The sequence below is a fragment of the Mucilaginibacter sp. L196 genome (assembly GCF_009765905.1).
Classification (GTDB): domain Bacteria; phylum Bacteroidota; class Bacteroidia; order Sphingobacteriales; family Sphingobacteriaceae; genus Mucilaginibacter.
The window spans coordinates 1,101,665-1,150,564 of sequence record NZ_LMUO01000015.1; the positions used below are offsets into that span (position 1 = coordinate 1,101,665).

A 48,900-nucleotide genomic window follows, 5' to 3' on the forward strand; every position below is an offset into this window, starting at 1 on the left:
GCTGCTTTTAACCAGGATGCGGTTGTGGTATCGTACAGTCCCACAAATGGCGCACCTGCCTCAACACTTACCGAGGTTGTTGTACCGATCATTAACGGCTTAAAACAAGCGCATACCAAGCGTTTGATTATTGTAGGCGGTGCAGGCAGCCTCGAAGTTGCACCCGGCGTGCAATTGGTTGATACACCTGATTTTCCAGAAGCTTATAAAGCGGTTGCACTGGCGCATCGCGAAGCCCTAAAGGCCTACCAAAAAACAACCGACCTCGACTGGACTTTCGCCAGCCCATCCGCGGAAATAACGCCCGGCGAACGTACCGGAAAATTCCGCACAGCAAAAAATCAATTGCTAACAGATGCGAATGGTAAAAGCTATATTTCCATGGAAGATTATGCCGTAGGGATAATTGATGAGATCGAAAACCCAATGCATATTAGGGAAGTGTTTACGATAGGATATTAATTAGCCCCACCCAACCCTCCCCGGAAGGGAGGGCTTAAAGAATTGTCTAAAAGTCTCCCCTCCCGGGGGAGATTTAGAGGGGGCTGATGCTTATCTCCCCCCTCAAATAAGTAACCGCTTTACCGCTCATTAAAACCCTGTTGCCTTTTAGCTCGCACCAAAGTTCGCCTTTGCGTGCTGAAATCTGGTAGGCATGCAATTTATCCTTCCCTAATTTCTTAGCCCAGTAAGGTATCAGGTTACAATGTGCCGATCCCGTAACCGGATCTTCAGGAACACCTGCACCAGGTGCGAAAAATCTCGAAACAAAATCAACATCTTTACCCCGAGCAGTAACAATTACACCAACGGTATCCATTTTTGATAAAGCGAAAAAATCCGGCGAAATATCTTTAATGTCATTTTCAGATTCATAAACAACAAAATAATCCCGCGATCTTAAAATTTCTACAGGCTGTTTATCGCTCAATGCATCTAATAAGCCTACGGGTGTCTCAATAGGTATCGGTGGCCTCGATGGGAAATCCATGGTGTATTTATCACCATCTTTTTTAACGTGTAACGTACCCGCTTTTACGGTTTCAAAATGAATTTCATCCTCGCTATAGGCCAATTCTGTAAATAATATATGTGCCGTTGCAAGCGTGGCATGGCCGCAAAGGTCTATTTCATATTCAGGGGTAAACCACCTTAATTTATAACCGCCTTCTGTCTTTACAAAAAAAGCGGTTTCGGCAAGGTTGTTTTCAATGGCGATATTTTGCATTACCTCATCAGGCAGCCATTCCGTTAGCGGACAAACAGCGGCCGGGTTGCCGCCAAAAAGTTTGCTGGTAAATGCATCAGCCTGAAATATTGGGATCGTCATGGTTTATATGATTTGATAGGCTAATATAGTGGAATAGAGCCAAGAATCAAGAGCTAAGAATCAAGATTTGAAGAAAAATTTAACTAAAAATAAAAAAGAGCCAAGACAAATCAATGTCTTGGCTCTTGATTCTTAACTCTTAAATCTATTATTTGCCGTTATAAACATTATTGCTCAAATCCGAATCAGGTAATTCATGATTTGGATCAAGCACCATATTGGTGATCGTTGAGGTTGATGGATATTTAAATTTCCATACGCCACCACGCTGCCAAATATTTACCGGCATGTGTAATGTTTCAACAGTACCGTTAGCTTGTGTTATTTTTAGTTCAACAGGCATAACCAATTTATCTTTATTTACTAAAGTGATGATAGCGCCATTGGCAGGATCATTATCAACGTAAGTTACTGATTGTATAGCCTGGTCAAGTTTCCAGGTAGTGAAGAACCATGGTTTAAAGAACCAGTTCAGGTCTTCGCCCGCAGCATCATTCATTGCCCTGAAAAAGTCATAAGGTAATGGGTGTTTAAACGCCCAGTGTTTAATATACTCGCGGAAAGCATAATCAAATCTTTCAGGTCCTAATACATCGTTACGCAGCATAACCAATCCTAATGCGGTTTTAACATAATATTGGCCGTAATCATTAAGGCCGATAGCTTCTGGTGGAGTCATTAACGGATCGGTACTGCGACGGTACATGCGTAGTGTTTTCTGTGCTATTTTAGCAGTATCCTTGTACTCACCATTATTAAAATGATCTGTCGCGTAGATGTTAATGAAGGTGTTAAAGCCTTCGTCCATCCACATGTATTTACGCTCATTGGTACCAACAATCATCGGGAACCAGTTATGGCCTATCTCATGGGTAATATCACCCCAAAGTTGTTTGTTTTTCAAATTGCTTAAGCAAAAGATAATACCCGGATATTCCATACCCAAAGCAACACCCGAAACGCTTGTGGCGGAGTTCCATGGATATTCAAAATAAGCATTTGAGTAAATCTCCATACTGTTTTTTAAATATTCAGTAGAACGGCTCCATGAATCATTTCCAGAGCTCTCAATCGGGTAAGCCGACATGGCAATCCCTTTACGTCCTGAAGGGAAATTAACTTTAGCAGCGTCCCAAATAAACGCGGTTGAAGCAGCCCATGATATATCACGGCTATTTTCCATTTTAAAGTGCCAGGTTAAGTTGCCTTTTTGTGGATGTGTTGCAGGTTGGTCAACCTCTTCAGGTTTAATCAGCATTACCGTTTTGTCGCTGTTGCGAGCTTCGGCTAATCTGCTTTGTTGTGTAGCGGTTAGTACTTGCGCCCCATTTTGTAAATCACCTGATCCAACAACCGTCATGTTTGCTGGAGCGGTAATGTAGTAATCAAAATCGCCATAATCACAATAGAACTCACCTAAACCCATGTAAGGCAAGGTGTTCCATCCTTCAACGTCGTCATAAACACACATGCGTGGGTACCATTGGGCAATTTCGTAAACCCAACCTTGTTTAAATTGCTTACGGCCCATACGATCGGCACCATAATAAGGGATTGAGAAGTTATAGTTTACTTTAACGCTGATCTTATCGCCTTTAGCACCAAGCGGTGTATTTAAACGCACTTGCATACGTGCATCAGTAATTACCGGGGTAACTTTATAAGTTTGACCTTTATAAGTAACCGTTACCGATTCTATATGATAACCCCCGCGACTAAAGCCACGCACATCAAAACGGTCGCCACTCATTGGAGTAACCGCTGCGCCACGTGAGTCTGGTTTAAATAAGTTCTGATCAAGCTGGAACCATAAATAGTCCAGTTTGTCGGGGCTATTGTTGATATAATCAACGGTTACATCACCGGTAATGGTGGTATCCTGTTTGCCTTCATCTAAAGTAGCGTGAATTAAGTAGTTAGCGCGATTTTGCCAATAGTTTTGGCCGGGCTGTCCGCTTGCCGATCGGGTATCACCAGTTGTAGTTGGCCAAACAATCGGACCAAACACATCGTTGTGGTCATATTTAATGGAATCGGGAGTAGTTTGTGCTGATGCGCTTGCGGCCATTAAGAATAAGGCACACGCACCAAACAAGTGTTTGAGTTTAGTTTGCATATGGTCAATTAAAGCCGCAAATTAACTAAAATAATTTTTTAATAAAGCGTTTGTTTAAAGGATGATACAAAATGGTAGTAGTATTGAGATATTTAACCACATTGCGCTCGTTTGCAACGAGTGCTTATAATGGGTTTGCGATTGCATCGCCACAAAAAATGTTAAGTATTCTCTATAAAACGAGCGTTATTTAATCATCAATCCCAAAACTTTTACTATTTACAATTGCTTTTATTTAAACGGCTTAAATATTGCATTTTAGCTGCCAATAAATAATATATGAATCATCTCGCCAATTCTACTTCGCCATATTTATTGCAGCACGCCAATAACCCGGTAAACTGGTACCCCTGGGGTACCGAAGCACTGCAAAAAGCTAAAGACGAAAACAAACTGATCATCGTGAGCATTGGTTACTCTGCCTGTCATTGGTGCCACGTAATGGAGCACGAAAGCTTCGAGGATGAAAGCGTAGCCGGTGTAATGAATGAATACTTCATTTGTATTAAGGTAGATAGGGAAGAACGCCCGGATATTGATCAGATTTATATGAGTGCCGTTCAACTAATGAGCGGCAGGGGAGGCTGGCCACTAAACTGTATCTGCCTGCCCGATCAGCGGCCTATCTACGGCGGCACCTATTTCAAAAAAAATGATTGGGCCTCGCTGCTGTTTAACCTTGCTGATTTCTACAAACAAAAACCTGTTGAAGCCGAAGAATATGCGGTGAAATTAACCGAAGGTATCCAAAACTTCGAAACCATTGGTTTTGTAAAAGAACAGCCAGCGTATTCGCAGGATGATCTGAAAACAATTGTAGAGAACTGGAAAAAATATTTCGACCCGGAGGAAGGCGGAATGGGGTCAGCACCTAAATTCCCGATGCCTAACAACTGGCAATTCCTGATGCGTTATGCTTATTTAACGAATGATGTCGGCATCGCCCAAAGCGCAACCCTTACTTTAAAAAAGATGGCTTTCGGTGGGATATATGATCATATAGGCGGCGGTTTTGCCCGATATTCGGTTGATGGCCGCTGGCATGTGCCGCATTTTGAAAAGATGTTGTATGATAACGCCCAGTTGATCAGCCTGTATTCCGAAGCTTATACCTGGAAAAGTTCGCAATTATATAAACAGGTTGTTGATGAGATTATCAATTTTTCTATGCGGGAGTTATCATCACCTGATGGTGGTTTCTACAGTGCATTGGATGCCGATAGCGAAGGAGTAGAAGGTAAATTTTACACCTTCACCAAAGCCGAAATTGAAACTATTTTGGGCGATGATACCGAACTTTTCTGCATCTATTACCACATAACCGAGGACGGCAACTGGGAAGAGGAACAAACCAATGTACTCTTCAGGCAGGAGAAAGATCTGCAATTAGCTAATAAACTCGGCTTGCCGTTAGAATCGATGATGGAAAAGATTGAAGATGGGCGCAAGAAAGTCTTCTATGCCCGCAGCCAGCGCATCCGTCCCGGTTTGGATAATAAAATATTAGCATCATGGAATGGTTTAATGCTCAAAGGCTTGTGCGATGCCTATCGTGCATTTAATGAGCACGATTACCTGGACATGGCCCTGCGCAATGCCGATTTCATTGTGAATTATATGGTGAATGGGGAAGGCCAGCTGTCGCGCACATACAAAGGCGTGGATAACGATTCCATCGCTTTTCTGGATGATTATGCCAACGTAGCTGATGGTTTAATTGCCTTATACGAGGTTACTTTTGACGAGCGTTGGCTGGAGCATGCCCGCAGCCTTGTCGACTATGCCATAGCGCATTTTTATGATGCGGCAAGCGGGATATTTTATTTTACCGGGGATAGCAACGAGCAACTGATCGCGCGAAAATCAGAAATAATGGATGGCGTAATACCATCCTCAAACTCCGTAATGGCGCGCAATCTTAAAAAAATAGGTTTATTGTTTGATAATGAGGCATATTATCAAATTTCGGCGCAGTTATTACGCAATGTAATGCCGCATATCGCCAGGTACGGTTCATCCTACTCAAACTGGTGTATGTTATTGCTTGATGAAGTTTTTTGTACCTATGAAGTTGCCATAACCGGCGAAAATTATGATGCCTTACGTATAGAAATTGAAAATAAATACATTCCTAATAAAATAATATTGGGAGGTAAAAAAGGAAGTTTACCTTTGTTGCAGGAAAAATTCACCAGCGAGACACAAATATTTATCTGCAAGGATAAAACCTGTAGCCTGCCCGTTTACAATTCCATTGACGCTGTAAAACAAATTAATTCCAAAATACTTTTATAAGAAATAGAATTCAGAATGAAAATTGAACCACAACACGTAGTCTCATTAACTTACGATTTGTATGTTGATCAGAACGGCACAGAAACATTAGTTGAGAGCGCTACACAGGAGCAACCTCTAACCTTTTTATACGGATCAGGCCAAATGTTGCCTAAGTTCGAAGAAAATTTAAGCACTTTGTCAACCGGTGATAACTATGATTTTCACTTGTCGGCACAAGATGCCTACGGGGAATATGACGATGAAGCAGTAGCTAATCTTCCAAAAGAAATGTTTAACGGTACTGATGTGCCTGAAATTGGCAGTATTTTGCCTTTGCAGGATAACAATGGCAACCGTTTTCAGGGGCAGGTGGTTTCTGTTGCTGAAGATGCGGTTATTGTTGATCTTAACCACCCAATGGCAGGCCAGGAATTACATTTTAAAGGAAATATCCTGAATGTTCGCCCTGCAACACCAGAGGAATTATCTCATGGCCACGCGCATGGTGCCGATGGTCATCACGCTCACTAATATTCAATCAATTTTATGGTTTGGAACGGAAATATTTTCGTTCTAAGCCATACTTAGTCAATATCCAATTCCCCGTCATCTGTTATACGGCACTTCACAAATATTCTGCACAATATCGGTTTATAGTTTTTAGTCGCCGGCACAAAAAGCCTGTCATCCTCATCAATTAAATCAGTGCTGAAAGTAGTTATACGTTCATCCACCGGCGATTTAATATGCACCTTAAAGTCAGCCAACCTGCCACCTGGACTAACTAATATTTCCAAAATAGCGGTAAACTGCGACAGGTCGGTCCCCATATAATCATCAGACAACCTGAACAATTTTAAATAAGGAATATAGCCGTAATAAATACCACCAGCTTTCATCGGCTTGGTTACCCGGTCCGAGTCTGTTATCTTATTATCAAAACTATATAAAATATGTGTAGCTGTAAGGCTATCATCAGGCATTTCCCAGGTGATGCTATTCCGCTCATAATTAAAGTTTTGCACTAAACGGCCATATTTATCATAAAAATGCCAGGCACCAACCCTTTTATTATCAGCATAATTCCCGCTTGCCAACGCAATCCGGCGGCGGTATATAGCCTGATATAAACCCTGCTTTATTTCCTTATTGCTTTTCAATACCAAAAACTGCTCAACAATCGATTGGGTTAGCCTGTTTTTCCTCATTACTGAATCTTGAGCAACGGCACGGATTACAAAAAAATGTATGACAATAAGCAGTATTACTTTCTTCACGGTAGTATTAAATAAAATATTATTTGTAACAGCTATTGTGCTAATCAGCTTATGGGGTTTGCAATAATACGATACATATTTTAAAAAAATAAATACTTTATCAATAACTCAGGGCTTTATAAGTGGTTAGTTTCCAAAATATAAGCATAGGCATTGTGCTATACCATTCCCTGGTATAGGGAGAGAAGGTTAGGGTAAAGTTTTAAAGCGATATATTTATATGCCTTTTTAACTAACTATTACTAAGTAATTACGTACAACAGTGCAATTGTTTTATCTGATACACTTTTGTTAAACATTTAGCGTTTAATAAGTAAACGCTAACCAATGTGTATCCTGTAATTCAGGCAATAGTGCCGTGTGGTACTATCTATGTTAGATAAAATATTTCTTATTAAAAAAAACAAAATCCGGTAGTTTATAAACTGTATGCCCTGAGGCTCTAAGAATAATTCTTAGTTTCATTATATTATACATACCTTTCATTCACTGTCCCTAACTAAATAAACTATAATTAATTTTTGTGCTATGGCCTTCTTAGAGAGTGTGTTGGAGCCACCATCGTATGGATGGATGGACAAATTTGGTAAGCTTTCAAAGCCTAAACCAGGTGAAATTTTTAAAGAGTTCTTTTCCCGTTTAAATGTATTTAAAAATAAAAAAAACTGGCTCTCGTTCATGAGTTGGTTTATGGTATGCTGCCTTGCGCCATTCCTGTTTTTATTCATATTTAAATACTTCTCCATTAAATTATTAATTGTTGCTTTTGTATATAGTATGATTGTAATGGGTACGCATGGTACCATTTGGTTACATCGTTACTGTACACATGGGGCTTATACATTCAAAAATAATTTTTGGCGGTTTTTCACTCAAAACCTTACTTTAAAAATTATTCCGGAAGAAATCTACGCGGTATCGCATCACGTACACCATGCGCTTTCTGATCAACCCGGCGATCCTTATAATGCCCAAGGCGGTTTTTTATACTGCTTTTTAGCTGATGTAAATCACCAGCCCATCTCACGTAGCCTGTCAGAAAAAGACTATGATAAATGCGTTAACTTAATGCGCCATACAGGTGTTAAAACAAACTCCTATACTAAATATAATAAATGGGGTACATTGGCTGCGCCTGTTCGCACCATTACCGCGGTATTACTTAATTGGGCGTTTTGGTTTGCGGCATTTTACTTAATAGGTGGTTTCGGCCTGGTATGCGCCATATTCGGAGCAGCCGGTTTTTGGGCTGTAGGTGTGCGTACATATAATTATGAGGGCCATGGTAAGGGCGAAGATAAACGCCGTGATGGTGTTGATCATAATCGCGAGGATATGTCTATAAACCAAATATGGCCAGGCTATGTTGCTGGCGAATGGCATAATAATCACCATTTATATCCCAAAAGCGCACGTTCTGGTTTTAAGCCATACCAGCTTGATTTGGCTTGGTGTTATATAAAACTATTGAGCATGTTAGGCGCTGTAAGTAGTTACCGCGATTCTAAAAAAGACTTTAAACTGGCTTATTGTCAAAAACCGGTTAAAGCAGCGACACCAGTTAATAACGTAGTACCTACGGTTTATATACAAGAACGCGAGGAAGCTTTTATTAATTAATATTTCAATGGTTAAAACTTTTATAATGCCTGGGAGTTGTAAGTTTTATAAAAACTCAACCAATGAAAAAACTAATTTTATCAATCTTGATGGTTTTAGCCATAGGATTCTCATCATTCGCGCAACAACACAGGGTAGAAAAGAAAACTGTTAAGGTAAAGCACACCAGTAGTTTTGGTCAAAAAGTGCATAACACTTTTCACAAAAAGAAACATTACAACGGTTACAAAGTAAAAACTAAGGTTAGGAAATAGTAACCGGTAAAAAATAAAAAGGGAGATGCAATTTGTATCTCCCTTTTTTGTTGCCATTTTTTAGGTTGATGTCATACCAAAAAGAAAACTTTTCGCTAAAAAAACACTACCTTTTTTCTGTAAGGATTAATTACCTTTAGCTTACCAATTAACCACTACACTACCTGTATTATGAAAGCAAAATCATCGCTATTGATGTGTTTTTTATGCGCTGTGTTCTTTAGTCAAACCGTTTCAGCTCAAAATTTAGGCATATTTGATACACAAACCGACGTAGGTAATGTAAAACTTACCGGTTCTGCATTATATGAGCCCGAATTACAACAATATAAAATTACCGGTTCAGGCTATAACATCTGGTTTGATCATGATGCCTTTCATTATGTTTACAAACGCATAAAAGGCGATTTTATATTAACCACAAGTGCCGCTTTTTTAGGTAAAGGAGTGGAGATGCACCGCAAGCTGGGTTGGATGATCCGCGCGTCACTCGATTCTAACTCAAAACACGTTAACGCGGTGGTGCATGGCGATGGCTTAACCTCATTACAATTTAGGCGTACCGTTGGCGCCCAAACTGAAGAGGTCAAATCAACTATTACGCATGCTGATGTTATCCAGATCGAAAGAAAAGGTAATACCTACACCATGTCTGTAGCGCGTAATGGTGAAACTTTTGTTACCGAAAAGGTTGAAGATCTTGATCTGGGCGATGAAGTTTACGTGGGCTTATTCGTCTGCTCGCACAACCCAAACGTTTCCGAAACCGCCGTATTTAATAATGTACGTATTGTTGTACCTGCTAATGGCGAGAACGGCTATCAAAAATACATCGGCAGCGATATTCAAATATTGAACCTGGAAAACAACAACAGCCGTATCATCTACCAATCATCACAATCGCTGCAAGCACCAAACTGGACTAAAGATGGTAAATCCTTGATCTATAACAGTAATGGTTTGCTTTATAAATATGATTTGAAAACCAATATCCCGCAGGTACTAAACACCGGTGTTGCTAAAAATAATAATAACGATCACGTACTATCTTTCGATGGCAAATGGCTGGCGATTAGCAATAGCGAAAAGGATGGTTCAATCGGATATATCATCCCATCAACTGGGGGCGAAGCAAGGCAATTAACCCCAACAGGCCCATCATACATGCACGGCTGGTCGCCCGATGGTAAGTACATGGTTTTTTGTGGCGATAGAAACAACGAATACGATATTTACAAAGTCCCATCAAAAGGAGGCAAGGAAGTCAGGCTAACCGATGCCCCCGGATTAGATGACGGCGCGGAATACACACCCGATGGAAAATATATCTACTTCTGCTCAGTTCGCAGTGGCCTGATGCAGGTTTGGCGCATGAATCCCGATGGCAGTAACCAAACACAGGTAACCAATGATGATTTTGATAACTGGTTTCCGCATGTCTCGCCGGATGGTAAAATGATCGAATTTATCTCCTTCATAAAAAACGAAGTTGCTCCCGGCGATCATCCATTTTACAGGCATGTATACCTTAGGGTAATGCCGGTTGGCGGAGGCCCAATTAAAGTGGTGGCCTACTTATATGGCGGTCAGGGTACTATCAATACCCCATCGTGGTCGCCCGATAGCAAGCGTTTAGCCTTTGTGAGCAATACACAATTATTGTTTCCTGTATTCCCAATAGCCCAATAGTTATGATTCAAACATCCCGCAGAAAATTTTTAATAAACAGCGCTGTTTTAGCGGCAGGCACAGCTTTATTACCTAACGAACTTTTCTCATCACCAACAAAAAAAATTGAACGTCTTGGCCTGCAACTTTATACCGTTCGTGATGCCATGCATGCCGATCCAACAGGCACGCTTAAACAGTTAGCGGCAATTGGGTACAAGCATTTAGAACATGCTGGTTACAGCGATGGGAAATTTTACGGTTTAAGTGTTAATGATTTTAAAAAGGTTTTGGATGATAACCTGCTGAACATGACCAGCGGACACGTAGTATTACAGCAAAAGCACTGGGATGCCGCCAAAAATGATTTTACCGATGAATGGAAAAAAACCCTCGATGATGCTTCCGATATCCACCAAAAATACCTGATAAGCCCTGGACTGGACGATAATTTAAAGCATGATTTTAATGCCTTTAAAGCATTTATGGATGTATTTAACAAATGCGGCGAGTTATGTAAAAGTAAAGGCCTGGTATTCGGTTACCATAACCACGATTTTGAGTTCACAACCATATTTGGTAATGACAGGATGTACGATTTAATATTAGCCAATACTGATCCTGCATTGGTTACCCAGCAATTGGATATTGGCAATATGTATTCAGCAGGTGCTATGCCGATGGATTATATCAAGAAATATCCCGGCAGGTTTGAGTTAATGCATGTAAAGGATGTAATTAAAAAAGACGATGGTAAGTATGAAAATACCTTGCTTGGTAAAGGCCTATTACCATTAAAAGAAATATTAAAAACAGCCCGCAAAACTGGTACATCCCAGTTTATTATTGAACAGGAGGATTACCAGGGAATGGACCCGATAGCCAGTACTGTAATTGACCTGAAAGTTATGCAGGATTGGGGTTACTAAGTAACATATTTATGGCGTGGTGTATCTTTTTAAATAAATTACTAAGTTTGATGTACCGGAGCTAAATTGATTTTATAACTACCTATATAAATAATTTATAACCAATGACCGATAAACCAATTGATTCATCTTTGAATACCTCGCGCAGAGGTTTTATTAAAAGCAGTTCCATTGCGGCTGCAGGCATTATGATTGTTCCCCGCTATGTTTTAGGCGGAAAAGGTTTTATTGCACCAAGCGATAAACTTGTAATTGCATCTGTTGGCGCAGGTGGCAAAGGCCAAAGCGACATTGCCAATTTCTATGCCAGTGGTAACGCCGAAATAGGCTATCTATGTGATGTGGATACGCGCAGCGCCGCCAAAACGGTAGCCAAATTCCCGAAAGCTAAATTTTATAAGGATTGGCGCGAGATGCTGGATAAAGATCACAAGAATTTTGATGCTGTATCTGTATCTATTCCTGATCATAATCATGCTATAGTCGCTTTGTCTGCCATGCAGATGGGCAAGCATGTATACGTACAAAAACCATTAGCACATGATGTTTTTGAGGCTCGGGCCTTAACACATGCCGCTAAAAAATATAATGTAGTAACCCAAATGGGTAACCAGGGTTCATCAAACGATGGGGTAAGGCGCTTGCGCGAATGGTACGATGCAGGTGAGATTGGCGATGTACACACCGTTTATTGCTGGACAGATCGCCCGGTTTGGCCGCAAGGCATCCCATGGCCAACTACAAAAGCCGATATCCCTAAAGAGTTGGATTGGGATTTGTGGTTAGGAACTGCTCCTTCTAAAGATTACGTAAACAAATTAGTGCCCTTCAATTGGCGTGGCTGGTGGGACTATGGCACCGGCGCACTTGGCGATATGGGATGCCATATAGTTGAAGCTCCGTTTCGTGTGCTTGATCTGCAATATGTTAAGGATGTGCAATCAAGCGTAGGAACTGTTTATGTAGATAATTTCAAAAAAGGATATTTTCCGGATAGTTGTCCGCCATCAAGTCATATCACCCTTACTTTCCCTAAAACAGCTAAGACCCAGGGCGATGTTACCGTACACTGGATGGACGGCGGCATACAACCTGAACGCCCTGTTGAATTAGGCCCGAATGAAGATTTCGGCGATAATGGCAATGGTATGCTCTTCATCGGCACAAAAGGAAAAATGATGGCCAGTACTTACTCATTAAATCCGCAATTGTTGCCAACCTCACGTACAGCTCAGTCTACTGTGCCGCAAACAATTAAGCGTGTCCCGGGCGGACAGGATGGGCATTATGCGCAATGGGTAAATGCAGCTATTGCCGGTAAACCCGATGATGTGAGTTCACCATTTAAACTGGCTGGCCCGTTAACAGAAGCTTTGTTGATGGCAAATCTTTCTATCCGCGGGCATGATATTCAAAAACAACGTGCTGACGGCAAAGGCTTTGATTATCCCGGCCAAAACATAAAACTGATATGGGACAACGATGCCATGCGGGTAACCAATTTTGATGATGTAAATCAATTCATAAAACGCGAGTACCGCGAAGGCTGGAAAGTGTTAAGTTAATATATGAAGTTAAGATTAGGAATGATAGGCGGTGGGCAGGGCGCGTTTATAGGCGCTGTCCACCGCATCGCCGCCCGTATGGACGACGAATATGAATTGGTTTGTGGCGCGTTCAGCAGCAATGCGGAAAAGGCTAAAGCAAGTGGCTTATTATTGGGTTTATCACCGGATCGTGTTTATGTATCGTACCAGGAACTCATCGAAAAGGAAAAACAATTACCCGAGGATGAGCGTGTACAGGTAATCAGCATAGTAACACCAAATCACCTGCATTTCGGCCCGGCTAAACTGGCGTTGGAAAACGGTTTTCATGTAATACTGGATAAGCCGATGACTTTTTCATTAGCAGAGGCAAAAGAGCTTGAAAAAGTTGTTAAAGCAAGTGGCAAACGGTTTTGTCTTACCCATACTTATACCGGTTACCCCATGGTTAAAGAAGCCAGGCAGTTGGTTTCAGAGGGTAAATTAGGTAAGATCAGAAAAGTTTATGTAGAATATCCGCAAGGCTGGCTAAGTACATTTTTAGAGGGTGAAGATAACAAACAAGCAAGCTGGCGAACTGACCCAAGCAAAAGCGGTATTGCTGGTGCTATGGGCGATATTGGAACCCATGCCTTTAACTTAGCCGAATATGTGAGCGGCCTGCAGGTAACCAAACTTTGTGCCGATATTAATACCGTTGTTGAAGGCCGCAAATTGGATGATGACGGCGCAGCCCTGTTGAAATTCAATAACGGTGCAAGCGGTGTATTAATAGCATCGCAAGTTGCCGCTGGCGACGAAAATAACATCAAAGTAAGGGTTTACGGTGAAAAAGGCGGACTGGAATGGCAGCAGGATAATGCCAATACTTTACTTTTAAAATGGTTAGACAAACCAGCTGAAATATTACGCACAGGCGCAGGCTATTTAAGTTCATATGCGACGCACAACGCCCGCGTACCTGCAGGGCATCCCGAAGGCTACCTGGAAGCATTCGCCAATTTATACCGCAACTTCGCATTAAGTATTAAAGCGGATATTGCTGGGAAACCAGCCGAAAAGGAATGGCTCGATTATCCCGATATAGAAGACGGCATCAGGGGGATGGCCTTTGTAGAGAACGTGATCGCATCCGGTAAGTCAGATATAAAGTGGACTGATTTTAAAATATAAAATAGTAGATAGACTTACGAAGTTTTTAAAACTTCGTAAGTCTTACAGGTTAAAAAACAAACTATATGAAAACCATTAAAGGCCCGGCAATATTTTTAGCGCAATTTATAGGTGCCGATGAACCTTTTAATAATTTAAAGTCCATCTGTCAGTGGGCAAAAGATTTAGGCTATAAAGGAGTGCAATTACCCACGCTTGATGATAGATTCATCGACCTGAAAAAAGCTGCTGAAAGCAAAACCTATGCTGACGAACTGAATGGTTTGGTTAAGGAAGGCGGTTTAGAGATTACCGAACTATCAACCCACTTACAAGGGCAATTAGTTGCTGTCAACCCAGCTTACGATCAATTATTTGATGGTTTTGCACCCGAATCTTATCGTAATAATCCTAAAGCGAGGCAGCAATGGGCAGTTCAACAATTAAAATATGCTGCTAAAGCATCGCAAAATTTAGGCTTGAATGCCAGCGTTACCTTCAGCGGTGCGCTTATATGGCAAATGATGTACCCCTGGCCGCAACGCCCGGCTGGAATTGTTGAGGATGCTTTTACTGAACTCGCCAAACGCTGGGAGCCAATCCTAAATGTTTACGATGAATACGGAATTGACCTTTGCTTCGAGATTCACCCCGGTGAAGACTTGCACGATGGTATCACCTACGAAATGTTTTTAGAAAAGGTGAACAACCATCCGCGGGCCTGCTTGTTATATGATCCGTCGCACTTTGTATTGCAATGTTTGGATTATCTGGAATATATCGACATTTATCATGAACGTATTAAAATGTTCCATGTAAAAGATGCCGAATTTAACCCAACTGGTAGGCAGGGCGTTTACGGTGGTTACCAAAGCTGGATAAACAGGGCAGGGCGTTTCCGTTCTTTAGGTGATGGGCAGGTTGATTTTAAAAGCATATTCAGCAAATTGGCACAATATGATTTTAGCGGGTGGGCAGTATTGGAGTGGGAATGTGCCCTCAAAAACTCGGAAGATGGAGCACGTGAAGGAGCCGAATTTATCAAGAATCATATCATTAAAGTAACCGATAAGGCCTTCGATGATTTCGCCTCATCAGGCGGCGACGAAGCTTTCAACAAAAAAATATTAGGAATATAAAACACATAACAATAACATCTACATGAAAAAGTCATTCATCATTTTCGGGCTAGCGCTGGCAATATCCGCCTGCGGAAACAACAAATCAAGCAACAGCTCAGGTACCGATACCACAGCTACCACCACTACCACAACATCATCAAGCCAAAACACATCGGTAGCCGTAAAGGATACTTTAGGCGAAGCATTAATCCAAAAGAATGATTGCCTTACCTGCCATAAGCTCGATCAAAAAATTATTGGCCCTGCTTATATCGATGTAGCAAACAAATACACCGCATCGCCAGCTGTTATTGATACTTTGGCTAATAAGATAATCAAAGGTGGTTCAGGTAACTGGGGTAATATCGCTATGTCGCCGCATCCAAATTTATCAATGACAGATGCACAGGATATGGTGAGATACATCCTGTCGCTCAAAAAATAAACCAACAAACCAATATAAACCAATGACAAATAGAAGAACGTTTTTAACCCAGGCCGGGATGCTTTCGGCGGGGATAATGATTGCCCCAAAGCTGGTGATGGCAAAGGGAAACAGCAATGTTGTAGGGCTTCAGCTATATAGTCTTCGCGACCAGTTAAAAGGCGGCGATGTAAAAGATGTTATAGCCAAAATAGCTAAAGCAGGTTATAAAGAGGTTGAAACATTTGGCTACAATAAAAAAGATGGTTTTTGGGGATTGGATGCAACCCAGTTTAGCAATGCCTTAAAAGATAATGGCTTGCGCACTCCAAGCGGGCATTTTGAGTTCGACAGCTTTTTTGCTACCGGAAATACAGATCAATTGCAAACCTATATTGATGCCGCGCACATTACCGGTATGGAATACATCATCGTTCCGCACCTGGATGGTGATTTTATAAAAACGGTTGACGACTTTAAAAAGATTGCCGATAAAATAAGTGCTGCTGCCGAAATATGTAAAAAACAAGGCTTGAAATTCGGTTACCACAACCATAATTTTGAGTGGAAACAGGTTGGCGGTACTACTTTTTATGATACAATATTAGATCGTACCGATCCAAATTTGGTAAAAATGGAAATGGACTTGTATTGGGTAGTTCGTACCGGTCAGGACCCGATAGAAATTATTAAAAGACATCCGGGCAGGTTCTTCGCGTTCCATATTAAGGATATGGACAAAGCCAACCATAATATAAACACCGAGGTAGGCAACGGTACCATTGATTTTAAAGCCATAATGGGTTACGCCAAGTTAGCTGGTGTAAAACACTTTATAGTGGAGCAGGAAAATTATACCAATATTGACCCATACGTGAGTATAGCGCAAAGCTGTTCCTACTGCAAAAATGTGCTGCATGTTTAACAATCACTAAATAAAACTAACATGAAATATAAAATATTATTAACCGCGGTATTAGCAGCAAGTGCAATGATGGCTAATGCCCAACAAACTGCCAAGCCCGAAGATACCGAAGTTTGGAGTCCTGAACCGGCTGTAGTTACCCCTGGCAAAACTTGCGCTGACGCACCATCAGATGCAATCATTTTATTCAATGGTACAAATCTTAGCCAATGGGTTTCCGCTCAGAACAGAACCCAGGCGGCAGATTGGAATGTGCATGATGGCATTGTCACTGTAAACAAAAATTCAGGTAATATCGAAACGAAAAAGTTGTTCACCAATTACCAGTTACATATTGAATGGCGTATCCCTGCTGACATTACCGGCACCGGGCAAGCAAGAGGAAATAGCGGTGTATTTTTGGCATCACTAGGCAAAGGCGATGCAGGCTATGAGCTACAGGTATTGGATTCATACAAAAACAAAACCTACGTTAACGGTATGGCTGGTAGTATATACAAGCAGTTTATCCCGCTGGCAAACCCAGCCAGGCCACCGGGCGAATGGCAAACCTATGATGTGATCTGGACCGCGCCAACATTTAATAGCGATGGTTCGTTAAATACACCTGCCCGTGCCACCGTAATATATAACGGTGTTGTTGTTGAAAACAATGTTTCGCTATTAGGCCCTACATTATATATCGGCAAACCGGAATACAAGGCACATGGCCCGGCACCAATAAAGTTGCAAGCACACGGCGACAAAAGCGAGCCACTAAGCTTCAGAAATATTTGGGTAAGGGAACTTTAGATTAATCATTTTTCAAATCCCCCCCTGGAGGGGGAGCGTCGGACAAGTGTAGTAGCAGGGGGGGGTATCAGACATGCTCCATTAAACAACATGTGAATCAAACAAAAAGGGAGCAAGTTTTAAACTTGCTCCCTTTCTTATTTATGGTAGATGACCGTTTAGTCTACTTTGTAATGGTAAACATAACGTGCAATATTGCCATCAGCATCAATACCTTCAAGTACTGCGCGGTATAAACCTTTACCATCAGCATTAAAAAAGTCAAATGAGGCTTTTCCTGTAGCATCTGTAATTATTTTCGGGTTCCAGTAAATGGTTGTGCGTAAATCAGAATAAGCCATGTTGGTTTTTGGTACACTAAACTTTGGTACATAAAACTCCATTACACGCCCGTAACCCTGTGGGGTAATGGTAATTAAATTAGTCTGCGGCATCATATCCCTAAGTTGCGCAAGGCTTATTTTTTCACCTTTTGGCTGTTTTTTACCGGTAATAACAATCACACCCTTAGTCTGCGACATTTTATTGATACTGCTAAGCCCATCGTTTAAAAATACTTCTACTGTTTCAACAGTTTTAGGGTCAATATTATCCAGGTAGCTTGCATCAACGGGTAAACCGTTAAAATATATAGCAGCCGGTGTTGATTTATTCCCCGCATTATAATCTCTGGTTAAATAAAAATTTCCTTGCTCATAGGTAAAACCCATAACCGCTGTGCTAAGGCATTGTGTCAGAAAATTACATCCGGTTAATTGCTCCTGAGAAACCACGTGATCGGCTATCGGGCTTAACCCGGTTAATGCAGGGTAATCCAGGTGACTTGGTTTTTTTACTTCGGATTTAGCAATAATCACAACTTCTTTAAGCATACGCGTGCCCGCATATTGGCGTTTGGTGTTTTTTAAATATACCGATAAGGTACTATCTATATTCTGAACATTATCCGGCGAATTGATGTTTTTAATCAAGGCGGGCGTTGTTTCGCCATCTACTGTAATAACCATATATTTTCCATTAGGGTTATTCTTTGCGTTAAGCACAACCTTAGCTGAATCTTTAAAATTCAAGTTCGAGAATTTGAAATTACCCGATGCATCCGTTTGAGCATCCTGGCTGGCTAACCTGTCACTAATATTTAAGTGAATATTACCGTTCGGGACCTCTAAGCCTGAATTAGTACGTAAATTACCGGATATGTTTATACCCTGCTCAGGCGCGAAAAATAATTTAGGCGTTTTGCCGGCTACAATATCTCCATAATCAAAACGGCGGTAACCTTGTGTAAGCATTAGTATGTCAAGGTCCTCAACTCGCTTTGCGTCTACGTGGTTAAAATAATAATTCGGTTTTTCTATGTATCCTTTAATATCTGATGTTAAAAGCAATGTTGATAGTATGGTGGTTTCGCTATCTTCATTGTAAGGTACTTTACTTTCATCTGTAACAGATAAAGAGAATGTTCCAACATCAGGTACCTCCTTATTTTTAACTGCCAGGTTCATGTGTACTTTTTGGCGGGTTCCGTATACTTGGCGATCTGTATTAATGGCAACATTTAAAAGGTCGTTATGCTGAATAAATACCAGGCGCTCACTTAAAGGGTCACCTTCTGATGTTAGTAACGAGAATTGCAAAATGCCTGTAGGGAATTTGTTTTTTGGTATTGTAGATGAATAAAGCAGGTTTTGCAGGTTGGTTTGCGCGGCGTAACATACCGTACCACCACTTTGCGCGATGATATAAAAAAGGGTGTTCTTAAACTTAGCTAAAAATGCCGGGTTTGAAATCAGTTTAATGGTTACACTATCCGGGTTGGTGTTGATTACCGATATATATATACCCTCGTTAAGTTCTCTTGGTAAGTCATAAGTTCCCTTTGTTCCATCGGGAAATGATACTGTTGCTTTATAGTTTTTGTTTGGCTGAGGCTGAAATGTAAATTCACCCATACCCAAATGTTGCGAGGTAAATTGAGCTACTTCTGTATTACTATCGTCAGTTACGGAGCCTTTAATATCAACACCCATCCCGTTGGAATTTATGGCCTTAAATGCGACTTTCGCATTCACATCGCTCAACATATTGCCACCTTCCGGGAAAAATTGCACGTCTTTCGCTATGGCCGCGGTTTTTAAAGGATAGGTATTGGTAATGCTCTTTTTGTAATTCAGTTCAATTACGGCAGTTAAGTCGGCTGCCGCGAATGCGCCTTTTTTATCGCTGGTGAAAGTTAAGTCCAAACCACCATTTTGGTCAGTAACGCCCTTTCCTTTATCAATTGTTTCATCGTCGGATTGAACCTTCCATGATACCCTTCTATTTGTTAACGGCGCCCCATCCTGATCTTTATAAATAATATGCGCCGTTATCTTTTCCGCATTGCTGGTAACTGCATTTACAAATGATATATGGGTATCAATTGGCGTGTCTTTGTCTGATATATTACCTACAGTAAGGTTTTTATTAAAAAAATACCCCTGGTCAAAATTGCGCATCCAGTTGGTATAAGCCCTAACATGGTAATTACCTTCAATAAACGAAAGCTGTGGCAACACTATACTGCCATAGGCTGTACCATTAAGTACCGGTAATCTTAATGATGCTACAACCGAATCACGGTTGTTTATCATATCTACATATACAATTTTACTAATAGCCGATAACTGGTTTTCTTCAAGCGTTAAATAGGCCTTAAACCAAATCGTATCGCCAACAGCATAGTAAGGCTTATCAAAATGCAGGTAAACCTTTTCTACCGGGAAATTTTGCGTGTACTCGGTTGTTTTCGAAATTAAAGTTCTTAGTGGGATGCTATCTTCCTGTGCAAACGCCGATAACGTGAAAACCATTAAAAGGCATGCTGCAAGAGTGATTTTTTTGAGGATCATCAACATTAAATAAAGTGAAATATAAGGACGCTAAATATATCTATTTAAAACAAAAGCGTAAGCAGTTTAACACGCTTTAACATATTTTTTACAATCGAAAATATTTTAGGAGGTTATATTATCGATGCTGATTGCGCGATAGGGAGGGGTATAAATAAAAAATATCATTGCAATCCGTTTTTCAGGATCACAATGATATTTTTTATAAATGGGAACGGTAGTTTCTACCAGCCAGAGCCTTTTTTAGCGGCGCCGCTGCTGATATGTCCTTCTGCTGTAGCTTTGCTCATAATAGCAGCCATTTTGTTGCCTGCGCTGTCTTTACCAGTTGCAATGTACCTGCCTGATTTTACATCGATAGTAGGATCAATCATTGGAACGTTTTTGGTTTTTGTTTTTACAGAATAGGCGGTAATACCGCCGCTTGTTGGTGTTGCCATAATTAGTTTAAATTGTTTTTTTGTAATAACTCCACACAGGAGATGTTTGTTTTAACAAACATAGCTTATTGTATTTAAGTTGTATACTGTTTAACCTAAAAATTATTAACAAATTATAGGTAATTAACATTTTTTTAGCTGTAAAAACAGTTAAATATGCCGAATTGCTATTTTGATGGCTTGTTTTGTAGTATAGGTAATATATTTATGGCTAAACACTTAATTAATTGTTTTTTGAAATTTTAGCTCAAACTATTATATTAGATGTTAGTTTAAGTATAAAATTCAGTTATCCGCCATGGACAAAAAAGACTCAAGCATACTGTACTTTATTTTAGGGCTGTATGCTTTAATGGTAAGCTGGTATTACAACCACAACCTTATTATATTACTGTTAACTTATATCTTTTGGCCGGTATACTTGTTGTATGAACTGCTTATTGGGCACCTTGCACACGGTATGTGGAAGACGATCCCGCTCTCATACTTCAAATAGCGCGATAACTTATATTTTTTCAACTAACACCGCTGTACCGTAGGCAAGTACTTCGGTAATACCTTGCATAATTTCGTTGGCATCATAACGCATGTTTATAATAGCGTTTGCACCCAGGGTTTGGGCATGCTGTGCTAATAGTTGAAATGCTTCCTCGCGCGATTTTTCGCAAAGCTCAACATAAATAGAAAGCCTGCCGCCAAATAAAGATTGAAAACCACCGGCAATGTTACCCAGTGCACTACGGCTGCGTACGGTTATACCGCGTACAACCCCTAAATGTTTAACAATTTTATAACCTTCTAAACCCGTACTGGTAGTAATTAATGCTGCGTCCATAATTTTGATAGTTTTTAGATTTTTCAGTGTAAATATAAATAATAGACTGTACTAAATCGGTATTGTTACAATTTTACAAGTCCAAAATCAGGCGGGTCAGACAATTACCTATTTCATCAAGCCGCCATATCTTGATGATATGGCAGCTTTAATATATTATTAATCCTGTTATTATTTAACCGGTGGGCCTGTTGGAGCAGTAGGTGTTGGAACCGATGTTGGGGTAGGAGTTGGTGTTGCCGGAGTTGAAGCAGGCGGCACAGTTGGTGATGGCATTGGGCTTGGTGTAGTAGTCGGCATCGGCGTAGTTGTCGGTGTGGTGGTCGGCATTGGTGTAGTTGTAGGTGTTTTTGATCCGCTACCTGAAGTAACCGGCACCGTATCTCTTAAAGCATAATCTTTATGAGATATAACACGAACAGAACTATTTATATATGTATTAGCTACCGCATATTCAAATGCGCACGTTGCTATTAAAGCTGTTGCAATTATCTTTACCTTTTTCATAATATTTTATTTTGGGTTATAATAACACATGTATTACAAAAACTGTTCCTAAAATATCAATAAGGTTAAATTAATTTCGTAAAATGGATATTGTTTAATCTTTTAGTTTAATTTTAATATTTACTCCGCTTCCTTAATATGAGTAAGTACAGCATGTATTTTCGCATCAAGCTCCTTACTGGCCTCGTCCAGTTTCGAAATGCATTCGGGGTCAACCTTATAGTCCATCGCTTTAATCACATTTACAATGCCCATAATTGAAGCAAGTGGTTTTCTTAACTCATGTGCCTGTATAAAAGCAATATCGTCCAAAGCCTGGTCTTTTTTTTCATTGCTTTTTTTCATCGCATGGTTATGATGCCAGATGATTCGGTACTGCAAAAACAAAATTATGAAAAAGATAATAAGCAATATACCTATGCCCGATATGATCAGAATTTGCTTGTTTTCTATTTGTTTGGCGCGGTTCATCTGCGCTATTTGCTTGTTCTTTTTTCCAGTTTCATACTGTAACTGCAATTCGCTCATTTGCTTTTCATTCATATGCACACGCAGCGAGTCACGTATTTGCTGCGAACGTGCATTAAAATCAATAGCTGTTTTATAATCGCCGTTTTTAGAATAAAAATGATAGAGGTCTTCATTTAACTCCATCTCACGATAAGGCTCTTTCAGGTTACGGGCTATTGCCAGCGCTTTATTTAAATAGTCAAGTCCCTTTTGCTTGTCACTCAATTGGTACCATGCTTCGCCAAGCCAGTTATAAGCATAAGTGAGTGATCGCTGCCGGTTATATTTTAAAGCCAATGCAACACCCCGGTTGCCATAATTTATTGCGTTTTTATAATCTTTGTTATCCAAATAATATTGGGCAATGTTATCAAATAAAGCAACCCGTAATTCTTCAAATTTAGGGCTGGATTCCGCAATTTTTAAAGCCTTAAGCTGTAAATTGATGGAGGTATCATTCAATGGCATTTTCAATGCTTCGCGACGGGTTTGAACAAACATCGCTTTAAGGTTAATCATCGAAATAATGGCATTCGTATCTTTATTCATTTGTGCCCAATACAAGCCGCTTTGCACACATGAAAAAGCAAGTTGGTAGTTGGCATTTTCTTTATGCAGGTTACCAATTATAGTGTAAACGGAGGGGTAGGCTTGTTTTATGTTCCATTTCTCCACGTTATTGAGGCATTTTAAAGCCTCTTCCATCGATTTTTTATGATCCGCTGTGAGCCAATAGTACTGTGCTAAAAATACTTCCCCATAGACCAATGCTTTTTTATTACCGGTGGAAATAGCTATATCAGTTAAATTTCTTGAAGTGTAGAGTAAGGAATCAAGATTATTGTTTGGGTACTTTTTTCCTGCGCGGATTAAGGAATCAACTTGTTTGTCAACATAGGTATTTCCTGTAGGTACAACTACCTTTTGCTTGCAGGCGATAAATAAGGTTAACAGTAAAAAACAAACAAAAAAACGCGGCGGGCTTTGGGGCATAAAAACAACTGCTTTACACGAATATATAAATTAAAAATATCAATTTAGCTATGCACTGCATGCTGATTGCGTTTGCAAACGATATGGCTAATGTCACACAAAACATATTATAAACAGTAAATTTAATTTGAAATTAAAACCTATCGAAACAATAAATGTTTTTTAACTAAAACCAATAAAATGGACAAGAACGCAACACTTATCGAAGCAGATAAAACATTTACAGAATTGCTGCAATTAGTTTCATCAATTGATGAAGAACGAATTAACATTGTTCCGTTTGAGGGTAGCTGGACAACTGGGCAAGTAGCCCAACACGTTATCCTGTCGGCTGGTGGTTTTGTGCAATTACTGAACGGCTCCGTTAAAGATACAACGCGCGACCCGGAGCAAAACGTCGATAACCTAAGAGCAGCGTTTTTGAATTTTAATATTAAAATGAAATCACCAGATTTTATCATACCACCCGATAAAATTTATCAAAAACAAGAATTGGTCAATACCTTAGGGGATATAAAAAACGGCTTTCTCAAAGCTATTGATACATTAGACAGCACAAAAACCTGCACTTTATTTGAGATGCCCACATTAGGTTATATAACACGGGCTGAGGGTATCGCATTCACTATTGTACATACTCAAAGGCATATTCACCAATTAAAAAACATATACAGTTAAATCAAATAGACCAAAACACATTGAATTTATATTATTGATGTTAATTATAGGGGTATTCCACAATTCTTCAACTTTTCAACAATGCCGTTAAACACCACACAATCCATTAACTTTACCAACCTATAAATAGGAGTAAACCGTTTGGCAAAAGAAGCTACTAAGGAAACCCCCTTAATGCAGCAATATAACGTAATAAAGGCTAAGTACCCCGGTGCTTTGCTGCTATTTCGTGTGGGTGATTTTTACGAAACATTTGGGCAGGATGCCATTAAAGCGGCAGGTATTTTAGGTATCACGCTTACACGCCGTGCAAACGGCGCGGCAACGCATATTGAATTAGCGGGCTTTCCGCATCATTCATTGGATACTTATTTACCAAAACTGGTAAGGGCTGGCCAGCGTGTGGCTATTTGTGATCAGCTCGAAGATCCTAAAACAACCAAGACTATCGTAAAGCGTGGTGTTACCGAACTGGTTACGCCCGGTGTTGCCATAAGCGATAATATCCTCCAACAAAAAAGTAATAACTACCTGGCATCCCTTTACTTCGAGAAGAATAGTATTGGTATCGCATTGATCGATATATCAACCGGCGAATTTTTAACCGCGCAGGGAAGCAGCGATTATATTGATAAACTACTGCAAAGTTATGCGCCAAGCGAAGTCATCTATCCTAAAAGCCGCTCCTCAGATTTTAAGGAAAATTATGGCGACCGCTTTTATACCTATACCCTTGACGACTGGCCTTACAGCGGTGATTACGCTAATGAAACCCTATTAAAGCATTTCGGTGTAAAATCATTAAAAGGTTTTGGTATTGATAAATTGAATTTAGGTATCATAGCCGCCGGTGTGGCGCTTCATTATCTTAATGAGACAGAGCATCGAAACCTCCAGCATATCTCAGCTATATCCCGCATCGAAGAAGACCGGTATTTGTGGATAGACCGCTTCAGTATCCGCAACCTGGAACTGGTTGGTTCATCGAATGAAAATGCGCTGACTTTAGTTGATGTGCTCGATCATACCTGCTCGCCAATGGGAGCCAGGATGCTGCGCAGATGGATAGTAATGCCGTTAAAGGAAATTAAACCTATTAAAGATAGATTGGGTGTTGTCGAGTACTTAATAGCCGAGGAGGAGTTAAGAGAAACCCTTCAGCAATCCATCCGCCAAATTGGTGACTTGGAGCGTTTAATATCCAAAATTGGATTGCAAAGAGCCAACCCGCGTGAGGTTTGTCAACTTAAAAAGGCATTAAAAGCAATTGAAGGCATCAAATCATTATGCGAGCAATCAATCAGCTTGCCGCTAAAGGCAATTGGCGAACAACTGAACCCCTGCACATCTATAAGCGAAAAAATTGAACAGGAACTACATCCTGAGCCGCCCGTAATGATTGTTAAAGGCGGCGTAATGAATGAAGGCATCAACGAAGAACTCGACCGCCTGCGTAAAATAGCCTTCGGCGGAAAGGGCTATTTGCTGGAGATCCAAAAGCGTGAAGCAGAATCAACCGGTATACCATCACTAAAAGTATCATTCAATAACGTATTTGGCTATTACCTGGAGGTTACGCATAGTCACCGGGATAAAGTACCAACCGATTGGATCCGTAAGCAAACCCTGGTAAATGCGGAGCGTTACATCACTCCTGAACTTAAAGAATATGAAGAGCAAATTTTAGGTGCCGAGGAAAAAATATTTGCGCTTGAAACCAAACTATATAATGAATTGCTTTATTCATTAGCCGAATATATCAAACCCATACAACTTAACGCGCAACTGATTGCAAGGCTGGATGTGTTATTGAATTTTGCCACTATCTCCATAAAAAACTACTACGTTAAACCGGATATAAACGAAAGTAGATTAATCGATATTAAAGGTGGCCGCCACCCGGTTATTGAAAAGAATTTACCACTTGGGGATACCTACATCACCAATGATGTTTACCTCGATTCAGATTCGCAGCAGATCATCATCATTACAGGCCCGAATATGGCCGGTAAGTCCGCATTATTAAGGCAAACCGGATTAATTGTATTAATGGCACAAATGGGCTGTTTCGTGCCAGCCAAATCAGCTTCAATTGGTTTGGTTGACAAGATATTCACCCGGGTAGGTGCATCCGATAACGTATCATCGGGTGAATCAACCTTTATGGTGGAGATGAACGAAACCGCCAGCATCCTTAATAATCTATCCGATCGAAGTTTGATTTTGTTGGATGAGATTGGTCGCGGTACCTCAACCTACGATGGTATTTCAATAGCCTGGGCCATTGCTGAGTATCTGCACAATCATCCCACAGCAAAAGCGAAGACCTTATTCGCCACGCATTACCATGAGCTAAATGAGCTGAGTAATTCCTTCAACCGCGTTAAAAACTTCAACGTATCGGTTAAAGAGGTTGGCAGTCAAATCATATTTCTGCGTAAACTGGTTCCCGGCGGCAGCGAGCATAGTTTCGGTATCCACGTAGCAAAACTGGCCGGTATGCCTCAAAAAGTACTGAGCCGCGCCAACGAGATATTAAAGAAACTGGAAAACGAACGTACCGGCGGCGAACATATCAAGGAAAGCATCCGCAAAGTACAAAAGCAAGCGGTACAAATGCAGATGTTCAGTATTGATGATCCGGTACTGGTTAAGATTCGTGATACCCTAAATAACCTCGATGTAAATACCTTAACGCCTGTTGAAGCCCTGATGAAACTGGATGAAATACAAAGGGTAATAAAAGGCTAGTGCTTAAATGTTGATATGTTTAAAACATCTGCAAAAAGAAAGCTAAAGGCTATTTTATCTTTATATCATGAAGTTTAGCCGCGGCTTTAAATTTACCTGTTCAGCCTTTTGTTTTTTGGTGATCTTGTCATCCTGCCACTCCCGCAAAGCGGTAATGAAAGGCGAGCCCGGCGAGATCGTTCAGCCGCAGGCCAATATCGCCGATAAGTATTCCCAAATGATGGCTGTGAATAAAAGCGACATCCAAAACGGCCGCTTATATGCTTTTATCGATCAATGGTATGGCGTACCTTATAAATTTGGCGGGCTGGATAAGGATGGGGTAGACTGCTCAGGTTTGGTTCTTTTATTGGAGCAGCAAGTTTATGGTATAAACCTGCCGCGTGTCACCAGCCAACAAGTAACTATTATAAAGCGTGAATATGAACAGGACCTGAAAGAAGGCGACCTGGTATTCTTTGATTTCGAGGGTAAGCAATTCAGTCATGTTGGTGTGTACCTGCAAAATGGTTACATTGTACATGCCAGCTCAACCAAAGGGGTTATGATAGTGCCATTGCACGGCGGTATGTATAAATACTTCTCGCGCTGTGGTTCTGTTACAGATACATTAACAACCAGCGCCCAGACTCAATAATTATTGTTATTTTCGCCCTATGGAAAAGCCCAAAGAGGAATATTCATTCTGGACGAAATATAAACACTTCGCAAGTACCGAAATATTGCTTTATGTAATTATGATAGTTGGTATCATATTGGGGATAATCATCTTCAGTTAATTATTTTTTGCCAGTATAACGTTGTGCGAATCTTCATCAGCGGCTGATTGATAGAAATCTACAAGATCCTGATATATTTCTTTAGGATAGATACCATTTATTAATTCCAGTTTTCTGTTATAAATTAATTGGTTGCCTTCAACGCGCAGCGTAGCAATATATTTCCCGAATGGTTTTTCAACTGTTCTGCGGAAGGTTTTATTATCAAGATGGTAGCCTGCCGGGATTGTATATGTATATTCATCTTCATTAGTAAAACCTTCATTTATATAAACGTTGGTGGTACGGTTGAAAACTTGCCTGGGCACATTTGCTATTCTGCTTATCGGGTTAAGTGAAAAATTTATTTTACCATTATCTGTTGATGCAAATTCCGGTGCTTTAATTTTCATGGTTTCAGTTGTGGCCGGCTGCAAACCTTTGTCTTGTTTAAAATCCAACTTTTCAATACTTAGGTTATTGATGGGGTAAATGTTTTGCGTCATTTTCAAACGTTCTACCGGCGATTCCGCTATCACAGCCTCTCTGACAAAATAATCTGTCCCGGTATAAACAGTATTCACATCACCCGATAAATCTCCACTCTCACTTATTGTAAAGTTTGCTTTTCTGTTTAATGTAGTAGTATACTTCGGTGTATGCAATAATTTACCACCCTGTGGGGTACAAGCCAATACAGTACGGTCATCTGTAAAACTGCCAAGGTAACCAAAGGGTATAGTTTGACTAGTGCAATCGCACCAGGTTGTATCGTTTTTAAATGGCAAGCATAGTATAATATGGTTACCCTGATTAAGGGTTGCGAAATCGTTATCTAAACTAATTTTATGCACACTATTGGCTTCAACAACACAATAATATGATTCAATACCAACGGATTTTAATAGCGACTGTGTATAATTTACCAATGCCTTACAATCGCCGTAATTCAACTTGTCCACATCCGATGCTAAAAATGGTTGGTGACCGCCTATACCTACCTGCACACTTACATAATGTGTTTTTGCCTGCATGTATTCAAATATCTTTTTAGCTTTTAATTTAGGGTCGGTGATGTCTTTTGTTAACTCAATCATCCGGTTCCTAGTTTCTTCAGATAGTTCCTGCCTATTGGCTATCAGGTTGTCGTATTCCCATTTCCCAAGTTCATCCCAATTGTTAAATGAACCTGGGATATCATAATAAATGAACTTTTGGGGTGCGATTTTAACTATACTTAAATAATTTAAATCGTTAGGACTAAACGGCTCAAATTTAATAGCTCTTAAATTGCTAACCTGCCAGGTATAAGTTTTCTCACCTTTATCTGTTTGCACGGTAACACCCGATGGCGTATTTATTTCTTTATAGCGGATTTTAAAATCAGGTTTACAGGTAAATGTGAATGAACTTTTTTCAACAGCTATCCCAGTTCCATTATTTGGCCTCCAATCAGGAAACTCCAGCGTGCCTTTTATTCGTAACTCATATTCATACTCAATAGTGTACGGATAATCAACTATATGAGGTGTATAGTGTTTCACCTTTACATCTTCAAAAAGAGAGAATCCATCAGTCGTATTTATATCTTCAAAATCACTTTCTGAAAATTTGCCTGTTTGTATTCCAAATGAGTTATAAGTAGCGCCTTTAATATATTTTATGCTATGGGTATTATCGTGGTACACACTTATATTAGCAAAAACATCACCATTTTTGTTTAATATGGTAACAACTTCTTTAATATGATACAGGGTGTTGTTCAAGTCTTTTATATCAATACTTACTTCCTTCTCGCGTACAACAGCACTTGCGTAAGGTAGTATATCTTTTGATATTTGGCTTACATCATACTGTTTTTGCTGTGCATTGGTCGTAACTAGGTTAGTGAATATTATGCAGAGTGTAAAAAAGATATTTCTCATTATTTCTTCAACCTAAAATTAGCTCTTCTTATTTAATGTCATCTGGTTCTTTTCAAAAAGAATTATTTTATTGAAGAATTCTTTTAATGCGGTATACTCATAGGGCTCATAAATCGCTTTATTAAACTGAATGATGTGCGAGTAATTAAACGAGCTGCCGTCGGGTTGAAAGAAAGTTTCAAACTTCCCACCATTATCAGGCAGGCTTATGTTGATCTGTTGTGGCGGGCTATCAATTACATAGTTATCGGGTAGGTGCACCGTTAGCGAGAATCTTTCTGTTAACGGCATCCCTTTATCAACAGGATAATTACGAGTAGCCAGCTTATACGGGTTGTGGATTACATGATCAAAAAGGAATTGATTAAATGTTAAATGATCACGGTCGGGGTTTTTATATTCATTTATTTCAATCTCATACTTTTCAACCAATGGTTCATCAAGGCTATCCAGGTTAGATATGTCTGGTTTTAAAAATTTAAATTTTGACGATCTTTCGTCAAGGCTTTCTACATATTCTTCAATAGAATTAAATCTTTTTATTTCTTTTCGCTTTTCGTAAGCATCATAACCCATTGAATATTGAATAAACATTCCTTTTAGCTTACCATCGGGCATCAAAGTTAAATCAACTGTAAATGTGCGTATTCTCTTCTGCCCGGTATTTATATCTATCCAATAGGATGGTTTATCAAGGCTCATTACACGGCCCTGGTCGTTAAGGCATCGGAGGGGTAATATGCCAAATGGTAGTAAAGGATCAGTTGCATCCAGTAAATAACTTTTTCCACCAATATCCACTTTAGCAATTACATAGTTAAAATCGTCAGTTACAGGGTAAAGTTTATTGATAAAACCGTGGTCTCTTGTTGATAATATAACAGCTTCAGCATTAATCCCAGCCTCACTTAATGCGGCTATAAGCGCCAGGTTTATATCCGCGCAACCACCGCTGTGCGTTTCTACAGCTTTTCGTATACCATCATTGCTGCCGGTACCGTAAAATTCATTCCATTTGATGTTTTTCTGAATATATTCAAAAACGGCCTTTGCCTTATCCATGCTATCAGTTTTACCGCTGATTAATGGTGCAATAAGCTCCTTGAATAATCCTTTTTTGCGTAATTGCGAGCCAAAGGTATCTGAGTGTTTAAAATCGTAATCAACATCAGTCCATTCCTTGGCATATTTTGTAACAGCGCCGGTACTAAGGTTGTGATACTGAACTAACTGAAAGTTTATAGACGATAAAAAGTTTAGCGGCGATGTCATGTCGATTTCAGGAATAAAAGCAGGTATATCATTCATTCCAAAATCCATATGAGAACAATCACATGTACTACCTCTAATGTTAAAGCAACTTCTTTCAACCTCAGCAATGTCTTTTGTTAATTTTAAAGGCCCGCGCAATGATGCATTGTACGTCCAATACGCTGGTTGATGAACATCATACTCTGAATGCATTTTAGGTATATCGCTCTGGAAATTCCATTTCGGGAAACGGCCTAAAAACGGCGAGTAGGTGATGTAAGTATATTCAATTGTACAGCCATTTTTTATAGCGGGCATAGCAAATTTAGCTTCTGTCCAATATTTGTTCAACTTTGTTTTATAGATTTTAGCCGGGTCTAGTTCTGTTTGTTTTATCGACCCGTCATCATCAGTATATGTTGTTACTCCTTTAATGGCTTCCAGGGTTTCATCCTGTTCTGCATTATTATTAAGTAGAATAGCCACATTGCCCTTTGCGAAGCCTTTGCTGTCAAAAATTTTTATTTTAACATGATATTCATAAACAATTTTAACACCATTATCGTTTGTCTCCTCAAATTTGGCTGTTCCATGTTCGTCTAAAACCACTGCATGGGCCGAAGTATCTTTATCATACTTCTTCATGTTGATTTCTTCCTGTGTAAAGGTTCCATAGTTAAAATCCTGGGCTTTTAACGTAATTGCAGTCAAAACAAAAAACAATAAAAATAATAAGGTTTTTTTCATTTGGTATTAAAAATACTTAGGTCGATGAAATTAGTAATATTTTAAAAAGATTTAAAATTATTGTGACCGAATGTTTGGTATACTTTTGCACCTTTGCAAACTGATAGTTATATAATGAAATTGAATTTAAAAAGACCGCTTGCATTTTTCGACCTTGAAGCAACCGGTACCAATATAGGCGCCGACAGGATTGTTGAAATTTCTGTTATCAAACTTAATCCTGACGGAAGTGAGGATGTTAAAACCTGGCGTGTACATCCTGAAATGCCAATCCCGTTGGAATCATCATTGATACATGGTATTTACGATGAGGACATCAAGGATGAGCGCACTTTTAAGCAATTAGCCCCCGAAGTAGCCGAATTTATAGCTGCCAGTGATTTGGCGGGATTCAATTCCAATAAATTTGACATCCCGATGCTGATGGAAGAGTTTTTACGTGCAGGCGTAATATTCGACCTGGAGAACCGCCATTTTGTTGACGTGCAGAATATTTTCCATCAAATGGAGCAACGCACGCTAAAAGCTGCATATAAATTTTATTGTGGTAACGATATTATCAACGCGCACTCAGCCGAAGCCGATACCCGCGCTACTATGGAAGTTTTGCTCGCGCAGATAGAAAAATATGAGAACGTAGAGTGGGAAGACAAAAAAGGCAACAAAAGCATCCCGGTTACCAATGAAGTTGAGGCTTTACACAAGTTTACTAACTTGAATAAACCTGTTGATTTCGCCGGCCGTATGGTATATAACGAGCAGGGCGAAGAGTTGATAAACTTTGGTAAACATAAAGGCAAAAAGGTTGAAGATGTTTTTGCTGTTGAACCAAGCTATTATTCATGGATGATGCAGGGCGATTTTCCGCTATACACCAAACGTAAGCTCGAAGAAATATATAATCGTTTCACAGCTAAGAAAAACGCTGAAAGGCTGGCTGCCAGGCCCGCGCAGCCAAAACCTGCTGAAACAGTTGCCCCAAAAGAGTTTAAAAAACCTGATTTTCAAAAAAGCAATAACCCGCATCACGAAAACAGGCCCTATAAAAAACCGGAAGAACCGGCCAAACCGGTTAACGACGATATGCTGCAACAGTTGGCACTGAAATTTAAGAAAAGCTAATTAACGGCTTAATTTAATTGTACTGTTAAAAACCGTTTCGGGCGATACCACGGACGAGGTTAGGGTACAGGTATGGCTTGTTAAGCTGGTAATAATGTATCGCGCGTTATAACCCGAATCTACCTGCATAGTTGGACCGTCGATATAAACATACTCGACCATAACCGTGTCGTGGCTCAATTTATAGGTTTGGGTATCAAGGCTGTTATCTTGTTGAATATACAGCTTACCATACGAAGTGAAGTTATAATGGTCACCAGTTTTTCCAATATAATTGATGCCGATAGCGGGCCTGCCACTCCAAAGCCCCCAGAAATTAGTAGTTGTAGTATCGTTAACCAACGACCAATTGCTTACGAGATTGGCGGTTGAGATCTGGATATTATCAGTATTTTTTGTACTGCCTTTTAAACAGGATGTTAAAGCCAGGCAAATTAAAAGGGATGCAAAAAGGTTAGGTGATTTTTTCATGATAATAATTGGGTTTAATTACAGTACGCACCAACATTTGGGAGTGCTACAATAATCAGGTCATATATGTAAAAGATAACTCTTCAATACCCGTTTATATCATTCAAATCACTCAATTAACTTCAAAAACTCAATATTCCTTTTTAAACCATCAAATTTGGTTCGTTTTACGGCGGAGTTTTTAAATACCTTTTGGAAGGTTTCATGTGTAATATCTTCCCAATCAGTCTGCTTCATGCCTAGCAATTCGGTATTGGGAGTAAATGATGGTTCATTATGTAACACCGAGAATTTATTCCATGGGCACACATCCTGGCAAATATCACAACCGAACATCCAATTATCCATTTTACCCTTAAACTCGGCTGGGATCTCATTTTTTAGTTCGATGGTAAGGTAAGAAATGCAACGGCTGCCATCAACAATATAAGGTCCGACAATAGCATCAGTAGGGCAGGCATCAACACATCGCGTACAGCTACCGCAATGATCGGCAGTGGGTTCAACATCATATTTCAGTTCAAGGTCAATGATCAGTTCGGCCAAAAAGAAAAATGACCCTGCTTTTTTATTGATGAGGTTACCATTTTTACCAATCCACCCCATGCCTGCTTTTTTAGCCCATGCCCTGTCCAAAACCGGTGCGGAGTCCACAAAAGCACGACCGCCAACTTCGCCAATTTTTTCGTTGATAGTATTTAGCAACTGCTTTAACTTATCTTTTATTACATGGTGATAATCAGCGCCATAAGCATACCTCGATATTTTAGGTGCTAAAGGATCTTGCTGGTCATTATCGGTATAATAATTCAATCCCAGGGAGATAACAGATTTTGCACCATCAACCAACAAGCGAGGGTCAAGGCGTTTATCAAAATGGTTTTCCATGTACTGCATTTCGCCGTGCATGCCTTTTTTTAGCCAATCCTCCAGGCGTGGTGCTTCCTGTTCTAAAAATTCAGCTTTAGCAATCCCGCAAAACATAAAGCCAAGGTTTTTGGCCTCGGTTTTAATCATGTCGGAATATGCTTGTTTCTTAAGCTGCATGGTGCAAAGATAATACAAATTAAAATTGTGTGCATTTGCGTAGTTTATTATAAATAAGAAGAGGCTGTTTCATAAGTATGAAACAGCCTCTTCTTATTTATATAAGCTCACCCTTTAGGGGGCTGGGGGGTTAGAAACTATGCCTAACGTTATTGCTAAATGTTTTGGTAGTCCAGTAACCACTGTCTAAAATTCTTCTAACGGTCATCAACGGATCTTGCGGATCACGTTTATCAGCTAACTGGAAAGCCATTTTAATGCCGCGTTTATGTAATTCAGGTAAGTTTTGTGCATTCCATAAACCAAAAGGGTAAGCGAAGTAAGTGATCTGTTTGCCGGTGATCTCCAGCAATTTCGCATCAGGTTTATCTAACTGTATCTGCCAGTCTTTTCCTGCAAATTTCTTAAAGTTACTGTGGTTCCAGGTATGGCCACCAATTGTGTTGCCTTCGTCAGATAATTGTTTTACCTGGGCCGAGCTCATGTAATGCTTTTTACCTAATGAAACGGTCATGATAAAGAATGTGCCTTTAAAGCCATATTTCTTCAATGTTGGTCTTGCCACATCCCACTGGTCGCCATCTGTATCATCAAATGTTAACAAGATAGGTTTACTTGGCAGTGGAGCGCCTTTAGTTAAATAATTATAAAGTTGATCTGGTGAAATGGTATGGTAACCACTATCAGCCAGCATTTTAATGTGGTCTCTGAATGCTGCAGGCGGAATAATGTAGTCCTTAGATGTTTTGGAATCTGTAGGTCTCCAGTCGCGTATTTGATGGTAGCAAATAACCGGAACCTGTTTGCGTGCCATAATAGCCGCGGAGTTTGATTGGGCCTGAACACTTATAGTGCTTATTATGCCTAATGATAATACTGAAAAAAGCTGTTTTAACATAGTAGATGTTATATTTAATGATAATTTAACAATTGCGAAATTAAGATAATTTGGATGTTAATAAATCTCAATTTATAAACAAATTAACATCAACTTTATTGTAAAACAATTCGCTTTCCTTCCTGCGCTGATCTTTTTGCAGCTGTTAAATAAATATTAATAGTTTATCTTAAAACAACGAAGGGTTACCGCCCAGTTTTATTTTACCCAAGTGTTTATATGCAGCCTCTGTAGCCTCACGACCACGGGATGTACGCATTAAAAAACCTTCCTGTATTAAAAATGGTTCGTAAACTTCTTCTATAGTGCCTTCTTCTTCACCTACGGCGGTAGCTATGGTTTTTAAGCCAACAGGGCCACCTTTAAACTTCTCGATGATAGTGAGGAGTATTTTGTTATCCATTTCATCCAGCCCGTGCTCATCTACATTCAACGCATTCAATGCATACTTAGCAATGGCTGTATCAATTGTTCCATCGCCTTTGATTTGTGCGAAATCCCGGGTACGGCGAAGCAGTGCATTCGCTATACGTGGCGTACCACGGCTACGGCGGGCAATTTCATAGGCGCCCTCATCGCTAATAGGTGTTTTTAATATAGATGACGAGCGTAATACAATGGTAGTTAATAGCTTGGCATCATAATATTCAAGTCTTGAATTTATACCAAACCTGGCTCTCAATGGTGAGGTTAATAAGCCTGAACGTGTAGTAGCGCCAACCAGTGTAAATGGATTCAATGATATTTGTACCGAACGGGCATTAGGACCGCTCTCCAGCATAATATCTATCTTGAAATCCTCCATTGCCGAGTATAAATACTCCTCAACCAGCGGGCTTAAACGATGTATCTCATCAATAAATAAAATGTCGCCTGTTTCAAGGTTGGTTAACAACCCTGCAAGATCACCAGGTTTATCTAATACTGGGCCGGATGTGATTTTAATACCCACGCCCATTTCATTGGCAATGATGTGCGATAGGGTAGTTTTGCCTAATCCGGGAGGGCCATGTAGCAATACGTGATCGAGTGCTTCGCCACGCTGGCGGGCGGCTTGTACAAAAATGCGTAAGTTGGCTAATATTTTATGCTGACCAGTAAAATCCTCAAATGCCTGCGGCCGTAAAACTTTTTCAATATCACGTTCAGTAGGAGAGAGGCGTTCGCTTTCAGGATCAAGATGCTCGTTCATTGCCAACGAATTTAGTATTTATTTTTTGAGTCGGAAAGTCAGCAATATCGAAAGTCGGAAAGTTTTTTAGCCGTTATTAAACTTAAAAAGATAACTTTCTGACTTGTGTAAACTTTCGGTCTATAAAGATTACTCTCCCTCGGGATATTTTCTGAATATGCTATTGATCTTCATCTGTATCACACCCCAAAAAGCCTCCTTAAAAATCCCGGTCGACATTTTAGATGTTCCTGCAGTTCGGTCAGTAAATATGATCGGTATTTCAATCAGTTTAAAGCCATGCTTAATAGCCGTATACTTCATCTCAATCTGGAATGCGTAACCAACAAATGATATTTTATTAAGCTTAATGGTTTCCAAAACTTTGCGCTTATAACACATAAACCCAGCTGTGGAATCCTGGACTTTTATGCCCGTTATAAAACGCACATATACAGATGCGAAATAACTCATCAGCACCCTGCTCATAGGCCAGTTAACAACATTTACGCCATTAATATACCTTGAACCAATAACCGCATCCGCACCGCTTACCGCTGCTTCTCTCAATCTTAATAAGTCGTCAGGATTATGAGAGAAGTCGGCATCCATCTCAAAAATATAATCGTACTGGCGTTCAATAGCCCATTTAAAACCATGGATGTAGGCAGTTCCAAGCCCTTGTTTTCCTGCACGTGCTTCTAAAAAAAGCGTGTCAGGATAATCATGTTGCATAGCTTTTATAATATTCTGGGTGCCATCCGGCGATCCGTCGTCTATGATCAGCAAATGAAAATCATGAGGCAATGAAAATACCTTACGGATCATCCGTTCAATATTTTCTTTTTCGTTATACGTAGGTATTATTACTATACTATCAGGCACTCAAATATGGGGGCTAATTTGATAAAGAACCAAAAGTAGGTGAATTTACCCTGTATAAAAAATAAAAAAACAGGAAAGCGCATTGCCTTCCTGTTTTCTTTACAAAATATTGTTGAATTATAAATTATTTGTATCAGCGATCATCTTGTTTTGTTCGTTTGGGCCAACGTATGGGTCAGTTATATAACTACGTTCTTTTAAACGTGGTGATACGAACATAAATGCAACAGTGAAAATTGATACTATGCCCACAAAAAACCAATAATAGTTAGTGGTATCGGTAAGGTATGGTGCTAAAAATCCATGGTTAGCAATATTGGTGTTTATGCCCGCTGTAAATAAATTACCTAAGGATACAACAAGTAACCAAATAGCTGTCATAGTGCTTTTCATTGATTTAGGCGAATGCGTATAAGCGTACTCCAAACCTGTGATAGATACTAAAACCTCAGCAGCTGATAATATCACATAAGCAAATATCTGCCACCAGATAGAAGGTGTGCCTCCATGCTCAATGTTAGATTGTATTAATGCGATAATAACAAATGATAACGCTGTTAAAACCAAACCTGCACCTAAGCGCCTTAAAGGAGTTGTTTTTATGCCGATACTATCTAAATATGGATATAACCAGTAATTAAACATTGGGATGAAAATCAATAAAAATATAGGATTGAAAGTTTGCACCTGTCCTGGTAACATTTTAAAGCTGAAAGATCCCATGCTGATTACACGGTTCATTTTGCCTGCTTGTATAACCCATTCAGAAAGATTTTGATCCCAAACAGCCCAAAATGCAAAAGCAAAAAAGAATACAGCCATTACACGGTAAACCGCTTTAACACCATCAACCCTTTCAGGATTGTGTGCTTCTTTCGCCACGTCTAACCATGATTCTCCTTTTTTCTTTTTACCCAGATGCGTAAGAGCATAAACAGATATGAATACAAAATTATCTCTGTTTACACCGGATGGTGGAACCCTTACATACATTTTGCGACCCGAAAAAAATATGATAGTAGCTAAAGCCATTAATATTCCCGGGATACCAAATGCCCATTTAGCGCCGTATTTGTCATAAACCTCAGGGATGATAATAGTTGATAATACAGAACCCGCGTTAATACTGAAATAAAACCAGCTATATACTTTAGATAGCAAATGACTATTGCTCTCATCAAACTGATCGCCTACGTTTGCTGATGTACATGATTTTATACCACCAGCGCCAATTGCTACTAATACCAAACCTGCTATAAATCCATTTAAATTAGTATCAAATACCGCCAGAAATAGGTGACCTACACAATAAACCAATGATATGTATAAAATTATTTTGTATTTACCTGTAAACCAATCGGCAACAATGCCGCCAACAAATGGTAGAGCATAGGCTAACATTACAAAAAAGTGGGTGCTTGCATTGGCATGTGCCTCAGCAACACCGGTCATGGCTTTATTACCGGTAGGGTTATAAAATTGTGCTACAAGGAAGGTTACCAATATGGAACGCATGCCGTAAAAGCTAAAACGCTCGGCGGCTTCGTTACCAATAATAAAGGGTACAGACTTTGGATAGCCTGATTTTTTTGGGATTACTCCCGACACAGATACATTATCACTCATGAGATCAGTTAATTTCGACTAAAATACTATTATTCTGCCAAATCAAAATTTAATATCGAAAGTATTACGCTACAGTCGGTTAATATTTTGATTTTGAATTATTAAGGGTTATTTAATTAGTTATGTTGGATGCTTGATCTATCTTCTATAGCCTGTTTTTTGGGATCAGTAAATTCGCTGTCGTGCTCGTCCGGAACATTACGCATATCCAGATTATCCTCATATTTCCACCTGCCGTTAATTAACTTATAGCCATCATAGCTCAAGTCAGGGCCAAATGTTTCCGGATTTTTCTTGGATTTATCGTCAGGAGGGGAAAGATGATCAAACACGATCAAATCCTGTTCGGGTACATATCTTAACAGCATAGATGCCTGGCGGGTGTATTGAAATATTATTCGTTTATGTTTTGATGTGCCAAAGACTTCCATACCAAAAACAGGCTTGTCGTTTTTAAAGGAAAGTACCTCTATTACCTTTTTTGTTGAGTTAACGGTATAGCCTTTCCAGCCAAGCAGTACGTAGTATGATTTATCGCCCGTTACCCTAATGATTTTATAGTACTGCGCGCCGTACCATTTGCGGTTATCAGTAACTGAATCTTCGGGATGTTCTAATAACGGAGAGTAATCAACTAAAGGGAATAATTTTAACGGTCCGCCGGTATTTAATTGTAAAGCACCATAAAACCTGTAACTGCCATCATCATTCATAATGTGCCAGCTTAATATGCGGAAACGATTGTCCGGAGAGTTTAAAATACTAACTGTTTTTACAGAATCAAAAGGGAACAAAAAAGAATTGGGCACTTTTAAAGCAGTAACCAATGTTTTAACAAATAGGGTATTTGCATTTTGCCGCTCCAGCTCATTATCATTGTTAATCATCACCTTGCCCAGGTCAGCTAAGCTGTCCTGATACCTATTTAATCGGCCAAGATTGGTGTTTTCATCAGTATGCTGGGCAAACGATTGGTTCAAAAATAAAATTAGCGGGATGAAAACAAGCAAACGCTTCATTGTTCTTTATTATGATTCTGTATAAAAGTTCAATAATAGAACAATTAACGCAAATTTTCAATAACAATTGCGCTTGCGCCACCTCCGCCATTACATATTCCCGCTGCACCGTATTTACCGCCATTTTGTTGTAATACACTCAATAAGGTAACCACAATTCTAGCACCTGATGCACCCAGCGGATGCCCCATAGCAACAGCACCGCCATTAACATTTACTTTTGTCGGGTCAAGCTTCAAATTCTGATTGTTAGCTATCGATACAACCGAGAAAGCCTCGTTTATTTCATAATAATCAATATCATCACCACTTAATCCTGCCCTGTGCAATGCCAATGGTATAGCTTTGGATGGAGCTGTAGTGAACCACTCAGGTGCTTGCTGGGCATCAGCATAAGCAACAATCCTGGCTATAGGTTTTATGCCTAACTCATCAGCTTTCTCCCTGCTCATTAAAATCACAGCGGCTGCGCCATCATTTAAAGTAGATGCATTCGCGGCCGTAACAGTCCCATCTTTTTTAAATACAGGTTTTAGCGATGGTATTTTATCAAACTTTACGGCTCCTGGCTCTTCATCGTCTTCAAATAAAGTAACATCGCCTTTTTTATCTTTTAGCTCAACTGGCGTAATTTCATTTTTGAATTTACCAGCACTTTGGGCCGCTTGTGCTCTTTTATAAGATTCAATCGCATAAGCATCCTGCTCTTCGCGACTGATATGGCAATCCGTAGCGCAAAGCTCCGCTGCCGAACCCATATGATAATCATTATATACATCCCAAAGGCCATCTTTAACCAATCCGTCAATTATCTGTGCGTTACCCAAACGGTAGCCGTTACGGGCTTTATCCAGATAATAAGGCACGTTGCTCATACTTTCCATCCCGCCGGCCAAAACAATATCGTTTTCGCCAGATGCAATGCTTGTTGCTGCCAGCATAATAGCTTTCATCCCCGACGCGCAAACTTTATTCACAGTAGTAGCGGGTAAATAGGGTAGCCCGGCAAATATTGCCGCTTGAGTAGCAGGTGCCTGGCCTAAATTAGCCGATAGCACGTTCCCCATATAAACTTCCTGTATATGCTCAGGTTTTAAACCTGATTTTTCAATTACTGATTTGATAACAAAGCTACCCAACTGCGTAGCGGTAAAGGATGATAAGCTACCGCCAAAACTGCCTATAGGGGTGCGGGTTGCCGCAACTATAACTACTTCTTTCATATGGTTTATTTATAAAATGGTGGGCAAATTTAGTATTTTATATATTAAAAAAGCTATGCATGCATAATAATTATTGAGTAAATGAGTGGTTGTGTGATGAAGCAAATAATGAACCAATTGTAAAATATAAATAACTCACTCATGCGTACAATCACGCAGTCGCTAATTTAACTCGCTCATTCACACAATCGCTCATTCACTAAATCACGCAATAATCTCTCTATACCAAAAACTTATTTTAATTTTGGTATCTTAAACACATCAATGGCAAATCTGTCTTCTTCGCGTCAAAAAGCTGTCCTGCGTAAATATGCCCGCAAGCTTAAGTTTTTAATGATGGTGGTTAGTATCGGCATAATTGTATGGACTTTGCCCAAGCAAGCCAAATTCCGGTATGAGATAGAAAAGGGGAGGATATGGACACAGAAAGACCTGATATCGCCCTATAATTTCGCCATACTAAAAACCCCACAGGAACTTGATAACGATCGCAAAGTAATATTATCAAGTATAACCCCCATTTACCAGCTAAACACAAATATTGCCGATCAGCAACTGGATGCTTTTAAAAATGACCTGGAAATAAAGTGGCACACAGCCGGCATAAATGATAATTTTAAGAATGATTATATAAATACCGGCTATAACTTATTAAAGCATATTTATGATGTAGGTATACTTAAACCCGATCCTAAATACCAGCAGAATTCGCAAAACTATACCATTACCATACTGGATAAAAACGTTGGAACAGATAAAAATACAGCCGATCTTTTTACCCGTGATAAAGCCCTTGATTATTTTAACCAGGTTTTAAGTAATCGAAAGGATATTGATAAATCATTTTTGCTCGATCTGGTGTTAAACCGGATGCAAAATAATTTGATTTATGACGATTTGCTAACGTCCCGACTACAAAAAGAAGCTTTAGAAAACTTATCGCTTACCCGTGGGATGGTACAAAAAGAGGATATACTGGTTACCACAGGTTCAGTTGTTAATGATGAGGTTTATCAAAAATTAATATCATACAAAAAAGCATTTGAAGATAGCGCCCGCGTAAATGGAGACCGCCGCCTGGTAATGCTTGGGCAGGTAATATTAGTAGCTGTTGCTATCACATTGCTCATGGTATTTTTATACCTCTTTCGCCGTGATATTTATGATGATAACAGGTTAGTATCCTTAATATTATTGGTAATTACGGCCATGTTGGCTACGCTATCGCTGGCTATAAAGCTGCAAACGCCTAATTTGTACTATATACCCTATTGTATCGTACCCATAATTATCCGAATACTGTTCGATACCCGTTTGGCATTAAACATACATTTATTGGTAGTATTAATAGCAGGCTTTTTTGTGCCGAACAGTTTTGAATTTGCCTATTTTGAAATTACCGCCGGTATGGTTTCTATCTACAGTATTAAAAACCTCATCAGGCGCGAGCAATTCTTAATATCGGCACTAATTATCACTTTTAGTTATTTCATGGCCTTTATTGGTATATCTTTTATCCGTGAAGGCAGTTTTCTGAGTATAAACTGGATGGACTTTTTACCATTTGTAGTTAGCGTTTTACTTACGTTGCTGGCTTACCCGCTTATTTATATTTTCGAAAAGATATTTGCCATCACATCAGATATAACTTTAATTGAATTAACAAATACCAATGCGCCTTTACTACGCGAACTGGCCTTTACTGCTCCAGGTACGTTTCAGCACTCACTGCAAGTAGCTAACCTTGCCGAGAATGCCATATATAGCATCGGTGGCAATGCTTTGCTGGTTAGGGCAGGAGCATTGTATCACGACATTGGCAAGTTGGAGAATCCTTTATTTTTCATTGAAAACCAAAGCTCCGGTTTTAACCCCCATGATAAGTTGCCTTATGAAGAAAGCGCGCAGATCATCATCAGGCATGTGAGCAAAGGAGTAGAGATGGCGGAAAATGCCAATATTCCTGAAGTGGTGATTGATTTTATAAGGACACATCACGGCGACACCCGGGTAGATTATTTTTATCAATCATATTTGAAGAATTTTCCGGAAAAAATGATCAACGAAAAGATTTTTAGGTACCCCGGACCTATTCCTTTTACAAAAGAAGGTGGTGTTTTGATGCTTGCCGACTCCGTTGAGGCCGCATCGCGCTCATTAAAAGAACCTGATGAAAAATCAATAAGCGAGTTGGTTGATCGCATCGTAAAATACAAACTCGATCAGGATCAGCTGAAAGACAGCGACATAACGCTTAAAGATATTGAAACAATTAAGACAATTTTTAAGCGAATGCTGATGAGCATTTACCATGTGAGAATTAATTACTAACGATTTCATTTTTTTTTTTGACCGCTTACCTGAATTGCTATATTTGCAGTCCCGAAAAAAGGGAATTAGTGTGATACAGGCCGATTAAGGCCAAAATATGGTGAGGTGCCTGAGAGGCCGAAAGGATCAGTTTGCTAAACTGACGTACGGGAAACTGTACCGAGGGTTCGAATCCCTCCCTCACCGCCAAGTAGCAATTTAAAACTTGTCAAAAGCCTGTAAATCGTTGATTTACAGGCTTTTTTGTTTTTGCCATTCCTGTCAAATATGTCAAAAATCGCCATGTTTCAGTGAGCGATTCGTGTAGTAGTCACTTTCCAAGGCAATCGCTCACTGAAAGTGGTTTAACTTATTGATATACAAGATGTTTCAAAATAAAACATCTTGTCTTCGAAGGCTTATTTATCGACATTTATTCACTTTAATTAATGATTTTTATGTTAGAAAAAAGCTTTGGTTTGTTGTTTTATTTAAAGCAAACCCCCAGTTACAAAGATGACCAGATGTATATTTATTTACGTATCACGGTAAATGGTATGTCTAAAGAATTGTCCACTAAGCGATTATGGTTAGTTTCTAAGTGGAATGTCAGAAGCGGACGTGCTGATGGCAACAGTGAAGATGCTCGCTCAATAAATAGTTTACTTGACACCTTGCAAGTTAAAGCTCATGAAGCAAAACGAATTTTGATCGAATCAAACCAAGAGATTTCCGCTCAAGCTATCAAAAACCTTATGCTTGGCATTGATGACCGCAAAATGATCCTCGAAGTTTTCCAGGACCATAACGATCAGATTGCTGCCCTTGTTCCCCAAGAATACTCACCAGGTACGCTTGATCTTTTCAAGCGCACGTTGAATCATACCCGGTCATTCATTCAGTGGAAATACCGGGTAGATGACCTGGACATCAGGAAACTCAATCACGAGTTTATCAGCCAATATGCCTTTTGGCTCAAAAGTGTAAGGAAGTGCCAGCATAATTCAGCCATGAAATACCTCACTTACTTTAAGAAGACGGCATTGCTCTGCGTAAAATATGGTTGGTTGAAAAGTGACCCTTTCGCAGGGTATAACCTCAACCGTAAGGAAGTTGAAAAACCTTATTTAACAGAAGATGAATTGGAGCGCGTCATCTCAAAAAATCTCAGGTCGAGCAGGCTCAGTAATGTGCGGGATATATTTGTGTTCTGCTGTTACACAGGCCTAGCGTATATTGATGCGAAACAACTCAAACGATCGGAGCTTGTCAAAGGCTTTGACGGAGAACAGTGGATCATCAAAAACAGGCAAAAAACGGAATCGACATCCAGGATTCCATTACTCCCCGCTGCGCTTCATATATTGGAAAAATATGAAGATGATCCTCAATGTCAGGTAAAAGGTGTTGTATTACCGGTGTTGACTAACCAGAAAATGAATGAATATCTAAAAGAGATCGCTGAAAGGTGCGCTATCGATAAGCTCCTGACCTTCCATGTGGCCAGGCACACCTTTGCAACTACAGTTACGCTGAGCAATGGCGTTCCGATGGAAACCGTTTCCAAAATGCTCGGACATAAAAATCTTCGACAGACCCAACATTATGCCAAGATAGTGGATGCAAAAATTGCTTATGATATGAAGCAGCTTAAAGAAAAGCTCAGTATTAAATAATCACAAAATCGAGGTGTCGCAATTTGCGATACCTTTAAAAATCCGTTCAAAAATGAGTTAGGCTCAAAAAGCTTGTAAAACGATTATAAGCGTTCGTTTAAATTAATGCTTAAATGTTTTTCGAGCCATAATGACCGGGAAACCTGTTTTGGAGTGAAGCGGAGAAAGTGGTTGCCCGGCGCCATTGGCCCCCAATTATTAAGCTGGTTGATAAACTTCAATCATGACATTAAGAGCGGCAAGATGTCGAAAAATTAATTCCTTTACCATTTGCCAGTCCAGTCCGCCGTTTCCACAACCCAAAGCGGGTATTGCTATCTCATTGATGTTTTCTTGAATTATAAACTTTGCAAGTGCAATTAGCCCTTGTTCGATATATATTCAGACGGCAATCGCCAATGGTTTTTAGTCGGTAAATTAATAATCAGCCGTTCCCCCAAGAGCAAGGAGCGGTCTCTAACAGTTAGTAGCCCGCCAATTTTTAATTGGCGGGTTTGACAAGCTTTGTGGTATACCTTGTAATTATGCGGAAATTCATTTTTAAATTGCAGGGCGATGCCCTTTCCCATAACACCAATAATATTCACCGTGTTCACGAGCGCATAACATTTGCTGTCCAAAAGATTGCCTTTTTTAAAAATTAGCATACTAAGCCAATTTTAGTGGTTGGGTAATGAATGTTTTTAAGTTGACGAACATCCCACGGTTGAATATCATACCTTGCTGAAACAACTGCCACAGGAGGGATGCGCCTAAATTTGCCACCGACGAATTAATGAACAAATCCTGCTTGGTAAGCGCCTCGGCTAAGGAGCAACTTGGTGTGTCGTCCAGTTTGTCGGCTTGTTCTAACTGATCCCGGAACATTTCGGTAATGAATGGCAAATCTGCTACGGTTTTATATTTTTCGGACTCGGGCTGTTTGATATTGCCAATGGTGGAAAGGACAACCTGCCCGGTATCCCGGCTGTTGCCCAAATCCATCCAATAAAGTGGCCGTTCCCGGTCGTAGCCACTCCCCATGCTGAGGTCATAAAGCATTTCGCTAATTTCAAACCTCGATTTGGCGGTGTCCACGCAGGAGATGTACAGATTTGCTTTATAGCTATTTTCATAGTATAAGTCGTCTGCAAAGCGATAGTTTTTAGCTTTCCAGTTCGTGCCGAAAAAGCGGTTAAGCCGATTGACCAACACAACGGATTTGTAAAAACCAACTTCACTTTCCGAGAATAGCTGTCTACCGAGATTTGCTTCGCTAATGCGGTCATCATCATATACAGTTACCGACAGGCCGGGGTGATTAAGGTTTATTAGGGCATGGTTGATACGTGCCAAAGCGGTGAGCATCTGGCTACCAGTTCCCCCTGCACCGACAAGATTAACTGTTATGGGGTTTGGCGGGTTGATGATAAAATTGTCGGTTATATGGACTGCGGGTAATGCGCTCATGGTAAGAGTTTAGTTATTGAAATGTGATTGGGTATAAGGGATTCTATGGGGAACGCCTCGTTGCTGTTAATTAGATTTTGCCAAAGCTGTACGATGTTGCCTGTAACGGGTATGTGTTGCCCAAACAGGTGGCTGAAATAGCTATTGAAAAAATAGTCCTGCCACAAGGATATAAAATTTTCAAGCTGGCAATCATTAGGAATTTTTACGGCTACGTTGCCCATGCAAACCCTGCCATCTGCATAAACATTGAAGAAAGGTGCATGGTATAATATCGTGTCGCTTTTAACGCTCTCATCCTGTACGGCAAATATCGACAGGCCGTTTTTCCCGGCTTTCCATAAAAGAGCGGGGATATTTGCTTCACCACATGATATGCCGAGGCTTTCGGTAAACAAAAGCTTAACATTTTGACTTGGTGTTCGCCATATCGCAAAGCCATCGTTCCCGGTTTTTAGAAATACTACATTGGAATCTAATAAGCTCTTTGGGTTTAAGAAATTACGTTGCTTTTTCTCCGCAATAAGCAGGGATTTGGCTAATGCGTTGGCTTCTTTAACTGATAACGGATGTCCATTCATAGGGCAACCATCGTTATCCATGTCATAGCTTTCAACATAGTTGGTATTTTGGTTATAATCATTTTTACGTTCGTATATTACCAATGCTTTGATAGGACAGTATAGTGTTCCGAAATTGTTGGTCAGGTTGTTCATGGCAATTCATTTAGGAGGTTACATAATTCGTCTATTATTGCTATCACTTTCCCCTCATAAGCCAGTTCATCTTTGTATTTGCCTTTGGCTTTATCGAAAACAACGGTCGCTTCAAAATCCTGTACGCCCGACCGCTCATTAAAATCATCATTGGTCATGTTTATCATTGTTTCATAAACATTACCCGATGTTTCACCGATAAACGAAATGTAGTCGGTTACTTGAATTTTCCCATCGCCATAATAATCATCCTCGTCATCTTCCTCGTTCTGTGTTATATGCTGATAGAGGTTAGCGTATGGAAACTCCATCCAAATTGCCAATGTTTCCTTTGCAAGTTTCACACAAGCCTTTTCAAATTGGTTTTTCGCTTCAGCGGTTTTGATTATAGTTTGTAATTGCAATAAGTGTTCTTCCTTACCTAAAATAACTTCGAGTTTATCACCAATGGCAAACATTTCGTCAAGATTAGCCCTCTGCTCTTTGTAGTCGGCGTCGTCCATACTCTCCCTGTCATCTTCTATCCAGTTATCCATAATGTCATAGAGGTAGCAGATATAGCTTTCACTGTCGCGGTAATGACAAACCCCGGCTTTCCTGTACAGGTAAACACAAACCCCAAGCAACAATTTAGCGCAAGTATTATTTTCATCCTGCAAACATTTATAAAGAGATGCTAACGGAATATAGTATAGGTCACTTCCTGTATTGATGGTTTCCTTAACCGAGAGCGTTATTTTAAGGTCGTCCGTTTCTTCGAGTTTTAGTTCCCGGTAACGTCCTTTCCTGCGCATTTTTCTTGAAATGTCCCAATCAGATAATACCACATTATAGGGATAAGGATAGTTATTGACGTTAATGGCTTGAATGTCATAGTAAGCGGACAGCCTTTTCACAGATTTGAAATAGGTTGTTTCAATAAGTTCTCGCCTTGGGAGTTTGGTTGAAACTTCGTATTTGGGCAAGAACTGATGTCTTAGAAAACCATTGGCAATAATTCCTGCGGTGCGGGGCGAAGTTTGTTCGACCTTGCTTCCCTTGCATCGGGTAGCCGGTCGAGGTCTTTGGCGAAGTGGGCGAGTTGCTGGTAAAGTTTGCATTGCTGTGGATTTAATGGCGGTATTTGTCCTGTTGTCTTTTCTTTTTTCATTATCCTTTTGTACCTATTGTTGAAACAAATTGGTATTCAATCGCATCCTTTTTGATTTCGGGGCCAACTATTTTTGCGGTAGTCAGAATGGCGTATAGTCCTGCGTAGAAATTGCAAACTTCTTCTGCGCTTAATTTAGTATCGGGGTCGGTCAAACGGACTTCCTGTCCGTTCTCCTTGTGTATAAATACACGGGGTAATATCTCGGCTAATAACATGATGTGGGTTATTCTTGGTTAAATAATTGGAGTGCCTGTGCATATTGTTGTAGCTTGCGTTCGAGGTCGGCTTTTTTCTTTTCCAATTCGGTTTTCTTTTCGGGATAGTTGGGTATTCCGGGGAAGCTGACCATGTGATTCACTGGCAAAGAGAGCAGTGATTTAGCTGGCGGCAGAGTTCAGCAGATGCTGTAAAAGCGT

At 39.9% G+C, this 48,900-nt stretch carries 46 protein-coding genes and 1 tRNA gene (1 of these 47 running past the window's edge); 22 read left to right on the forward strand and 25 right to left on the reverse strand.

Translation table 11 applies throughout. From position 1 onward, the window contains the following. Nucleotides 1-462 carry the 3' portion of an NAD(P)-dependent oxidoreductase gene (locus GSQ74_RS15460; RefSeq protein WP_158994838.1) on the forward strand. 177 nt of this gene lie to the left of the window's left edge, so the window shows 462 of its 639 coding nt (coding positions 178-639); its start codon lies off the left edge, out of view; the stop codon is at nt 460-462. Nucleotides 463-535: 73 nt separating this feature from the next. Here the strand turns inward: GSQ74_RS15460 and GSQ74_RS15465 are convergent, their stop codons facing one another. Both GSQ74_RS15465 and GSQ74_RS15470 read right to left on the reverse strand, forming a co-directional pair. Continuing rightward, on the reverse strand, nt 536-1,330 hold the full coding sequence (locus GSQ74_RS15465; RefSeq protein ID WP_158994840.1) for a PhzF family phenazine biosynthesis protein: 795 nt from the start codon (nt 1,328-1,330) through the stop codon (nt 536-538). Nucleotides 1,331-1,478: 148 nt separating this feature from the next. Continuing rightward, the gene (locus GSQ74_RS15470) at nt 1,479-3,446 is read right to left on the reverse strand and encodes a M1 family metallopeptidase (RefSeq protein ID WP_158994842.1); all 1,968 of its coding nucleotides are present in this window, start codon (nt 3,444-3,446) and stop codon (nt 1,479-1,481) included. 279 nt (nt 3,447-3,725) lie between these two features. Between GSQ74_RS15470 and GSQ74_RS15475 the strand changes: the two genes are divergently transcribed. Beyond that, nucleotides 3,726-5,741 (forward strand): thioredoxin domain-containing protein, encoded by a 2,016-nt coding sequence (locus GSQ74_RS15475; protein WP_158994844.1) that lies wholly within the window; start codon nt 3,726-3,728, stop codon nt 5,739-5,741. Between the two features lie 15 nt (nt 5,742-5,756). Further along, entirely contained in the window at nt 5,757-6,254 is a 498-nt protein-coding gene (locus tag GSQ74_RS15480) for a peptidylprolyl isomerase (protein WP_158994846.1), read from the forward strand. Between the two features lie 53 nt (nt 6,255-6,307). Here the strand turns inward: GSQ74_RS15480 and GSQ74_RS15485 are convergent, their stop codons facing one another. Beyond that, entirely contained in the window at nt 6,308-7,000 is a 693-nt protein-coding gene (locus GSQ74_RS15485; RefSeq protein WP_158994848.1) for a hypothetical protein, read from the reverse strand. A 528-nt stretch (nt 7,001-7,528) separates the two neighbouring features. Here GSQ74_RS15485 and GSQ74_RS15490 point away from each other — a divergent pair. From GSQ74_RS15490 to GSQ74_RS15535, 10 genes are all read left to right on the forward strand, one after another. Then, nucleotides 7,529-8,620 (forward strand): fatty acid desaturase, encoded by a 1,092-nt coding sequence (locus GSQ74_RS15490; RefSeq protein WP_158994850.1) that lies wholly within the window; start codon nt 7,529-7,531, stop codon nt 8,618-8,620. 62 nt (nt 8,621-8,682) lie between these two features. Then, nucleotides 8,683-8,874, forward strand: coding sequence for a hypothetical protein (locus tag GSQ74_RS15495; RefSeq protein ID WP_158994852.1), 192 nt, complete (start codon nt 8,683-8,685; stop codon nt 8,872-8,874). A gap of 171 nt (nt 8,875-9,045) precedes the next feature. Continuing rightward, complete coding sequence (locus GSQ74_RS15500) at nt 9,046-10,563, forward strand: PD40 domain-containing protein (protein WP_158994854.1); 1,518 nt, start codon at nt 9,046-9,048, stop codon at nt 10,561-10,563. A 2-nt stretch (nt 10,564-10,565) separates the two neighbouring features. Further along, nucleotides 10,566-11,471: a sugar phosphate isomerase/epimerase gene (locus GSQ74_RS15505; protein WP_158994856.1), complete on the forward strand. Its 906-nt coding sequence runs from the start codon at nt 10,566-10,568 to the stop codon at nt 11,469-11,471. Nucleotides 11,472-11,575: 104 nt separating this feature from the next. Then, a complete protein-coding gene (locus GSQ74_RS15510; RefSeq protein ID WP_158994858.1) occupies nt 11,576-13,036 on the forward strand; it encodes a Gfo/Idh/MocA family protein in 1,461 nt (486 codons plus the stop codon). Between the two features lie 3 nt (nt 13,037-13,039). Further along, nucleotides 13,040-14,191 (forward strand): Gfo/Idh/MocA family protein, encoded by a 1,152-nt coding sequence (locus GSQ74_RS15515; RefSeq protein ID WP_254060898.1) that lies wholly within the window; start codon nt 13,040-13,042, stop codon nt 14,189-14,191. 65 nt (nt 14,192-14,256) lie between these two features. Continuing rightward, nucleotides 14,257-15,309 carry a sugar phosphate isomerase/epimerase gene (locus tag GSQ74_RS15520; protein WP_158994860.1) on the forward strand — a complete coding sequence of 351 codons (1,053 nt, stop codon included), beginning with the start codon at nt 14,257-14,259 and terminating at the stop codon, nt 15,307-15,309. 22 nt (nt 15,310-15,331) lie between these two features. After that, nucleotides 15,332-15,736, forward strand: a complete 405-nt coding sequence (locus GSQ74_RS15525; RefSeq protein WP_158994862.1) for a c-type cytochrome — start codon at nt 15,332-15,334, stop codon at nt 15,734-15,736. 22 nt (nt 15,737-15,758) lie between these two features. Then, nucleotides 15,759-16,640: a sugar phosphate isomerase/epimerase gene (locus tag GSQ74_RS15530; RefSeq protein ID WP_158994864.1), complete on the forward strand. Its 882-nt coding sequence runs from the start codon at nt 15,759-15,761 to the stop codon at nt 16,638-16,640. Between the two features lie 21 nt (nt 16,641-16,661). Beyond that, nucleotides 16,662-17,432 carry a DUF1080 domain-containing protein gene (locus GSQ74_RS15535; protein WP_158994866.1) on the forward strand — a complete coding sequence of 257 codons (771 nt, stop codon included), beginning with the start codon at nt 16,662-16,664 and terminating at the stop codon, nt 17,430-17,432. Nucleotides 17,433-17,590: 158 nt separating this feature from the next. On the opposite strand, the gene GSQ74_RS15540 is transcribed toward GSQ74_RS15535, so the two are convergent. Both GSQ74_RS15540 and GSQ74_RS15545 read right to left on the reverse strand, forming a co-directional pair. Continuing rightward, nucleotides 17,591-20,323: an Ig-like domain-containing protein gene (locus GSQ74_RS15540; protein ID WP_158994868.1), complete on the reverse strand. Its 2,733-nt coding sequence runs from the start codon at nt 20,321-20,323 to the stop codon at nt 17,591-17,593. 224 nt (nt 20,324-20,547) lie between these two features. Continuing rightward, nucleotides 20,548-20,763: a hypothetical protein gene (locus GSQ74_RS15545; protein WP_158994870.1), complete on the reverse strand. Its 216-nt coding sequence runs from the start codon at nt 20,761-20,763 to the stop codon at nt 20,548-20,550. Nucleotides 20,764-21,061: 298 nt separating this feature from the next. On the opposite strand from GSQ74_RS15545, the gene GSQ74_RS15550 reads away from it, so the two are divergent. Beyond that, nucleotides 21,062-21,259 (forward strand): hypothetical protein, encoded by a 198-nt coding sequence (locus tag GSQ74_RS15550; protein WP_158994872.1) that lies wholly within the window; start codon nt 21,062-21,064, stop codon nt 21,257-21,259. Nucleotides 21,260-21,268: 9 nt separating this feature from the next. Here GSQ74_RS15550 and GSQ74_RS15555 read toward each other — a convergent pair whose 3' ends face one another. The 3 genes from GSQ74_RS15555 to GSQ74_RS15565 form a co-directional block, all read right to left on the reverse strand. Then, nucleotides 21,269-21,598: a YbjQ family protein gene (locus tag GSQ74_RS15555; protein ID WP_158994874.1), complete on the reverse strand. Its 330-nt coding sequence runs from the start codon at nt 21,596-21,598 to the stop codon at nt 21,269-21,271. A gap of 171 nt (nt 21,599-21,769) precedes the next feature. After that, a complete protein-coding gene (locus GSQ74_RS15560; RefSeq protein ID WP_158994876.1) occupies nt 21,770-22,105 on the reverse strand; it encodes a hypothetical protein in 336 nt (111 codons plus the stop codon). A 120-nt stretch (nt 22,106-22,225) separates the two neighbouring features. Further along, the gene (locus tag GSQ74_RS15565) at nt 22,226-23,608 is read right to left on the reverse strand and encodes a lipopolysaccharide assembly protein LapB (RefSeq protein WP_158994878.1); all 1,383 of its coding nucleotides are present in this window, start codon (nt 23,606-23,608) and stop codon (nt 22,226-22,228) included. Nucleotides 23,609-23,788: 180 nt separating this feature from the next. On the opposite strand from GSQ74_RS15565, the gene GSQ74_RS15570 reads away from it, so the two are divergent. From GSQ74_RS15570 to GSQ74_RS22895, 4 genes are all read left to right on the forward strand, one after another. After that, nucleotides 23,789-24,286, forward strand: coding sequence for a DinB family protein (locus GSQ74_RS15570; RefSeq protein WP_158994880.1), 498 nt, complete (start codon nt 23,789-23,791; stop codon nt 24,284-24,286). Between the two features lie 141 nt (nt 24,287-24,427). Further along, nucleotides 24,428-27,037, forward strand: a complete 2,610-nt coding sequence (gene mutS, locus GSQ74_RS15575; protein WP_158994882.1) for a DNA mismatch repair protein MutS — start codon at nt 24,428-24,430, stop codon at nt 27,035-27,037. A 67-nt stretch (nt 27,038-27,104) separates the two neighbouring features. Next, nucleotides 27,105-27,674, forward strand: a complete 570-nt coding sequence (locus tag GSQ74_RS15580) for a C40 family peptidase (protein ID WP_158994884.1) — start codon at nt 27,105-27,107, stop codon at nt 27,672-27,674. A 19-nt stretch (nt 27,675-27,693) separates the two neighbouring features. Further along, a complete protein-coding gene (locus tag GSQ74_RS22895) occupies nt 27,694-27,816 on the forward strand; it encodes a hypothetical protein (RefSeq protein WP_256366301.1) in 123 nt (40 codons plus the stop codon). Here the strand turns inward: GSQ74_RS22895 and GSQ74_RS15585 are convergent. Together GSQ74_RS15585 and GSQ74_RS15590 are read right to left on the reverse strand one after the other, a co-directional pair. Then, nucleotides 27,813-29,720, reverse strand: coding sequence for a DUF3857 domain-containing protein (locus GSQ74_RS15585; RefSeq protein ID WP_158994886.1), 1,908 nt, complete (start codon nt 29,718-29,720; stop codon nt 27,813-27,815). The two genes, GSQ74_RS22895 and GSQ74_RS15585, sit on opposite strands and share 4 nt — an antisense overlap. Nucleotides 29,721-29,738: 18 nt before the next feature. Further along, the gene (locus GSQ74_RS15590; protein WP_158994888.1) at nt 29,739-31,718 is read right to left on the reverse strand and encodes a transglutaminase domain-containing protein; all 1,980 of its coding nucleotides are present in this window, start codon (nt 31,716-31,718) and stop codon (nt 29,739-29,741) included. A 114-nt stretch (nt 31,719-31,832) separates the two neighbouring features. Between GSQ74_RS15590 and GSQ74_RS15595 the strand changes: the two genes are divergently transcribed. Then, a complete protein-coding gene (locus GSQ74_RS15595; RefSeq protein ID WP_158994890.1) occupies nt 31,833-32,840 on the forward strand; it encodes a 3'-5' exonuclease in 1,008 nt (335 codons plus the stop codon). On the opposite strand, the gene GSQ74_RS15600 is transcribed toward GSQ74_RS15595, so the two are convergent. The 8 genes from GSQ74_RS15600 to GSQ74_RS15635 all read right to left on the reverse strand — a co-directional run bounded on the left by GSQ74_RS15600 (nt 32,841) and on the right by GSQ74_RS15635 (nt 41,180). Next, nucleotides 32,841-33,311: a hypothetical protein gene (locus GSQ74_RS15600; protein ID WP_158994892.1), complete on the reverse strand. Its 471-nt coding sequence runs from the start codon at nt 33,309-33,311 to the stop codon at nt 32,841-32,843. Nucleotides 33,312-33,419: 108 nt separating this feature from the next. Continuing rightward, the gene (gene queG / locus GSQ74_RS15605) at nt 33,420-34,358 is read right to left on the reverse strand and encodes a tRNA epoxyqueuosine(34) reductase QueG (protein ID WP_158994894.1); all 939 of its coding nucleotides are present in this window, start codon (nt 34,356-34,358) and stop codon (nt 33,420-33,422) included. 130 nt (nt 34,359-34,488) lie between these two features. Further along, a complete protein-coding gene (locus tag GSQ74_RS15610; protein WP_158994896.1) occupies nt 34,489-35,256 on the reverse strand; it encodes a polysaccharide deacetylase family protein in 768 nt (255 codons plus the stop codon). A gap of 169 nt (nt 35,257-35,425) precedes the next feature. After that, the gene (gene ruvB / locus GSQ74_RS15615; RefSeq protein ID WP_158994898.1) at nt 35,426-36,448 is read right to left on the reverse strand and encodes a Holliday junction branch migration DNA helicase RuvB; all 1,023 of its coding nucleotides are present in this window, start codon (nt 36,446-36,448) and stop codon (nt 35,426-35,428) included. A 129-nt stretch (nt 36,449-36,577) separates the two neighbouring features. Further along, a complete protein-coding gene (locus tag GSQ74_RS15620; RefSeq protein ID WP_158994900.1) occupies nt 36,578-37,312 on the reverse strand; it encodes a polyprenol monophosphomannose synthase in 735 nt (244 codons plus the stop codon). 117 nt (nt 37,313-37,429) lie between these two features. Continuing rightward, nucleotides 37,430-38,938 carry an MFS transporter gene (locus GSQ74_RS15625; protein WP_158994902.1) on the reverse strand — a complete coding sequence of 503 codons (1,509 nt, stop codon included), beginning with the start codon at nt 38,936-38,938 and terminating at the stop codon, nt 37,430-37,432. A gap of 116 nt (nt 38,939-39,054) precedes the next feature. Beyond that, a complete protein-coding gene (locus GSQ74_RS15630; RefSeq protein WP_158994904.1) occupies nt 39,055-39,957 on the reverse strand; it encodes a hypothetical protein in 903 nt (300 codons plus the stop codon). Nucleotides 39,958-40,001: 44 nt separating this feature from the next. Next, a complete protein-coding gene (locus GSQ74_RS15635) occupies nt 40,002-41,180 on the reverse strand; it encodes an acetyl-CoA C-acyltransferase (RefSeq protein ID WP_158994906.1) in 1,179 nt (392 codons plus the stop codon). A 264-nt stretch (nt 41,181-41,444) separates the two neighbouring features. Here GSQ74_RS15635 and GSQ74_RS15640 point away from each other — a divergent pair, with 264 nt between their 5' ends. The 3 genes from GSQ74_RS15640 to GSQ74_RS15650 all read left to right on the forward strand — a co-directional run bounded on the left by GSQ74_RS15640 (nt 41,445) and on the right by GSQ74_RS15650 (nt 45,166). Next, the gene (locus GSQ74_RS15640) at nt 41,445-43,511 is read left to right on the forward strand and encodes an HD family phosphohydrolase (RefSeq protein ID WP_254060899.1); all 2,067 of its coding nucleotides are present in this window, start codon (nt 41,445-41,447) and stop codon (nt 43,509-43,511) included. Between the two features lie 99 nt (nt 43,512-43,610). Beyond that, nucleotides 43,611-43,700: transfer RNA gene (locus GSQ74_RS15645), tRNA-Ser, on the forward strand. A 248-nt stretch (nt 43,701-43,948) separates the two neighbouring features. Then, nucleotides 43,949-45,166 (forward strand): site-specific integrase, encoded by a 1,218-nt coding sequence (locus GSQ74_RS15650; RefSeq protein ID WP_158994908.1) that lies wholly within the window; start codon nt 43,949-43,951, stop codon nt 45,164-45,166. A 359-nt stretch (nt 45,167-45,525) separates the two neighbouring features. On the opposite strand, the gene GSQ74_RS15655 is transcribed toward GSQ74_RS15650, so the two are convergent. The 7 genes from GSQ74_RS15655 to GSQ74_RS22900 all read right to left on the reverse strand — a co-directional run bounded on the left by GSQ74_RS15655 (nt 45,526) and on the right by GSQ74_RS22900 (nt 48,842). Then, nucleotides 45,526-45,813: a macro domain-containing protein gene (locus GSQ74_RS15655; protein WP_158994910.1), complete on the reverse strand. Its 288-nt coding sequence runs from the start codon at nt 45,811-45,813 to the stop codon at nt 45,526-45,528. Between the two features lies 1 nt (nt 45,814). Then, nucleotides 45,815-46,615 (reverse strand): PRTRC system ThiF family protein, encoded by an 801-nt coding sequence (locus GSQ74_RS15660; RefSeq protein WP_158994912.1) that lies wholly within the window; start codon nt 46,613-46,615, stop codon nt 45,815-45,817. Then, nucleotides 46,612-47,331 carry a PRTRC system protein B gene (locus GSQ74_RS15665; protein WP_158994914.1) on the reverse strand — a complete coding sequence of 240 codons (720 nt, stop codon included), beginning with the start codon at nt 47,329-47,331 and terminating at the stop codon, nt 46,612-46,614. Before GSQ74_RS15665 ends, GSQ74_RS15660 begins: the two co-directional genes overlap by 4 nt. After that, the gene (locus tag GSQ74_RS15670) at nt 47,328-48,227 is read right to left on the reverse strand and encodes a hypothetical protein (protein WP_158994916.1); all 900 of its coding nucleotides are present in this window, start codon (nt 48,225-48,227) and stop codon (nt 47,328-47,330) included. Before GSQ74_RS15670 ends, GSQ74_RS15665 begins: the two co-directional genes overlap by 4 nt. Nucleotides 48,228-48,307: 80 nt before the next feature. Next, a complete protein-coding gene (locus GSQ74_RS15675) occupies nt 48,308-48,481 on the reverse strand; it encodes a hypothetical protein (RefSeq protein WP_158994918.1) in 174 nt (57 codons plus the stop codon). After that, the gene (locus tag GSQ74_RS15680; protein WP_158994920.1) at nt 48,481-48,699 is read right to left on the reverse strand and encodes a PRTRC system protein C; all 219 of its coding nucleotides are present in this window, start codon (nt 48,697-48,699) and stop codon (nt 48,481-48,483) included. The genes GSQ74_RS15675 and GSQ74_RS15680 overlap by 1 nt, the downstream gene beginning before the upstream one ends. 8 nt (nt 48,700-48,707) lie before the next feature. Beyond that, entirely contained in the window at nt 48,708-48,842 is a 135-nt protein-coding gene (locus GSQ74_RS22900; RefSeq protein WP_256366302.1) for a hypothetical protein, read from the reverse strand. Nucleotides 48,843-48,900 lie beyond the last annotated feature (58 nt).

Bases quoted from the DNA above. Each gene is read 5' to 3' on its own strand.
- GSQ74_RS15475 (WP_158994844.1), top strand. From the start codon at position 3,726: ATGAATCATCTCGCCAATTCTACTTCGCCATATTTATTGCAGCACGCC.
- GSQ74_RS15510 (WP_158994858.1), top strand. From the start codon at position 11,576: ATGACCGATAAACCAATTGATTCATCTTTGAATACCTCGCGCAGAGGT.
- GSQ74_RS15515 (WP_254060898.1), top strand. From the start codon at position 13,040: ATGAAGTTAAGATTAGGAATGATAGGCGGTGGGCAGGGCGCGTTTATA.
- GSQ74_RS15555 (WP_158994874.1), bottom strand. From the start codon at position 21,598: ATGGACGCAGCATTAATTACTACCAGTACGGGTTTAGAAGGTTATAAA.
- GSQ74_RS15535 (WP_158994866.1), top strand. From the start codon at position 16,662: ATGAAATATAAAATATTATTAACCGCGGTATTAGCAGCAAGTGCAATG.
- GSQ74_RS22895 (WP_256366301.1), top strand. From the start codon at position 27,694: ATGGAAAAGCCCAAAGAGGAATATTCATTCTGGACGAAATATAAACAC.
- GSQ74_RS15655 (WP_158994910.1), bottom strand. From the start codon at position 45,813: ATGCTAATTTTTAAAAAAGGCAATCTTTTGGACAGCAAATGTTATGCG.
- GSQ74_RS15500 (WP_158994854.1), top strand. From the start codon at position 9,046: ATGAAAGCAAAATCATCGCTATTGATGTGTTTTTTATGCGCTGTGTTC.
- queG (WP_158994894.1), bottom strand. From the start codon at position 34,358: ATGCAGCTTAAGAAACAAGCATATTCCGACATGATTAAAACCGAGGCC.
- GSQ74_RS15490 (WP_158994850.1), top strand. From the start codon at position 7,529: ATGGCCTTCTTAGAGAGTGTGTTGGAGCCACCATCGTATGGATGGATG.
- GSQ74_RS15470 (WP_158994842.1), bottom strand. From the start codon at position 3,446: ATGCAAACTAAACTCAAACACTTGTTTGGTGCGTGTGCCTTATTCTTA.
- GSQ74_RS15570 (WP_158994880.1), top strand. From the start codon at position 23,789: ATGGACAAGAACGCAACACTTATCGAAGCAGATAAAACATTTACAGAA.
- GSQ74_RS15590 (WP_158994888.1), bottom strand. From the start codon at position 31,718: ATGAAAAAAACCTTATTATTTTTATTGTTTTTTGTTTTGACTGCAATT.
- GSQ74_RS15560 (WP_158994876.1), bottom strand. From the start codon at position 22,105: ATGAAAAAGGTAAAGATAATTGCAACAGCTTTAATAGCAACGTGCGCA.
- GSQ74_RS15520 (WP_158994860.1), top strand. From the start codon at position 14,257: ATGAAAACCATTAAAGGCCCGGCAATATTTTTAGCGCAATTTATAGGT.
- GSQ74_RS15465 (WP_158994840.1), bottom strand. From the start codon at position 1,330: ATGACGATCCCAATATTTCAGGCTGATGCATTTACCAGCAAACTTTTT.
- GSQ74_RS15680 (WP_158994920.1), bottom strand. From the start codon at position 48,699: ATGTTATTAGCCGAGATATTACCCCGTGTATTTATACACAAGGAGAAC.
- GSQ74_RS15610 (WP_158994896.1), bottom strand. From the start codon at position 35,256: ATGTTAAAACAGCTTTTTTCAGTATTATCATTAGGCATAATAAGCACT.
- ruvB (WP_158994898.1), bottom strand. From the start codon at position 36,448: ATGAACGAGCATCTTGATCCTGAAAGCGAACGCCTCTCTCCTACTGAA.
- GSQ74_RS15625 (WP_158994902.1), bottom strand. From the start codon at position 38,938: ATGAGTGATAATGTATCTGTGTCGGGAGTAATCCCAAAAAAATCAGGC.
- GSQ74_RS15595 (WP_158994890.1), top strand. From the start codon at position 31,833: ATGAAATTGAATTTAAAAAGACCGCTTGCATTTTTCGACCTTGAAGCA.
- GSQ74_RS15550 (WP_158994872.1), top strand. From the start codon at position 21,062: ATGGACAAAAAAGACTCAAGCATACTGTACTTTATTTTAGGGCTGTAT.
- GSQ74_RS15505 (WP_158994856.1), top strand. From the start codon at position 10,566: ATGATTCAAACATCCCGCAGAAAATTTTTAATAAACAGCGCTGTTTTA.
- GSQ74_RS15580 (WP_158994884.1), top strand. From the start codon at position 27,105: ATGAAGTTTAGCCGCGGCTTTAAATTTACCTGTTCAGCCTTTTGTTTT.
- GSQ74_RS15650 (WP_158994908.1), top strand. From the start codon at position 43,949: ATGTTAGAAAAAAGCTTTGGTTTGTTGTTTTATTTAAAGCAAACCCCC.
- GSQ74_RS15630 (WP_158994904.1), bottom strand. From the start codon at position 39,957: ATGAAGCGTTTGCTTGTTTTCATCCCGCTAATTTTATTTTTGAACCAA.
- GSQ74_RS15675 (WP_158994918.1), bottom strand. From the start codon at position 48,481: ATGAAAAAAGAAAAGACAACAGGACAAATACCGCCATTAAATCCACAG.
- GSQ74_RS15665 (WP_158994914.1), bottom strand. From the start codon at position 47,331: ATGAACAACCTGACCAACAATTTCGGAACACTATACTGTCCTATCAAA.
- GSQ74_RS15600 (WP_158994892.1), bottom strand. From the start codon at position 33,311: ATGAAAAAATCACCTAACCTTTTTGCATCCCTTTTAATTTGCCTGGCT.
- GSQ74_RS15660 (WP_158994912.1), bottom strand. From the start codon at position 46,615: ATGAGCGCATTACCCGCAGTCCATATAACCGACAATTTTATCATCAAC.
- GSQ74_RS15545 (WP_158994870.1), bottom strand. From the start codon at position 20,763: ATGGCAACACCAACAAGCGGCGGTATTACCGCCTATTCTGTAAAAACA.
- GSQ74_RS15480 (WP_158994846.1), top strand. From the start codon at position 5,757: ATGAAAATTGAACCACAACACGTAGTCTCATTAACTTACGATTTGTAT.
- GSQ74_RS15530 (WP_158994864.1), top strand. From the start codon at position 15,759: ATGACAAATAGAAGAACGTTTTTAACCCAGGCCGGGATGCTTTCGGCG.
- GSQ74_RS15495 (WP_158994852.1), top strand. From the start codon at position 8,683: ATGAAAAAACTAATTTTATCAATCTTGATGGTTTTAGCCATAGGATTC.
- GSQ74_RS15540 (WP_158994868.1), bottom strand. From the start codon at position 20,323: ATGATCCTCAAAAAAATCACTCTTGCAGCATGCCTTTTAATGGTTTTC.
- GSQ74_RS15585 (WP_158994886.1), bottom strand. From the start codon at position 29,720: ATGAGAAATATCTTTTTTACACTCTGCATAATATTCACTAACCTAGTT.
- GSQ74_RS15640 (WP_254060899.1), top strand. From the start codon at position 41,445: ATGGCAAATCTGTCTTCTTCGCGTCAAAAAGCTGTCCTGCGTAAATAT.
- GSQ74_RS15525 (WP_158994862.1), top strand. From the start codon at position 15,332: ATGAAAAAGTCATTCATCATTTTCGGGCTAGCGCTGGCAATATCCGCC.
- GSQ74_RS15565 (WP_158994878.1), bottom strand. From the start codon at position 23,608: ATGCCCCAAAGCCCGCCGCGTTTTTTTGTTTGTTTTTTACTGTTAACC.
- GSQ74_RS15635 (WP_158994906.1), bottom strand. From the start codon at position 41,180: ATGAAAGAAGTAGTTATAGTTGCGGCAACCCGCACCCCTATAGGCAGT.